Source organism: Streptomyces sp. NRRL S-495, assembly GCF_000966955.1.
Classification (GTDB): domain Bacteria; phylum Actinomycetota; class Actinomycetes; order Streptomycetales; family Streptomycetaceae; genus Kitasatospora; species Kitasatospora purpeofusca.
This window is the reverse complement of sequence record NZ_JZWY01000005.1, coordinates 1-48223: the sequence shown is the minus strand read 5'-3', so window position 1 is coordinate 48223 and position 48223 is coordinate 1. Positions and strand designations below refer to the sequence as shown.

Annotated in this window: 42 protein-coding genes; 19 read left to right on the top strand and 23 right to left on the bottom strand. The window is 74.6% G+C overall.

Annotation, left to right across the window (positions count from 1 at the left end; translation table 11 throughout):
* The 4 genes from VR45_RS00685 to VR45_RS00670 form a co-directional block, all read left to right on the top strand.
* The coding region (locus VR45_RS00685; RefSeq protein ID WP_045937690.1) for a non-ribosomal peptide synthetase at window positions 1–5735 on the top strand (5735 nt) is incomplete at its 5' end.
* 112 nt (window positions 5736–5847) lie between these two features.
* Window positions 5848–7038: a cytochrome P450 gene (locus VR45_RS00680; RefSeq protein WP_045937689.1), complete on the top strand. Its 1191-nt coding sequence runs from the start codon at window positions 5848–5850 to the stop codon at window positions 7036–7038.
* 65 nt (window positions 7039–7103) lie between these two features.
* Window positions 7104–8936, top strand: a complete 1833-nt coding sequence (locus VR45_RS00675; protein WP_078896112.1) for an NAD(P)/FAD-dependent oxidoreductase — start codon at window positions 7104–7106, stop codon at window positions 8934–8936.
* Window positions 8933–9991, top strand: coding sequence for an NADP-dependent oxidoreductase (locus VR45_RS00670; RefSeq protein ID WP_045937688.1), 1059 nt, complete (start codon window positions 8933–8935; stop codon window positions 9989–9991). The genes VR45_RS00675 and VR45_RS00670 overlap by 4 nt, the downstream gene beginning before the upstream one ends.
* Before the next feature lie 60 nt (window positions 9992–10051).
* Here VR45_RS00670 and VR45_RS00665 read toward each other — a convergent pair whose 3' ends face one another.
* From VR45_RS00665 to VR45_RS00655, 3 genes are all read right to left on the bottom strand, one after another.
* Window positions 10052–10639: a TrmH family RNA methyltransferase gene (locus tag VR45_RS00665; RefSeq protein WP_045937687.1), complete on the bottom strand. Its 588-nt coding sequence runs from the start codon at window positions 10637–10639 to the stop codon at window positions 10052–10054.
* Window positions 10636–11280, bottom strand: coding sequence for a methyltransferase (locus tag VR45_RS00660; protein WP_045937686.1), 645 nt, complete (start codon window positions 11278–11280; stop codon window positions 10636–10638). The genes VR45_RS00665 and VR45_RS00660 overlap by 4 nt, the downstream gene beginning before the upstream one ends.
* 118 nt (window positions 11281–11398) lie before the next feature.
* Window positions 11399–11866: a carboxymuconolactone decarboxylase family protein gene (locus VR45_RS00655; protein ID WP_045937685.1), complete on the bottom strand. Its 468-nt coding sequence runs from the start codon at window positions 11864–11866 to the stop codon at window positions 11399–11401.
* Window positions 11867–12077: 211 nt separating this feature from the next.
* Between VR45_RS00655 and VR45_RS00650 the strand changes: the two genes are divergently transcribed.
* The gene (locus VR45_RS00650) at window positions 12078–12269 is read left to right on the top strand and encodes a hypothetical protein (protein ID WP_045937684.1); all 192 of its coding nucleotides are present in this window, start codon (window positions 12078–12080) and stop codon (window positions 12267–12269) included.
* 34 nt (window positions 12270–12303) lie between these two features.
* On the opposite strand, the gene VR45_RS00645 is transcribed toward VR45_RS00650, so the two are convergent.
* Complete coding sequence (locus VR45_RS00645; RefSeq protein ID WP_159394083.1) at window positions 12304–14889, bottom strand: lysylphosphatidylglycerol synthase transmembrane domain-containing protein; 2586 nt, start codon at window positions 14887–14889, stop codon at window positions 12304–12306.
* Window positions 14890–14966: 77 nt separating this feature from the next.
* Between VR45_RS00645 and VR45_RS00640 the strand changes: the two genes are divergently transcribed.
* From VR45_RS00640 to VR45_RS00630, 3 genes are all read left to right on the top strand, one after another.
* The gene (locus VR45_RS00640) at window positions 14967–15233 is read left to right on the top strand and encodes a UBP-type zinc finger domain-containing protein (RefSeq protein WP_045937683.1); all 267 of its coding nucleotides are present in this window, start codon (window positions 14967–14969) and stop codon (window positions 15231–15233) included.
* A gap of 161 nt (window positions 15234–15394) precedes the next feature.
* Entirely contained in the window at window positions 15395–15658 is a 264-nt protein-coding gene (locus VR45_RS00635; RefSeq protein WP_159394082.1) for a hypothetical protein, read from the top strand.
* 141 nt (window positions 15659–15799) lie between these two features.
* Window positions 15800–16780 (top strand): sigma-70 family RNA polymerase sigma factor, encoded by a 981-nt coding sequence (locus VR45_RS00630; RefSeq protein ID WP_199925877.1) that lies wholly within the window; start codon window positions 15800–15802, stop codon window positions 16778–16780.
* On the opposite strand, the gene VR45_RS00625 is transcribed toward VR45_RS00630, so the two are convergent.
* Window positions 16685–17077: an STAS domain-containing protein gene (locus VR45_RS00625; protein WP_286163014.1), complete on the bottom strand. Its 393-nt coding sequence runs from the start codon at window positions 17075–17077 to the stop codon at window positions 16685–16687. The two genes, VR45_RS00630 and VR45_RS00625, sit on opposite strands and share 96 nt — an antisense overlap.
* Window positions 17078–17190: 113 nt before the next feature.
* On the opposite strand from VR45_RS00625, the gene VR45_RS00620 reads away from it, so the two are divergent.
* Together VR45_RS00620 and VR45_RS00615 are read left to right on the top strand one after the other, a co-directional pair.
* The gene (locus VR45_RS00620) at window positions 17191–17628 is read left to right on the top strand and encodes an SRPBCC domain-containing protein (protein WP_045937680.1); all 438 of its coding nucleotides are present in this window, start codon (window positions 17191–17193) and stop codon (window positions 17626–17628) included.
* A 64-nt stretch (window positions 17629–17692) separates the two neighbouring features.
* Window positions 17693–18184: an NUDIX hydrolase gene (locus VR45_RS00615; protein WP_052708721.1), complete on the top strand. Its 492-nt coding sequence runs from the start codon at window positions 17693–17695 to the stop codon at window positions 18182–18184.
* Window positions 18185–18294: 110 nt separating this feature from the next.
* Here VR45_RS00615 and VR45_RS00610 read toward each other — a convergent pair whose 3' ends face one another.
* From VR45_RS00610 to VR45_RS00595, 4 genes are all read right to left on the bottom strand, one after another.
* Window positions 18295–19056, bottom strand: coding sequence for a Clp protease N-terminal domain-containing protein (locus VR45_RS00610; RefSeq protein ID WP_045937679.1), 762 nt, complete (start codon window positions 19054–19056; stop codon window positions 18295–18297).
* Window positions 19057–19123: 67 nt separating this feature from the next.
* Window positions 19124–19864: a tyrosine-protein phosphatase gene (locus tag VR45_RS00605; RefSeq protein ID WP_045937678.1), complete on the bottom strand. Its 741-nt coding sequence runs from the start codon at window positions 19862–19864 to the stop codon at window positions 19124–19126.
* 152 nt (window positions 19865–20016) lie between these two features.
* Entirely contained in the window at window positions 20017–20721 is a 705-nt protein-coding gene (locus tag VR45_RS00600) for a VC0807 family protein (protein ID WP_045937677.1), read from the bottom strand.
* Window positions 20722–20932: 211 nt separating this feature from the next.
* On the bottom strand, window positions 20933–21625 hold the full coding sequence (locus tag VR45_RS00595) for a hypothetical protein (protein WP_045937676.1): 693 nt from the start codon (window positions 21623–21625) through the stop codon (window positions 20933–20935).
* 339 nt (window positions 21626–21964) lie between these two features.
* Between VR45_RS00595 and VR45_RS00590 the strand changes: the two genes are divergently transcribed.
* From VR45_RS00590 to VR45_RS41935, 3 genes are all read left to right on the top strand, one after another.
* A complete protein-coding gene (locus tag VR45_RS00590; RefSeq protein ID WP_234325790.1) occupies window positions 21965–22810 on the top strand; it encodes an RNA polymerase sigma factor in 846 nt (281 codons plus the stop codon).
* Window positions 22807–24069, top strand: coding sequence for a hypothetical protein (locus tag VR45_RS46595; RefSeq protein WP_045937675.1), 1263 nt, complete (start codon window positions 22807–22809; stop codon window positions 24067–24069). Before VR45_RS00590 ends, VR45_RS46595 begins: the two co-directional genes overlap by 4 nt.
* 531 nt (window positions 24070–24600) lie before the next feature.
* Window positions 24601–26130: a protein kinase gene (locus VR45_RS41935; RefSeq protein WP_052708719.1), complete on the top strand. Its 1530-nt coding sequence runs from the start codon at window positions 24601–24603 to the stop codon at window positions 26128–26130.
* A 32-nt stretch (window positions 26131–26162) separates the two neighbouring features.
* Here VR45_RS41935 and VR45_RS00575 read toward each other — a convergent pair whose 3' ends face one another.
* The 4 genes from VR45_RS00575 to VR45_RS00560 form a co-directional block, all read right to left on the bottom strand.
* Window positions 26163–27050, bottom strand: a complete 888-nt coding sequence (locus tag VR45_RS00575) for an iron-siderophore ABC transporter substrate-binding protein (protein WP_052708718.1) — start codon at window positions 27048–27050, stop codon at window positions 26163–26165.
* Between the two features lie 163 nt (window positions 27051–27213).
* Entirely contained in the window at window positions 27214–28056 is an 843-nt protein-coding gene (locus VR45_RS00570; protein ID WP_199925876.1) for an ABC transporter ATP-binding protein, read from the bottom strand.
* 15 nt (window positions 28057–28071) lie between these two features.
* On the bottom strand, window positions 28072–29118 hold the full coding sequence (locus VR45_RS00565) for an iron chelate uptake ABC transporter family permease subunit (protein ID WP_045937674.1): 1047 nt from the start codon (window positions 29116–29118) through the stop codon (window positions 28072–28074).
* The gene (locus tag VR45_RS00560; protein WP_045937673.1) at window positions 29115–30143 is read right to left on the bottom strand and encodes an iron ABC transporter permease; all 1029 of its coding nucleotides are present in this window, start codon (window positions 30141–30143) and stop codon (window positions 29115–29117) included. The genes VR45_RS00565 and VR45_RS00560 overlap by 4 nt, the downstream gene beginning before the upstream one ends.
* Window positions 30144–30299: 156 nt before the next feature.
* On the opposite strand from VR45_RS00560, the gene VR45_RS00555 reads away from it, so the two are divergent.
* Window positions 30300–30929 carry an HAD hydrolase-like protein gene (locus tag VR45_RS00555; protein ID WP_045937672.1) on the top strand — a complete coding sequence of 210 codons (630 nt, stop codon included), beginning with the start codon at window positions 30300–30302 and terminating at the stop codon, window positions 30927–30929.
* A gap of 30 nt (window positions 30930–30959) precedes the next feature.
* Here the strand turns inward: VR45_RS00555 and VR45_RS00550 are convergent, their stop codons facing one another.
* On the bottom strand, window positions 30960–31214 hold the full coding sequence (locus VR45_RS00550) for a hypothetical protein (protein WP_045937671.1): 255 nt from the start codon (window positions 31212–31214) through the stop codon (window positions 30960–30962).
* A gap of 502 nt (window positions 31215–31716) precedes the next feature.
* On the opposite strand from VR45_RS00550, the gene VR45_RS49875 reads away from it, so the two are divergent.
* Window positions 31717–32100, top strand: a complete 384-nt coding sequence (locus VR45_RS49875; RefSeq protein ID WP_030393600.1) for a cold-shock protein — start codon at window positions 31717–31719, stop codon at window positions 32098–32100.
* A gap of 38 nt (window positions 32101–32138) precedes the next feature.
* Here the strand turns inward: VR45_RS49875 and VR45_RS00540 are convergent, their stop codons facing one another.
* From VR45_RS00540 to VR45_RS00525, 4 genes are all read right to left on the bottom strand, one after another.
* Window positions 32139–32984, bottom strand: a complete 846-nt coding sequence (locus tag VR45_RS00540; RefSeq protein ID WP_199925875.1) for a 1,4-dihydroxy-6-naphthoate synthase — start codon at window positions 32982–32984, stop codon at window positions 32139–32141.
* Window positions 32977–33858 (bottom strand): futalosine hydrolase, encoded by an 882-nt coding sequence (locus VR45_RS00535; protein WP_063772385.1) that lies wholly within the window; start codon window positions 33856–33858, stop codon window positions 32977–32979. Before VR45_RS00535 ends, VR45_RS00540 begins: the two co-directional genes overlap by 8 nt.
* Before the next feature lie 10 nt (window positions 33859–33868).
* Window positions 33869–34402, bottom strand: a complete 534-nt coding sequence (locus VR45_RS00530) for a hypothetical protein (RefSeq protein WP_045937670.1) — start codon at window positions 34400–34402, stop codon at window positions 33869–33871.
* A 91-nt stretch (window positions 34403–34493) separates the two neighbouring features.
* The gene (locus tag VR45_RS00525) at window positions 34494–35831 is read right to left on the bottom strand and encodes an MFS transporter (protein ID WP_199839745.1); all 1338 of its coding nucleotides are present in this window, start codon (window positions 35829–35831) and stop codon (window positions 34494–34496) included.
* A 651-nt stretch (window positions 35832–36482) separates the two neighbouring features.
* Between VR45_RS00525 and VR45_RS00520 the strand changes: the two genes are divergently transcribed.
* Both VR45_RS00520 and VR45_RS00515 read left to right on the top strand, forming a co-directional pair.
* Entirely contained in the window at window positions 36483–37367 is an 885-nt protein-coding gene (locus tag VR45_RS00520) for a DUF3027 domain-containing protein (RefSeq protein WP_045937669.1), read from the top strand.
* A gap of 168 nt (window positions 37368–37535) precedes the next feature.
* A complete protein-coding gene (locus tag VR45_RS00515) occupies window positions 37536–40880 on the top strand; it encodes a molecular chaperone Hsp90 (protein ID WP_078896108.1) in 3345 nt (1114 codons plus the stop codon).
* Between the two features lie 96 nt (window positions 40881–40976).
* Here the strand turns inward: VR45_RS00515 and VR45_RS00510 are convergent, their stop codons facing one another.
* From VR45_RS00510 to VR45_RS00500, 3 genes are read right to left on the bottom strand one after another with little or no spacing between them, the layout of a single operon-like run.
* The gene (locus VR45_RS00510) at window positions 40977–41213 is read right to left on the bottom strand and encodes a hypothetical protein (protein WP_045937668.1); all 237 of its coding nucleotides are present in this window, start codon (window positions 41211–41213) and stop codon (window positions 40977–40979) included.
* 40 nt (window positions 41214–41253) lie between these two features.
* Entirely contained in the window at window positions 41254–43884 is a 2631-nt protein-coding gene (locus VR45_RS00505; RefSeq protein ID WP_045937667.1) for an HAD-IC family P-type ATPase, read from the bottom strand.
* Window positions 43885–43936: 52 nt separating this feature from the next.
* Window positions 43937–44299, bottom strand: a complete 363-nt coding sequence (locus VR45_RS00500) for a DUF2530 domain-containing protein (protein ID WP_078896107.1) — start codon at window positions 44297–44299, stop codon at window positions 43937–43939.
* A 245-nt stretch (window positions 44300–44544) separates the two neighbouring features.
* Between VR45_RS00500 and VR45_RS00495 the strand changes: the two genes are divergently transcribed.
* Entirely contained in the window at window positions 44545–46008 is a 1464-nt protein-coding gene (locus VR45_RS00495) for an NCS2 family permease (protein ID WP_045937666.1), read from the top strand.
* Between the two features lie 249 nt (window positions 46009–46257).
* Here the strand turns inward: VR45_RS00495 and VR45_RS46590 are convergent, their stop codons facing one another.
* Both VR45_RS46590 and VR45_RS41930 read right to left on the bottom strand, forming a co-directional pair.
* Window positions 46258–46416 carry a hypothetical protein gene (locus VR45_RS46590; RefSeq protein WP_159394080.1) on the bottom strand — a complete coding sequence of 53 codons (159 nt, stop codon included), beginning with the start codon at window positions 46414–46416 and terminating at the stop codon, window positions 46258–46260.
* Between the two features lie 120 nt (window positions 46417–46536).
* Window positions 46537–46914 carry a hypothetical protein gene (locus tag VR45_RS41930; RefSeq protein ID WP_159394079.1) on the bottom strand — a complete coding sequence of 126 codons (378 nt, stop codon included), beginning with the start codon at window positions 46912–46914 and terminating at the stop codon, window positions 46537–46539.
* 160 nt (window positions 46915–47074) lie between these two features.
* Between VR45_RS41930 and VR45_RS00485 the strand changes: the two genes are divergently transcribed.
* Window positions 47075–48061 (top strand): LuxR C-terminal-related transcriptional regulator, encoded by a 987-nt coding sequence (locus tag VR45_RS00485; RefSeq protein ID WP_045937665.1) that lies wholly within the window; start codon window positions 47075–47077, stop codon window positions 48059–48061.
* Window positions 48062–48223: the final 162 nt, after the last annotated feature.

Sequence of the window (48223 nt, the reverse complement as noted above, 5' to 3'; positions counted from 1 at the left end):
CGGACCTGCTGGCCGAACACCCCGACCACTGGCTGCTGTTCGCGGACGGCGGCGGGGTCGCGAACGCCCTGGCCGAGCGGATCGCCGCGCGCGGCGGCAGCTGCCTGCGGGTCCGCCCCGGCACCGGCTACCGGGCCGCCGCCGACGGCCGCCCGGCCACCGTCGAGCCGGGCTCGGCCGAGGACCTGGCCCGGCTGCTCGCCGACCGGCGGGCCGAGGGCGCCCCCGACCCGGCCGCCGTGGTCCACCTGTGGAACCTCGACCGCCCCGGGCTGGCCACCGCCGACCCCGCCACCGTGGCCGGCCACACCGCCCCCGGCGCCTACAGCCTGGTCACCCTCGCCGCCCTGCTGGCGGCCGAACTCCCGGACTGCCGCCTCCATGTGGTCACCCGGGCCGCGCAGGCCGTGGCCCCCGGCGAGCCCGTCGAGCCCCTCGCCGCCCCGGCCTGGGGCATCACCCGGGTCCTGCGGCACCAGGAGCTCCCCACCCATCAGGGCAAGCTGATCGACCTCCCGGCCACGGGCATCGAGGCGGACGCGGCGGCCGAGGCGCTGCTGCGCGAGTTCGCGCTGGCCGACGAGGACGAGATCGCGCTGCGCGGCGGCCGGCGGCTGACCAGCCGGCTCCGGACCGCCGAGGGCCTCAGCCGCCCGCTGGCGCCGCGGCTGCGGGCGGACGGCGCCTACCTGGTGACCGGGGCGTTCGGGGCGCTCGGGCAGCTGCTCTGCCGCACGCTGGTGAAGCGCGGCGCCCGCCGGTTGATCCTGGTCGGCCGCAGCACACCGCCGCCGCGCGAACAGTGGCGGATGCTCGACCCGGAGAGCCGGGACGGGCAGCGGGCGGCCTTCCTGCGCGAGCTGGAGGAGCTCGGGGCCGAGGTCGTCCCGGCCGCGCTGGACGTCACCGACGAGGCCGCGCTGGCCGCCTGGCTGGCCGAGTACCGCCGACTGGACCGGCCGCCGGTCCGGGGCGTGTTCCACCTCGCCGGGCAGGTCAGGGACACCCTGGTCGGCGAGCTGGACCGGTCGGCCTTCGACACCGTGTACGGCCCCAAGGTGCTCGGCGCCTTCGCCCTGCACCGTCAGCTGGCCGGGGAGCCGCTCGACCACTTCGTGCTGTTCGCCTCGATCGCCTCCCTGCTGACCACCGCCGGCCAGACCAACTACGCCGCCGGCAACGCCTTCCTGGACGCCCTCGCCCATCACCGCCGTTCGCTCGGCCTGCCCGCGCTGAGCCTGGACTGGGGCCCCTGGGCCACCGGGATGATCGAGGAGCTCGGCCTGATCGACCACTACCGGCACAGCCGGGGCATGAGCTCGCTCGCCCCGGAGACCGGTATGGCCGTGCTGGAGCGGGTGCTCGGCCAGGACCGGGCCCAACTGCTGGTCGCCACCGTGGTCGACTGGCCGGTCTTCCTCTCCTGGTACCCGGCCCCGCCGCCGCTGGTGACCGAACTCGCCGCAGCCGCCCGGGAGTCCGCGCCGGCCGTCGAACGGACCGGGCTGCTGGACACCCTGCGGACGGCCGGCGAGGAGGAGCGGCGGGCGCTGCTCACCGAGCTGTTCGCCGAGCTGGCCGCCACCGTGCTGCGGGTGCCGGCCGACCGGATCGACCCGGCCGCCGGCCTCGGCGGCCTCGGCCTGGACTCACTGCTGGCGATGGAGCTGCGGGCCCGGCTGAGCGGCGAACTCGGGGTCACCCTCCCGGTGGTGGCGCTGCTCGGGAACGCGCCGGTGGCCGAGCTGGTCGCCCGGCTGCACGAGTCGCTGACCGAGCTGCTGGACGAGGAGCCGACCGGCCCGGGAGCGGCCGTGGAGCGCTACGAGGACGAGTCCGCCCACCCGCTGACCCACAACCAGAAGGCACTCTGGTTCCTCAAGCAGCTCAACCCGGACGGCTTCGCCTACAACATCGGCGGCGCGGTCGAGGTACGGGTGGAGCTGGAGCCCGAGCTGATGGCCGCGGCCTTCCGGGCGATGGTCGAACGCCACCCGAGCCTGCGGGCGAACTTCGTGCTAGACGGCGGCCGGGCGGTGCAGCGGATCTCCGCCGAGGTGGAGCCGGACTTCGACGTCTTCGACGTGGAGCACCTGGCCTGGGACGACATCCACGCGATGATCGTCCGCGAGTACCGCCGGCCGTACGACCTGGAGCGGGACCCGCTGGTGCGGTTCCGGCTGTTCCGGCGCGGCCCGGCCCGCTGGGTGATCATGAAGGCCGTCCACCACATCATCTCGGACGCTATCTCCACCTTCACCTTCATCGAGGAGCTGCTGGCCGTCTACGAGGGGCTGCGCCGGGGCCGGGCGCCCGAGCTGCCCCCGGTCGCCGCCCGCTACCTGGACTTCCTCAACCGGCAGAACGCCTTCCTGGCCGGCCGCGAGGCGCCGAGGATGCTGGAGTACTGGCGCTCGCACCTGCCGGCCGAGGTGCCGCTGCTCAGCCTGCCGACCGACAAGCCCCGCCCGGCGGTGCAGACCCACAACGGCGCCTCCGAGTTCTTCGTCCTGGACGAGGAGCTCAGCGCCCGGGTCCACGCGCTGGCCCGCGCGCACAACGTCACCGTCTTCATGGTGCTGCTCAGCGCCTACTACCTGCTGCTGCACGCCTACGCGGGCCAGGAGGACATCATCGTCGGCAGCCCGGTGACGGGCCGCACCGACGAGGAGTTCGCCGGCGTCTACGGCTACTTCGTCAACCCGCTGCCGCTGCACGTCTCGCTGGCCGGCGGGCCGACCGTGGCCGAGCTGCTGGAGCGGGTGCGGACCACCGTGCTCGGCGGGCTGGACCACCAGGAGTACCCGTTCGTGCTGCTGGTGGAGCAGCTCGGACTGCAGCACGACCCGAGCCGCTCGGCGGTCTTCCAGGCGATGTTCATCCTGCTGCACCACAAGGTCGCCACCGAGAAGTACGGCTACCACCTGGAGTACATCGAACTCCCCGAGGAGGAGGGTCAGTTCGACCTCACCCTGTCCGCCTACGAGGACGAGGCCGAGCGCCGCTTCCACTGCGTCTTCAAGTACAACACCGACCTCTTCCTGCCCGAAACGACGGCGCGGATGGCGCGCCACTACGTCAATCTGCTCGACGCGCTGACCACGGCGGGGCCGGAGCGGGCGGCCACCGGGCTGGAGCTGCTCGGCGAGCAGGAGCGGGCCGTGGTGCTCCGGGAGTGGAGCGGCGCCGACCGGCGGGTGCCGTTCGCCGAGCCGGTCCACGAGCTGGTGCTGCGCGCGGCGGCGGCCGACCCGGCGGCGCCCGCGGTGGCGGTGCCGGCCGAGTCGGGTCCGACGGCCCGGCTGACGTACGGCGAGCTGGCCGGGCGCTCCCGGCGGGCCGCCGCCCGGCTGCGGGCGCTGGGCGCCGGTCCGGGCACGGTGGTCGCGCTCTGCCTGGAGAAGTCGCCGGAGCTGATCGTGGCGCTGCTGGCGGTGCTCCGTACCGGCGCGGCCTACCTGCCGCTGGACCCGGGCCACCCGGTGGAGCGGCTGGCGTACCTGGTCGGCCACACCGGGGCCGGGCTGCTGGTCGGCGACGACCGCGAGCGGCTCGGCGGACTGCCGGCCCGACTGGTCACCCCCGCCGAACTCGGCGCCGACGGGTCCGCCGACGGGGCCACCGGCGCTGACCGCTCCAGCGAGGACGACGGCTTCACCGACGTGCCGGTGGGCCTCGACGATCCGGCCTACGTCATCCACACCTCCGGCTCCACCGGTCGGCCGAAGGCGGTGCGGGTCTCCCACGGCAACCTCGCCTCGGCGTACCGGGCCTGGCAGGCCGAGTACCGCTTGGACACCGACGCCCGGACCCACCTCCAGATGGCCGGCCCCGCCTTCGACGTCTTCACCGGCGACGTGGTCCGCGCGCTGTGCTCCGGCGGCACCCTGGTGCTGGTCGGCCGGGAGCTGCTGTTCAACACCGCCCGGCTGTACGAGGTGATGCGCACCGAGCGGGTGGACGCCGCGGAGTTCGTCCCGGCGGTGGTCCGCACCGTGCTGGACCACTGCGAACGCACCGGGCGGGACTTGGCGTTCATGCGGCTGCTGGTGGTCGGCTCGGACGTCTGGAAGGTCGAGGAGTACCGGCGGCTGAGCGCCCTGTGCGGCCCGCGGACCAGGCTGGTCAACTCCTACGGGCTCACCGAGACCACCATCGACAGCGCGTACTTCGAGGGGTCGACGGACGGGCTGGAGCCCAGCCGGATGGTCCCGATCGGGCGGCCGTTCCCGAACAGCGCCTTCCACCTGCTCGACGCCCAGGGCCGGCCCGTCCCGCCCGGGGTGACCGGGGAGCTGTGGATCGGCGGCTCCGGCGTGGCGCTCGGCTACCTCGGCGACGAGGAGCAGACCGCGCGCCGCTTCGCCACCCTGCCGCTCGGCGGCTCCGACGGCACCGAGCCGGTCCGGCTCTACCGCACCGGGGACCTCGCCCGCTGGGACGCCGACGGCGGGGTGCACCTGCTCGGCCGGGCCGATTCCCAGATCAAGGTGCGCGGCCACCGGATCGAGCTGGGCGAGATCGAGACCAGGCTGGCCGAATGGCCCGAGCTGGCCCGGGCGGTGGTCACCGTCCGGGCGGACCGCGGCGGCGAGCACGTGCTCTGCGCGTACTGCGTGCCGGCGCCCGGCCGGACCTTCGACCACCGGGCGCTCCGCCGCCACCTGGCCGGGCAGCTGCCGACCTTCATGATCCCGACCCACTTCACCGAGCTGCCCGCGCTGCCGCTCACCGCCAACGGCAAGGTGGACGTGGCGGCGCTGCCCGAGCCCCGTACGGACGCCGCCGAGGCCGCCGAGCCGCCGGTCACCCTCTACGAGGTCCGGATGGCCGAGCACTGGCGGGCACTGCTCGGCGTCGAGGAGCCGGGGCTCCAGCACGACTTCTTCGAGTCGGGCGGCTCCTCGATCAGACTGATCGAGCTGATCCACGGGCTGCAGGCCGAGTTCAACATCAGCATCCCGGTCAGCCAGCTGTTCAAGGTCACCACCCTGCACGGGATGGCGAAGACCGTGGAGCACATCATCACCGGCCGGATCGAGGGTGCCCAGCCCTACCTGGGCTTCAACCAGGAGCAGCGGCAGACGCTGTTCTGCTTCCCGCCGGCCGGTGGCCACGGGCTGGTGTACCGGCAGTTCGCGGCGCACCTGCCGGAGTACCGCACGATCGCCTTCAACTACGTGTCCGGGGACGACAAGGTCGACCAGTACGCCGACCTGGTCGAGGCGCTCCAGCCGGAGGGCCCGTGCGCGCTGCTCGGCTACTCGCTCGGCGGCAACCTCGCCTTCGAGGTCGCCAAGGAGCTGGAGCGGCGCGGCCGCGCGGTGCCCAATGTGGTGATCATGGACTCGCACCGGATCCCGGAGTCCTTCGACCTCGCCGACGAGCACCTGCAGGCCTTCGAGACCGAGCTCGCCGAGCACCTCCACCGGCACACCGGCTCCGCCGCCGTCGCCCGGGAGACCCGCGAACAGGCCCGGGACTACCTGCGGTTCTGCAGCCGCACCCCCAACCACGGGGTGGTCGCCGCCGCGCTCAGCGTGATCTCCGACGACGAGAAGGTGGCGCTGTACGAGGCCGGCCGGGACGGCGCCTGGCACGGCAGCTCGGCCACCCGGACGGCGGTCTTCAAGGGCTTCGGCACCCATGCCGAGATGCTCGACCGCGAGTTCATCGCCCACAACGCCGGGCTCGCCCGGTCGATCCTCACCGGAGCCGCCACCCATGCGTCCTGAGACGGCCCCCGGGCGGGCCCCGAGCCTGCCCGCCCCCGCCCGAGACACGGCCCCTGCCCGAGAGGCGGCCCCCGTACGAGAGGCGGCCCCCGCACGAGAGACGGATCCGACCATGCTCCGGCAGCACCCGCCGCTGACCTATCCGTTCGAGCCCAACGGCCTCGAACTCGACCCCCGCTACGCCGAGTTGCGCGATCAGCCGCTGGCCAGGATCCGGATGCCGTACGGCGACGGCGCCTGGCTGGCCACCCGGTACGAGGACGTCCGGGCGGTGCTCGCCGACCCGAGGTTCAGCCTGGCCGCCGCGATGGCCGAGGACCAGCCCCGGATGCGCCCGGTGTCCCGCACCGGCGCCGGCCTGTTCTCCACCGAGCCGCCCGAGCACACCCGGCTGCGCTCGCTGGTGGCCAAGGAGTTCAGCGCCCGCCGGGTGGAGCGGCTGCGGATCCGGGCCGCGGAGCTGGCCGACGAGCTGCTCGACGGCATCCTCGCCGCGGGCGGCCCGGCCGACCTGGTCGAGGACTTCGCGATCCCGATGCCGACCACCATCATCTGCGAGGTGCTCGGCATCCCCGCCGAGGACCACCGGATGCTCTGGCAGTGGGCGGAGACAGTGCTCTCCGCCGTCACCCCGGGCGAGGTGCTCGCGGTCGAGGGGCGGGCGTTCATCGACTACATGGCCGGGGTGCTGGAGCTGCGCGGCCGCGAGCCCGGCGAGGACCTCCTCACCACGCTGGTCCGGGCCTGCCGGGAGCAGCGGCTGATCGGCGAGGAGGAGCTCCTCTCCATCGCCTGCGACCTGCTGATCGCCGGCTTCGTCTCCACCACCAACCAGATCGGCAACTTCTTCCACCAGCTGCTGGTCAATCCCGAGGAGTTGGCGCGGCTGAGGGAGCGGCCCGAGCTGATCCCCAGGGCGGTCGAGGAGCTGATGCGGTACGTGCCGCTGCTCACCGGCTTCAGCCTGCCCCGCTACGCCACCGCGGACGTCGAGCTGGGCGGGGTGGTGATCCGGGCCGGCGAGGCGGTGATGATCGCGACCGCCGCCGCCAACCGGGACCCGGAGGTGTTCGAGGAGCCGGAGCGGCTGGTCCTCGACCGACCGGGCAACCCGCACATCGGCTTCGGCCACGGCGTGCACTACTGCATCGGCGCGCACCTCGCCCGGCTGGAGCTCCAGGTGGCGATCGAGCGGGTGCTGACCCGCCTGCCCGGCCTGCGGCTGGCCGTCCCCGAGCGCGAACTGCGCTGGAAGGAGGCCTCGATGGTGAACGGTCTGCAGGCGCTCCCGATCGCCTGGTGACCGCCGCCGCGGGCGGTACGACCAGGCACCTCCAGGCAAGGCAAGGACCACGAGGAAGGCCAGAAATGGCACGGCAGAAAGACACCGCACCCCGGCGGGAGTCGATGATCGTCATCGGCGGCGGTCTCGGCGGCCTGTCCACCGGGTGCTACGCCCGGATGAACGGCTACCGCACCAGGATCTTCGAGATGCACGAGATCCCCGGCGGCTCCTGCACCGGCTGGGACCGCAGCGACTTCACCTTCGACTGGTGCATCAGCTGGCTGCTCGGCAACGGGCCGGGCAACGAGATGTACCAGATCTGGCTCGAACTGGGCGCGCTCCAGGGCAAGGAGATGCGGCACTTCGACGTCTTCAACATCGTCCGGGGCCGGGACGGCCGGGCGGTCCACTTCTACTCCGACCCGGACCGGCTGGAGGCGCACCTGCTCGGCCTCTCGCCGGCCGACGCCGCCCCGATCCGCGAGTTCTGCGCCGGGATCCGCACCTTCCGCAAGGCGCTCGCGGCCTATCCGTTCCTCAAGCCGGTCGGGCTGATGGGCCGGCTGGAGCGCTGGCGGATGCTGGCCTCCTTCGCCCCCCACTTCAACACCATCCGCAAGTCGATCACGCTGCTGATGACGGACTTCTCGCAGCGGTTCCGCGACCCGCTGCTGCGCGAGGCGTTCAACTTCATCCTCTACGAGAAGCACCCGGCCTTCCCGGTGCTGCCGTTCTACTTCCAGCTCGCCTCGCACGCCAACCACGCCGCCGGGGTGCCGGAGGGCGGTTCGCTCGCGCTGGCGCGGTCGATCGAGGAGCGCTACCTCGGGCTCGGCGGCGAGATCACCTACAACGCCAAGGTCGAGGAGATCCTGGTCGAGCGGGACCGCGCGGTGGGTGTGCGGCTCAGCGACGGCCGGGAGTTCCGCGCCGACATCGTGGTGTCCGCCGCCGACGGCCACACCACCGTGATGAAGCTGCTCAAGGGCCAGTACCTCAACGACACCTACCGGCGGCTCTACACCTCGCTGATCGACGAGCCGGGCCAGCTGTCGCCCGGGTACGTGTCGCTCTTCCTGGGGCTGCGCAAGCCCTTCCCCGAGGGCGACCCGTGCACCACCCACCTGCTGGGCGAGCGGGAGACGGCCGAGCTGACCGGGATCCGCTGCCCCTCGGTGAACGTGCAGTTCCGCACCCGGCACTACCCGGAGCTGGCGCCGGAGAACTCCACCGTGGTGTTCGCGACCTACTTCTCCGACATCGCCCCCTGGCGGGCGCTGCACGAGGGCCCCGAGCAGTCCTCCCGGGTGCGGCGCGGCGAGGAGCTGCACACCCTGCCGGTCAAGCACGGCCGGGAGTACATGGCGGCCAAGCGGCGGGTCCGCAACGGCATCGTCGGCTTCCTGGACGAGCGGTACCCGGGCTTCAAGGCCGCGGTGGCCGTCGCCGACGTGTCCACCCCGCTGACCCAGGTCCGCTACACGGGCGTCTACGACGGCACCTTCCCCGGCTGGAACCCCTTCGTGGAGGGTGCCGAGACGGTGGAGGAGGAGATCAAGAAGAGCGGCCCGGTGCTGCCCGGGCTGTCGAACTTCTACCTCTCCGGGGTCTGGGCGACCATCGGCGGGCTGATCCGGGCGGCCGCCGCCGGGCGGCACGTCATGCAGTTCGTCTGCCGGGACGACGGGGTGGAGTTCACCGCCGGGATCGACCCGAGCGCCCCGATGCCGACCCACCTGGTCATCCCGGTGGGCCGGCCCGCGGAGCCGGGCCGGCGGACGGTGCCGCAAGCCGCCGGAAAGGCCGCCGGGAACGCGGGCAGCCCCGCCCGCCCGGGCGGCAAGGGCGACGAGAACAGCAAGGGCGACGAGAACAGCAAGGACAGCGAGAACGTGCAGACGGGAGCCCTGGCATGAGGATCGAGAAGTGGGTGGTCCGGGAGCACCTGGACGGTGTGCCCGACGTCAACCGCGTCTACGAGAAGGTCGTGGAGGACGTCCGGATCGACCTGCGGCCGGACGAGATGCTCTTCCGGACCAGGTACGTCTCGGTGGACCCGTACCAGAACGGCCTGGCGCTGGAGACGCCGATCGGCCACCACATGGGCGCCGACTCGATCATGGAGGTGGTCGAGGCCGGTCCGGCGGCGGCCTTCGCGGTCGGCGACCTGGTGCAGGGCTTCGGCGGCTGGCGCACCCACGTCGTCCACAACGGCGCCGAGGAGCTGTGGACGACCGGCATCTTCCCGATGGTGTTCCCGGCCTACCGCCGGCTCGACCCGTCCTGGTACGACGAGCGGCTGCCGGTGTCCAGCGCGCTCGGCATCATGGGCGCGCCCGGGATGACGGCCTGGGGCACGCTCACCCGCTTCCTGGAGGTCCGGCCCGGCGACACCGTGGTGGTCAGCGGCGCCTCCGGCTCGATCGGCACCCTGGTGGGCCAGTTGGCGAAGCGGGCCGGGGCCGGCCGGGTGGTCGGCACCACCGGCTCGCCGGGCAAGGCCGAGTACCTGCGTGGGCTGGGCTTCGACGAGGTGGTGCTCTACACCCAGGGCGACGACGCGGAGAAGGCCCGGCAGGCGCTGCTGCTGGCCGCGCCGGACGGCGTCGACCGGTACTTCGACAACCTGGGCGGCACGGTCACCGACGCGGTGTTCACGATGCTGAACGTGGACAGCCGGGTGGCGGTCTGCTGGCAGTGGGCGACCACGGTGAACGGTGAGCTGACCGGGCCGCGGCTGCTGCCGTACATCATGTTCCCGCGCACCACGATCCGCGGCATCTTCGCCCAGGAGTGGTTCACCGAGCCGCTGTTGGCGCAGATGCACCAGGAGCTGGGCGGGCTGGTCCGGGACGGGGAGATCCGCTACCACCAGACCGTGCACAAGGGCTTCGACGGGATCCCGGCGGCCTACCGCAGCCTCTACCTGGACCGCGAGCACAACCGGGGCAAGGTGCTGGTCGAGGTCTGACCCGGGCGGGATCCGAGCCGGTACGCCGGCGGGAGGGGGTGCCCTCCCGCCGGCGGCGGATCACTCGTCGTCGAGGTCGAGGTCGATGTCGAACGCGCCGGCGTCCGAGCCGTCCGGGGTGCCGCTGATCGCGTACCCCTGGCGGCGCGCCTCGTAGCAGGCCACCGTGGCGGCGGCGGAGACGTTCAGCGAGCCGACCCGGCCCAGCTGGGGCACGAAGACCACCTGGTCGCAGAGGGCGAGCGCGTCCGCCGTGATCCCCCGGTCCTCGTGGCCCAGCACGAAGGCGACGGCCGGGGTCAGCTCGGCGGCGAACATCGGCACCGCCTCGTCGGCCAGTTCGAGGCCGACCACCTTGAAGCCGTCGGCCTTCGCCGCGGCCACCGCCTCGGCGACGGTGGGGAAGTGCTCCACCTTCAGGTACTTGTCGGTGCCCATCGCGGCCTTCTGCGCGCCGGACGAGCGCACCGACGGGGTGTCACCGGTGAGGTAGAGCTTCTCCGCACCCATCGCGGCGCCGGTCCTGACCACCGAGCCGACGTTGAACGGCGACTGGAGGTTCTCCAGGATCATCGCGAGCCGGAACTCGTTGCCACGCCGCCAGGAGCGGTGCAGCCGCTTCAGTTCGGTCCCGCGGAGCTGCTTCACGACGTCGTCCCTCGTCCACTCTCGGGGCCCTCGCCCGCCGTCGGGCGGGGCCGCGCTTCCAGAATCCGGAACCCGTTGACCGAGGTCAGCCGGGTGGTCGGCCAGCCGTGCTCGTTCAGCCACTTCTGCAGCGAGTCCGAGCCGAGGTGCTTCTGCACCACCAGGAAGGCCGAGCCGTCCGGGGTGAGCCGGTCCAGCCACTGCTCCAGCAGCCGCCGCAGCGCCGCCTTGCCGATCCGGATCGGCGGGTTGGAGTAGATCGCCGCGAACCGCAGTTCGGCGGGGACCTCCTCCGGCAGCGCGGCGTGCACATTGCCCAGGCCCAGCGACTCCGCGTTGTCCCGGACCAGGTCCAGGGCGCGGCCGTTGACGTCCACCGCCCAGACCGGGAGCCGCTTGCGGCGGCTCGCCCAGGTCAGCGCGATCGGGCCGTAGCCGCAGCCGATGTCCAGGATCGGGCCGCGCACCCGGGGCGGCGGCGCCTGCTCCAGCAGGATCCGGGTGCCCGGGTCCAACCGGCTGCGGGAGAAGACGCCCGCGTCGGTGCTGAGCTCCAGGGTGAGGTCCGGCAGGGTGACCGTGATCGGCCGGCGCTCGCTGGCGACCTCGGGTGCACCGGAGAAGTAGTGCGAGCCGGACATGCGTTTCCCCGTCGTTCGTAAGGGCCTCGGGGCCACCGGGAGGTGTGGGTAAGCCCTGCTGGTACGGCTCCGATCGTACCCCGGTGCCCGGCGGGGCCCGTGTCCCGCGCGGTGGGGGTCAGGGCGCCCCGGGGGTCTTGCGGGTGGCCACGTTGATCCGGTTCCAGGCGTTGATGGTGAAGCAGAGCGAGATCAGCCCGGCGAGCTCCGGCTCGGGGAAGAGCTCGGCGGCCCGCTCGTACACCGCGTCGGAGACGCCGTCGCCGATGCGGGTGATCTGCTCGGCCAGCGCGAGGGCGGCCCGTTCGCGCTCGCTGTAGACGCCCTCGGGGGCCTCGCGCCAGACCGGGAGCAGATAGATCCGCTCGTCGCTCTCCCCGGCCTTGCGGGCGTCCTTGACGTGCATGTCCAGGCAGTAGGCGCAGCCGTTGAGCTGGGAGGAGCGGACCTGCACCAGCTCGACCAGCGCCGGGTCGAGGCCCTCGCGGGCGGCGGCGTCCAGGGCGATCATCGCCCGGAACACCTTGGGGGCGGTGCGGGCGAAGTCGAGGCGGGCGGTGGGCCGGGGGGTGGCGGTGTTCGTCATGGGTACGAGCCTAGGAACGGGGTGCACCCCGGACATGGTGCATTCCGGGACCGTTCTCCCGGGTCAATTCCCGGGGCGGGCAACACGCCGGGGGCCCGGCGGCGCGTCGCGCCGGGCCGGTGACCGACGGATACTGCGAGTACCCCGGCGGGCCGGACCCACGGGCCGGGGAATGCCTCCGAGGAACCTTCGAGGAACGAGGACGGACACCATGCCGCAGAACCACGAGGACTACCTGGACGAGGTCGCCGAGGCCGTGGAGTCCGAGAACGAGGTGGCGGAGGACGAGTACGACGAGCTGGCCGAGCGCCGCGCACTGGGCGCGGACCCGGCCACCGAGGTCGCGGACGTCGCCGAGCAGAGCCGGATCGTCCCGCTGGACGAGGACGAGTACCGGGAGTAGCCGCGGACCCCTCGCGTACCCGGGCAGGCCCCGGCTAGAGCGCCCCGCGGCGCTGGAGCCAGGTGAACGCCGCCCACCCGGGCAGCACCGGCAGCACGAAGGTGAGCAACCGGTAGAGCGCGACGGCGGCCAGCGCGCCGCCCTCGTCCATCGAGGGGACCAGTTTCAGCAGGGTCACCAGCGCGCTGTCCACGAAGCCCGCCCCGCCGGGGGTCGGGGCCGCGTTCCCGGCCGCGTTGCCGACCAGGAACACCACCCCGACCGAGGCGAAGGACGGTGCCTGCCCGACCGCCCGGGCGCAGCAGTACAGACAGGCGATCAGGGTCAGCGACACCAGCAGCTGCCCGGTGAAGCCGACCGCCAGCCGCCCCGGGTTGCGCAGCAGCTCCACCAGCCGGGGCAGCACCTCGGCGGTCAGCGGGCGCAGCCGGGCGGCCAGCCAGCGCCGGGCCGGCGGCACCGCGGACACCGAGGCCAGCAGGACGCCCGCCGCCGCGAGGCCGCCGACCACGGCCGGCAGGGCGTCCAGTTCGGAGCTGCCGGGCTCGACACCGGTCAGGTAGACGAACGCGCCGAGCTGGAGCAGGTGCAGGACCAGGCCGAGCAGCTGGCCCGCGCCGACGCTGGACAGGGCCTGTGCGGTCGGGATGCCGGCCCGCTGGAGGAAGCGGGTGTTCAGCGCGACGCCGCCGACCCCGCCGGGGGAGACCAGCTTGACGAAGGAGCCGGCCACCTGGGCGAGCACGGCGTTGCGGAAGTCCAGCCGCTCGGGGACGAAGCCGACGAAGCCCATCGCCCCCGCGACATGTCCGGCGGCCGCGGCCAGCACGGCGAGGGCGAGCCAGAACGGGTCGGCGTCGGCGACGGTCGCGATCGGGTTCCGCTCGGTGGCGAACAGCTGCGGCAGCAGCAGCCACCCGGCCACCACGCCGCCGACGACGGCGAGCAGGGTGCGGGGGCGCAGCCGCTCCAGCCGGACCGGCCGGACGGGCGCCTGCGGGCGGCTGCGGAGCACCTCGGCGCGGATCCCGTCCAGCAGGTCGGGGCCGGGGCCGTCGGCGGGCGCGGCGGCGGGTGACTCCGGGCCGGTGCGCTGCGGAGGCACCCGGGGCGCGGTCGTCGCGGCGCCGCGGCGGGCGGCCTGTTTGAGCGCCGCCCGGGTGCCGCGGGCCAGCGCGATGGGCTGGAGCAGCGGCAGGGCGGCAGCGACCGCGTCCGGGCCGAGCACCGACACCGCCGCGCGCACCGAGCGCTCGGCCCCGGTGCGCAGCGCGAGCGTGGTGAGCAGCTGGGCGATGTCGCTGAGCAGTACCAGTTCCCCGGCCGCGATGTCCCCGTCCGCGAGGCCCACCAGGTGCACCGCCCCCGCCGGGTCGACCAGCAGCGCGGAGGGCACCAGCGCGCGGTGCGCGATGGCGCGCCGCTGGAGCAGCGCCAGCTGGCCCCAGACGTCGGCGAGCAGCGCGTCGGTGATCTCCTCGTCGGCCAGCTCGTCCAGGGTGCGGCCGGGCAGCCGCCGGTAGGCGACCAGCGCGGCGTCCCGGCCGAGTTCGGCGGTGGCGGCGACCGGGCGGGTGCGGACCCCGGCGGCGACGGCCGCGTAGGAGACCAGGGCCTCGTGCTCCAGGCCGGTGCGCAGTGAGCGCAGCGCGCGCGGGTGCGGGGCGGTGCGCAGTCGCAGCCGGCGCCAGGCCCGCTGCACCAGGGCGGCGGTGACCGCCTGCCGGTCGAGCAGCTGGACGTCCAGGTCGGGGTGGTCGCCGCGCTGGCGGACCAGGTAGCGGTCCGGGCCGTTCGGGGTGACGGAGACCGGGTGCAGACCGGCCTCGCGCAGGCTGTGCAGGAGCTGTCCGGGCCGGGGCCGGGGGTCCGGGGTGCCGACGGCCCAGCGGGTGCCGTGGGCGGCCGTCCAGCCGATCAGTACACCGAGCAGCAGTGCGGTCGGGGTGGCCGCCCCGGCGGCGATCCCGGCCAGTGCGGACAGGGTGAGGACGGTCCACGGCACCCGGCGTTCACGGGCCGCGGAGGCGGTGAGGAAGGCCAGGACGGGTGCCAGGTAGCCGTAGACCGGCTCGGTGTGGGCGAGCGGGGCGCCGGGCAGTGGCCGGGTCAGTGCGGAGACCAGGGAGAACGGCGCGGGGCCGTCGATCCACAGCGCGAAGAGGAGGGTGACGCCGTACGCCAGGACGGCGGCCAGCACGCCGTCGGCGAGCTGCTGGAGGACGTGCCGCCGGTCGGTCCCGGGGGCGAGCAGCCGGCGGGCGGCCGAGCAGCCGGGCAGGAGCAGCAGGGCGGCGGTGGTGAGGCCGGTGGCGACGCCGCCCAGCGGGTGCGGGACCAGGGCGGCGGCGCCGCCGACGTCCTCGGCGAGGCCGTTGGTGGTGGCGCGGGCGTAGTCGGCGGACAGCAGGGTCAGGGCGATCACGACGAGTCCGGCGAGCAGCCGGATCAGCGCGGCCGGCTGCCGGACCCGGCCGGTGGCGGCTATCCCCGGGGGCTCGGGCGGGCGTGGGGGGCCGCCCGTCGTGCCACCCGAAGTACCGCCCCCCGTGCTGTCGTCCGTGCCTTCGACCGTGCCGCCGGTCCTGCCACTTGTCGCGTTCCCCGCCACATCCGCCACGGATGGCATGCTCCCACGAGCCCCCGGCAGCGTGTCTCGGGGCGCGGGGCGGGCCCGTCGTCACTACCCTGCGTCCCATGAGCGCCTGCGAAGACCTCGCCGCCGCACCCCGGGACCTCGCGCCCCTGCCACCCCTGGACGGCTGCGCCGACTGCCTGGCGCAGGGGCGCCGGGACTGGGTGCACCTGCGGCTCTGCCTGGACTGCGGCCGCATCGGTTGCTGCGACTTCTCGCCGCAGCGGCATGCCACCGCGCACTTCCACAACAGTTCCCATCCGGTGATCCGCTCCTACGAGCCGGGGGAGGACTGGCGTTGGTGCTACGTCCACGAGCTCATGGGGTGACGGTCCGGCCGGGTCGGCGCCCCGGCCGGGGTGACGTTCGGGCCGGGTTGACGTTCGGGTGCCCATGGGTTGAGGTGTAACTCCCGACAGATCTGGACATAACGCCCGTACGGCCCTCGGTCGGTTCCTGTCCGGCCGGCGGCCGCCGAAGGGAGCCGACGATGACCAAGCAAACAGCGGGAAGCCCTCACAAGCTCCGCCGCGGCACCCAGGAGCTGTTGGAGCGCCGGGGGATGGCCACGATGCCGATCACGCTCCCGCCCCTTCCGGCCGGCACCGCGCGGACCGCCACCGGATCGGCGAGCGCCGCCTTCCGGCACGGCGGCCGGGACTCCGCGACCGCCGTCCCGCACTCCGTGCCCGCGCACCACGCCGAACTCAAGGGGCACCGCCACCGCGGGGCCGAGAAGCACAGCGCGCACTGAACCGGCTGCGCGCCCCGGCCGCCGTCCTGACCGCCGCCCTGATGTGCGGTCAGGGCCGGTTCGGGGCGCGCGGCGGCGCTGTCGGTGGCCTGCGGTACGTTCGGGGTGATCGACGGCGGCGGGCGAGTGGGGGTACGGGCGATGGCCGAGCTGATGACGGAGGAGCCGGTCGAGCTCCAGCTGGAGCGGTACCGGACGGAGTTGACCGGGTACTGCTACCGGATGCTCGGCTCGGTCTTCGAGGCCGAGGACGCGGTCCAGGACACCATGGTCCGGGCCTGGCGCGGACACCGCGGTTTCGAGGGCCGCGCCGCGCTGCGCTCCTGGCTCTACCGGATCGCCACCAACGTCTGCCTGGACGCGCTGAACGGCCGCAACGCCCGGGCCCGGCCGATGGACCTGGCCGGCCCGTCCACCGTGGCCACCGCGACCGATGCCCAGCTGCCCGAGATCACCTGGCTCGGCCCGGCGCCGGACGGCCGGGTGGTGCCCGAGACCGGCGATCCGGCCGAGGTGGCCGCGCAGCGCGAATCGGTGCGGCTGGCCTTCGTCGCCGCGCTCCAGCGGCTGGCGCCCCGGCAGCGGGCGGTGCTGATCCTGCGCGAGGTGCTCGGCTGGCGGGCCAACGAGGTCGCCGAACTGCTCGGTGTCACCGTCGCCTCGGTGAACAGCGCGCTCCAGCGGGCCCGGGCCGCGCTCGCCGCCGACCCCGCCGCCACCCGCCCGGCCCCGACCCTGGACGAGGACCACCGGGCCCTGCTGGCCCGGTACGTCGCCGCCTTCGAGGCGTACGACATGGACGGTCTGGCGGCGCTGCTGCACGAGGACGTCACGCTCAACATGCCGCCGTTCGCGCTCTGGCTGACCGGGCACGCGGACATCCGGGAGTGGATGCTCGGCCCCGGGTGCGGCTGCCGGGGCTCCCGGCTGGTGCCGGTGGTGGCCAACGGCAGCCCGGCCTTCGGGCAGTACCGGCCGAGCCCGGACGGCGGGCACGAGCCGTGGGCGCTGATCGTGCTGGAGGTGTCAGCGGGCCGGATCACCGGGGTCACCAACTTCCTCGACACCGAGGTGCTCTTCCCGCTGTTCGGTCTGCCGCCCCGGCTGGAGGCCGGGGAGTAGTCGGCTCTCCTCGCCGTCCTCCTCGTCCTCGTCGTCCGGTTCGACGAGCAGGACGGCGGCCAGCCCGCTGAACGCGAGCAGTTCGCGCAGCGGGCCGTTGGCGTTGCGCAGGACGAGCCGCACGCCGTGCCGGGCCGCGGCGCGCCGCAGCCGGGCCAGGGCGTCGACCACGGCCAGGTCGGGGGCGGCCAGTGCGCCCAGATCGCAGATCAACGGTCGGGTGGCGGAGGTAAGGGTCTCGGTCTTCACCCAGGGGAGACCGCTCCGGCGCACGGGGCTCATCGGCCCGCCGGAAATTTCTCCGGAAAAAACTTCGCCGGGGAGCGATGAGTTTCCGCCGGGCCCCCGGTCTAACCCTGTGAAAGCGCGGCACCGAGCCGCGCCCGCACCGAACAGAGGGAACCACCACCATGACCGAGAACCTCGGCACCCTGTCCATCGTCCGCGAGCTGCCGGCCACCCCGGCCGAGGTGTTCCGGGCCTACGTCGAGCCCGAGCAGTTCGTCCGCTTCTGGGGCCCGGTCGGCACCAGTGTCCCGCTGGACACCGTGACCATCGAGCCGGAGGTGGGCGGGCGCTTCGACAGCACGATGGTGCTGGAGGCCACCGGCGACCGCTACCCGGTGCGGGGCCGGTTCACGGCGGTCCGCGAGGGCGAGATGCTGGAGTTCCTGGAGGAGGGCGTCGGCCTCACCGGCCGGATCACCCTCACCGACCTCGGCGACGGCCGGACCGAGGTGCGCATGGAGCAGGAGAACGTCCCGGCGATGTTCCTGGGCCCGGAGGCCGAGGCCGGCCACAACTCCAGCTTCGACCGGCTGGTCGAGCACCTCGCGGCCCGTCGCTGAGGCCGGCGGGGCCCGGCTGGCAGAGTGGGGCGCACATCGTCCCCGAGTCCGAGGAGGGCCCGCCGTGCCGGTCGAGCCGTTGAAGTCCCGTGAAGAGTGGCTGGCCTCGTTGCCCCGGATCTACGCCGCGGCGGGGTGCGTCCTGCGGGACGCGTCCGGGCGGATCCTGCTGGTGAAGGCCGGGTACCGGGAGCACTGGCAGTTCCCGGGCGGGACGATCGACCTCGGGGAGGGTCCGGCCGAGTGCGCGGCCAGGGAACTGCTGGAGGAGACCGGCATCGTCCGGGAGGCCGGCGAACTGCTGGCCATCTCCTGGACCCACCCCTCGGGCGAACTCGACCACCCGGCCGAGCACTTCCTGTTCGACTTCGGCAGCGTCCCGGACGGCACCCCCGTGACCGTCCCGGCCGGCGAACTCGACGACCACCGCTGGGTCGAGGACCAGGAGGCGCTCGAACTCCTCGGTCCGGCCCGGTCGTTGCGGCTGCGCGCGGCGCTGGAGGCGCAGGCCGACGGCCGGGTGCGGATCATCACCACGCGTGTGTCGGGCTTCTGACCGCGACCCGCGACCCGTGACCCGTGACCGGCGTCCCGTGACCGGCGTCCCGGCCGTCCCGGCCGGTGTCCCGGGGGCGCGCCCGTCCCGCGGCCCCCGGAACGGTCCGGTCACGCCGGCTCGGCGCCGGTGCCGTCGGTGCCGGGGACGATGAACGCGGCGAGGATCTCGACGACGAACCGCTCGATCCCGTCCTTCCGCACACCGAGGTCGTCCAGCACTCCGGCGCCGTTCTCCAACTCCAGCAGGGCGAGCAGGATGTGCTCGGTGCCGACGTAGTTGTGACCGAGCTTCAGCGCCTCCCGGAAGGTCAGTTCCAGCACCTTCTTCCCCCGGGCGTCGTAGGGGATCAGCGCCGGCACCTCGGCGGCCGGGGCGGGCAGCGCCGCCGTCGCGGCGGTGCGCAGCGCCTCCGGGGTGACACCCTGGTCGACGAGCGCCCGCGCGGCCAGGCCGTCGGGCTCGACCAGCAGGCCGAGCAGCAGGTGCTCGGCCCCGATCTCGGCGTTGCCGGCCCGGCGGGCCTCCTCCTGGGAGGCCATCACCACGTGCCGGGCCCGGTCGGTGAACCGGCCGAAGCCCTGGCTGGGGTCGAGGTCGTTGGGCGTGGCCGGGTCCTTGGGCACGAAGCGCTTCTGCGCGGCCTGCTTGCTGACCCCCATGCTGTGGCCGATGTCGGTCCAGGAGGCGCCGGAGCGGCGGGCCTGGTCGACGAAGTGGCCGATCAGGTGATCCGCGAGCTCACCGAGGTGGTCGGCCGCGATGACGGCGTCCGAGAGCTGGTCGAGCGCATCCGGGTGGAGCTTCTTGATCGCGTCGATCAGGTCGTCGAGGCGCAGCGGAGTGGTCTTGGGAACGATCGGATTCTCCATGCCGTCAACCGTAGGTTGTCGACGCCAAATCGTCAACCATCGGTTGACGATGGGCGGAGTTGGAGTCTCAGAGGGCCAGCAGCCGGCTGCGGACGGCCGCGAGGTCGGCGGTGGAGACGCCGGCGGCCGACAGTCGGGCGACCGGGTCGAGGCCGGCGAGGGCGGTGTGCACGGCGGCTTCGGCGGTGGTGCCGGCCTCGGCGAGCACGGCGTCGATCCGCCGGTACTGGTCCGGGAGGCCGAGCATGCCGTAGAGGGGGCGGACATTGGCGGCGCTCAGCAGGTAGTCGGCGACGATCTCGGCGGGCTCGACCTCGGCGAGGGCGAGCAGCAGCAGCGCGGCGAGGCCGGTCCGGTCGCGGCCGGCGCCGCAGTGCACGACCAGTCCGCCGGGGCGGGCGCCGGCGATCGTCGCGATCAACTCGGCGGCGGCGCGCGGACAGTGGTCCAGATAGGGGCGCAGGGCGAGCGGGGTGCCGTCGAGGTGGCCGTAGGTCTGCCACCAGGCGGGGCCGGCGAGTTCGTCCAGCGGGACGCGGATCAGTTCGACGTCCCCGGGGAGCGGGAGGAGCGGCTTGTACTCCTCGATGTTGCGCAGGTCGACGACGGTGCGCACGCCGTGGTCGAGCAGGGCGTCCCAGCCCTCGGCGGTGAGGCGGTCGAGGTTGTCGGCCCGGACGATCGCCCGGCGGGTGGTGCGGGCGCCGGTGGTGGTGGGCAGTCCGCCCAGGTCACGGACGTTGAGGCAGCCGTCCCAGGCGAGCGTGCGGTCCTCGGTGGCGGTGGTGCGCGCGTCTGCCCGGCTCATCAGGTTCCCCGTTTTCCTCGGCGAGGGGGTCCCGTTACCCCCTCGTTATGTGGACTACCGGTGGAGCGGGATGGTTCCTCGGATCGTCCGATGATCAGAGCGTGACGATGCGACAGCGTTCGGTCGGCGGCCCGTCGGCGTTCGGGTGCCGTTCAGGCGGCGGCCTCGGTGCGGACCAGCTTCTCCATCGGCTGCGCGGCGGCCTGGCCGAGCACCGAACCCGCGACGATCGCGCCGACCAGCAGCACGGTGGACAGCCACGCCATGGTCGCCACCGGCAGGGTGAAGGCGCCGGCCACCCGGGCCACGCACTCGGCGAGCAGCGCGGAGCCCCAGATGACGGAGAACAGCCGCTCGTAGCGGCGGAACGGCCGCGAGCCGGCGGCGAGCCGGTCCCAGGCGGCCTCCCTGGCCGTCTCGCCCTTGGTGAGGAAGGGCCGCAGCGCGGCGGACATCAGCGGCCGCGCGGTCAGCGCGGAGCCCAGGATCGCCAGGGCCATGAAGCCGCTGAGCACGGCCTCCTTGGCGAGCATCAGCCGGGCGTCGCCGCTGACGGTGGTGAGCACCAGGCCGACCAGGTTCACCCCGAGCATCAGGGCGGCGAAGCGGTTCAGCGTCCGGTCCTTGACCAGGCCGAGGACGGTCCGGGCGACCGGGAACACGCTGCTCCAGGCCAGGGCGGCGAACTCGCTCGTCCCGAGGCCGGAGTGGAGGAGGTAGAAGGCGGCGAGCGGGCCGGCGATGTCGACGGCGAGCGGGCGGAGGGCCTTGGCGAGCGGCTGCGGGGCCTTGGCGGTGACGGCCTCGGTGGTGGCGGTGCCGGTGGTGACGGCGCTGGTGGCGGCGATCTGGCTCATGGTGGGTCCTCCCCGGACTGGCTGCTCGGTCGGCGGGGCGTTGCCCGCTCCGTCGTGCCTCCAGTGTTCCGAGCGGGACCCCTCGGCCAGCAGTGCCGTCCGTTGCGGGATCCGCATGACAGTTGTCACGGTGCGCGCCGTGACCGTGCCGCCGAGCTGCGAAGACGCTTGGCCAATGGGCGAATTGACGTGACGTCGGGCCGACCGCCGGTCAGGGGCGCTCGAAGTCCCAGAGCGGTCGGCCCAGGGTGTCCGCGCAGTGGACGGCGGCGAAGCGCTCGTCCTCGGCCGACAGGAATCCCTGGGCGACGCCGTGCAGCACCGTGCGCGCGGCCGCGTCCGCCCGGGTCCAGGCGCCGGTCAGCACCAGCACCGCGCCGACCAGCTCCGCGCGCTGGATCCGGGCCACCGGGACGGCCAGCAGCGTGGTGTTGACCTGCTCCAGCTCGTCGGCGGACAGATAGGTCTCCCCGCTGCCGCCGCCGCGCTCCAGGTCGAGCCGGCGGCGCAGCTCGGGCAGCCCGTAGTGGCGGACGGCGGCCACCGAGTCGTCCAGCGCGACCTGCCAGCGCGGGCCGGGCAGCACCTCCCACCAGACGTCCTCCCGCACCGGCAGCAGCTCGCCGATCCGGGACCGCCAGGACTCGATGCCGTAGACGGCGCGCGGGTCCGGGCGCGGACCGGGGAAGGCCGCGGCGGACCAGTCGGCGCGGCTGACCAGGCTCAGGTCGAAGGTGTAGCGGACCCGTCCGTCGGCGCGCCGCTCGACCACGCCGACCAGGGCCCAGTGGGTCGGGTCGGGGAGGGCGAAGGTCCGCCGCCCGCCGGTGAGGCCCAGGAGCCGGAGCGCGGGCGCGAGGTGGTCGCGCAGGCCGCGTTCGTGGAACTCGCGGGCGGTGGTCATGACGGTCCCTGGGGGTCGGGGCAGACAGCACTCGGCGGCACCCGGGGCGCGGGAGGGGCAGGGCGCGGGCGGCGGCCGGAACGGATCGTTCACCTACAACGTAGGCAGGGCGGCGTCTGCGCGGCCGTGGGCGAAGGCCAGCAGGTCCCGGGACCTTCGCCCCGCGCGCGGGCTGGCCAAGGGCCCGGCGACGTGGCGTCCGCCGGGCCCGGTGCCGCCCGCCGACCGGCTCCGGCGACGCGTGCTCCCCGCCCCGGTGCCGGCTGCCTTTCCCGGCCGGGTCCGGGCCGGGTAACGGTCGGGCTCACCGGACCGGGGCGTTCGCCCGGATGGCGCATGATGTGGCGGGTGCAGAGTGCAGAACGCCCCGGAGCGGGCACCGACAGCCCCGTCGGCCGGTCCGGACCGGTGACGACGTCAGGCCCGCCCCCCGGCCCGCCCGCGCGCGAGGCCCCCGTCGATCTGACCGAGGCCGTCCGGGCCGCCCAGCGCGGGGACGAGGAGGCCTTCCGACTGCTCTTCCGCAGCGTGCAGCCGGGTCTGCTCCGCTATCTGCGGGTCCTGGTCGGTGGCCGGCCCGAGGACGCCCAGGACGCCGAGGACATCGCCTCGGAGGCCTGGCTCCAGATCGCCCGCGACCTGGGCTCCTTCTCCGGGGACGGTGACGGCTTCCGCGGCTGGGCCGCGACCGTCGCCCGCAACCGGGCCCTGGACCATCTGCGGGCCCGGCGCCGCCGGCCGGTCGCCGACCTGCCGTTCGAGTACCTCGCCGAGCTGGCCGGCGGGGACGACACGGCCGGGGCGGCCCTCGCCTCCGTCGGCACCTCGGACGCGCTGGCGCTGATCTCCCGGTTGCCCCGGGACCAGGCCGAGGCGGTGCTGCTCCGGGTGGTGATGGAGCTGGACGCGAACAGCGCCGCCCAGGTGCTGGGCAAGCGCTCCGGGAGCGTCCGGATGGCCGCGCACCGGGGGCTGAAGCGGCTCGCCGAACTGCTGGAGCAGTCCTTCCCGACAGGTGGGGGCGGTGGTGCGGCCGGTGCCGGGATCCCGGCCTCGCGGTCGGTCCCCGACAACGGTCCGGCGGGCAGCGGGACCGTGCGGCAGGGCCGTGGAAGATCCGCGAGAAAAAGTTCTCCCCAAGGTGTGACAGAACGCCGGGCCGCGACGCTGAAGGACATGAGATGAGCACCAACCGACCCCGTCGGATCGACCGTGACACCGCCGAGCAGCTGCTCGCCGGTGCCGTGGGCGGCCCGCCGGCCGGACAGGGCGCCTCGCTCACCGGCCCGGACGGCAGTACCGGGCGCACGGGGTCCGCCCGGTCCGAGTCCGGGCCGGAACAGCGGGTCGCCCGTGTGCTCGCCGCCGCCGCGGCGCCGGCGACGGGTGGCGAACTGGCCGGGGAGGAGGCGGCCCTGGCCGCGTTCCGGGAGGCCCGTCTCGCGTCCGCAGCAGCACCCGCCGCACCCGCACCCGTCCGGAGACGTTCGATGGCCGCCGCCACGCTGACCAGGGCCTTCAGTACGAAGGCCGCTGCCGTCGTGCTCGGTGCCACGGCGCTGGGCGGGGTCGCGGTCGCGGCCGGCACGGGCAATCTGCCGGTGCCCCTGGGCGGCGGTTCGGACCAGCCGCACCGGGGCGTGGTCGCCCCGGACACCTCAGCTCCCTCGGCCGGCACGACGACGCGGGCCGAGGCACCGGCCGCCCGCCCGGCGAACCCGCCGTCCACACCCGGTCCGACCGGTGGCGTGAGCGGCGGTGCGTCGTCCGGCAGTCCGTCCCGTCCCGGCACCGCCCCGGGCAGCCCGGCCGCCGGGGATCCGACCACCGCCGATCCGTCCGGGCCGGAGAAGCGGCCCAGGGAGACACCCACCCGCACCCCGGGGGAGGGCCGGAGCTCCTCGACCCCGGGCGTCAACGCCGCCCTCTGCAAGGCGTTCGCCGACCGGGTGGGCAAGGGCGAGCGCCCGAGGCTGCTGGTCGCCGATCCGCAGTTCGGCGCCCTGGTCGCGGCGGCCGGCGGGCCGGACAAGGTGGCGGACTACTGCACGCGGGCGCTCCGCGGCTCGGGCGACGACGACCACCAGGACACCTCCGGCCAGGGCTCCGGCTCCGGGGCCTCCCGGCCGGGCTCGGGCTCCGGCTCGGGCTCGGGAAGGTCCGGCGGCGGCGACAGCCAAGGCAGCAACAGCCAGGGCGGCACCGGTCAGGGCGGCGACAGCCAGGGCGGCAGGAACAAGGACGGCGACTCCGCGGCCGTGGCCGGGGGCAGCGGTTCGGTCTCCGGTCCGGGCAGTGCGGGCACCGGCGGGAACGGCGACGGCGGCTCCGGCCGCGCGCCGAGGACCGCCACCGCCACGCCCGCGGCGGACCCGCCCGGAGGACCCGGGCCGGAGCCGGACGGTACGGCACGCCCCGACAGCACCCCGGGCAACCGGAGGTGACCCAGAACTCCGGATGAGCGGCGGGCGAATCCCCCCGGGCCCGTCGCTCATCCGGACCGCTCCACCCCGCTCCACCGCCGTACCCGCTCCACTGCAGTGACCGCAGTACCCGCTCCACTGCAGTGACCGCCGTACCCGCACCACCGCAGTGACCGCAGTACCCGCTCCACCCGGACCCCGGGTGGCCGGTCGGCTCCCCCGTGCCCACCGTCCACCCGGCCGGCCCGACCGGACCGGCCGGCGCACCCCGGAACGCGCCGCCGGTCCGGACGGACCGGACCCGCCGGCCCGCCCGCCCGCAGTCAGGGCGGGCCGGCACCCGCTCGACCTGCCGAACCGCACCGCTCGTGCCCCTCCACCGGGCACGACCACGAGCCGGCGGTCGGGGATCCGCTGCCCGGTTCCCCGGCCGCCACCCCTTCCCGCGGCAGGCCGTCGGCGGACGGGCCGGTCGCCCCCGGGGGCTATCGTGCACACGTGCACGAGGCGGTCCGGGACCCCGGGCAGGGCCTCTGAGGGGAGCGGTTCCAGGTGATCGGACGCGCGCTGAACGGGCGCTACGAGCTCGTCGAGATACTCGGCGTCGGCGGCATGGCCACCGTCTGGCGCGGGGTGGACCACGTGCTGGGCCGCCAGGTGGCCGTCAAGGTCCTCAACGGGGGGCTCGCCGACGACCCGAGGTTCGCCGAGCGGTTCGGCCGCGAGGCGCAGCACGCCGCGATGCTGGTCCACCCGAGGATCGCGATGGTCTTCGACTCCGGCCTGGACCAGGGCTCGCCGTACATCGTGATGGAGCTGGTGCAGGGCCGGTCGCTGGCCGTGCTGCTGGCCCAGCGCCCGGGGCTGCCGGTCGAGCAGGCGGTCGGGATCGCGGCGGCGGTCTGCGAGGCGCTGGCCCACGCGCACGCGGCGGGTCTGGTGCACCGGGACATCAAGCCCGGCAACATCATGATCACCCACGACGGCGGGGTGAAGGTGGTGGACTTCGGCATCGCCCGCGCGGGCTCCTCGCACAACCTCACCCAGACCGCCTCGGTGCTCGGCACCGCCGCCTACCTGTCGCCCGAGCAGGCCACCGCGAGCCCGCTGGACGGCCGCACCGACCTGTACGCGGTCGGCTGCGTGCTCACCGAGATGCTCACCGGCGCACCGCCGTTCGCGGCCGAGACCCCGGTGGCGATCGCCTACAAGCACGTCGGTGAGCTGCCGCTGCCGCCCTCCGTCCGGCGGCCCGGCCTGCCGCCCGCCCTGGACGCGGCGGTGCTGCGGCTGCTCGCCAAGCACCCGGCCGACCGCCCCGCCGACGCCGCCGCCGCGCGGGCCGAACTGCTGGCCTGCGTCCCGGGGCTGGTGCCCGCCGACCCGACCACCGAACTGCTCGCCGCGGCCTTCCCCCAGGCCGCGCCGCCGCCGGGCGACCAGCGGCACACCACGCTCCTGCCGCCGCAGCCGGTGCCGCCGGCCGCCACGTCGGTGATGGCGCCGATCCCGGCCGCCGGTCCGTTCCCGGAGGCCGAGCCGGTGCGGGAGAGCCGTCGTCGGCCGATCGTGTTCGGGGCCCTGGGCCTGGCCGGTGCGGCCGGCGCGGCGATGCTCGCCCTCACTGCCTTCGACGACCCGGCCACGCCCGCCGCCGCGCCGTCCGCCAGGCCCTCCACGACCGCGCCGGTCACCCCGGCAGCGGCCCCGACGCAGGCCCCGGCGCCGACCCCGACGGCCACCACTGCGTCCCCGACGCCCTCGGCCGTCCCGACCACCCAGGCGCCGCACAACCAGGCCCCGCTGGTGCAGATCAACGCCCTGCGCCAGAGCGTCGCGCAGACCCAGGTGGAGAAGGACCGGGCCCGCCAGATCGAGCTGCTCCGCACCCTCGACGAGGCCACCGCCCGCCTCAACGAGGGGCATCCCGACGACGCCGCGAACAAGCTGAAGAGCGCCCAGCGCACCGTCCGCGACCTCGCCAAGCGCCACGCCATCGAGGGCCAGACCTACCAGAACTGGAACTCCCGCCTCTCGTCCCTCATCACCTCCCTCAACGCCACCGCCGACCAGGACGACTGACCGGCGGCGGGGGCGTCCCGGGCAGGAGCCGGTCAGGCGCCGAGGAAGCGCTGGAGTTCGTCCAGGAGGTAGTTGGCGCCGGTGCAGCCGACGCCCTGGAACCACAGCTGGTCGTCGACGGGGAAGGCGCGGTGGGCCCTGACGGCCTCCAGGGCCTGCCAGCCGGGGCTCGCGAGGGTGGCGGTGAGGCCGTTGCGCTCCGGGTCGCCGTAGCCGGCGTACAGGAGCAGGTCGCCGTCGGCCCTGGCGAGCTGGTCCGGCGGGAGTTCCAGGTCCGGCCGGTCGACGTTCTGGGAGTCCGGGCGGGGGACGCCGACGTCGGCGAGGACGGCGCCGGGGAAGGTCTGCCGGCCGTAGAGGCGGATCCCGCCGCCCTCGACGAAGCGGACCAGGCTGACCTTCCGGCCGCCCGCCCTGGCGTTCCCGAGGGCGGCCGTCACCTGGTTGACGTGCCGCTGGTACGAGGCCATGAACGCCGCCGCGGCGTCCTGCCGGCCGAGCGCCTCGGCGTGGGTCTGCAGATTGGCCTTCCAGGGCGCGCCGGTGGTGGCGGTGAGGACGGTCGGGGCGATCGCCCGCAGCTCGTCGTAGCGGCCGCCGTCCCGGGACTGGTTGGACAGGATGAGGTCGGGCCGCACCGCGCGGACGGCGGCGAGGTCCGGGGCGCCGATCGGCCCGACGTACGCGATCGGGGCGAGCCGGGAGGCGGGCCAGTAGTCGGGGAGGGCCCGGTCCGCCGCCGCCCGGGCCGCGCCGACCGGGGTGATGCCGAGGGTGAGCGCGGAGTCCAGCTCGGCGGTGTCCAGGACGACGACCCGGGCGGGCGCCCCGGGCACGGTGACCGGTCCGGTGGCGGTGGCCACGGTGACGCTCGGCGGCGGGGTGGGGGAGGGGGCCTCGGCGGCGGCCGCGAGATCCATCGGCGGCGGTGAGCGCGGCGCCCCCGAGCCCGCCGAGCAGCGCGGTCAGCAGGGTGCGGCGGGTGATCGGGGGCATCGGCACCTCGGGCGGCTCGGACAGCGCAGACGGGCGGAAGGACACGGCAGCGCGTCGATTATGTCCGAATTGGTGCGTAAAAAGTGGCTATGCGTCCACGGTGGCCGCCCATGGCGCGCCCGGCACCACCAGCGGGGTGCCGGTCACCGGGTCCGGCACCACCACCGACTCCAGCCCGAACACCTCGCGCACCAGCTCCGCCGTGACCACCTCGGCCGGCGGTCCCTGGGCGACGATCCGCCCGTCCTTCATCGCCACCAGGTGGTCGGCGTACCGGGCCGCCTGGTTGAGGTCGTGCAGCACCGCGACGACCGTCCGGCCGCGTTCCACGTTCAGCCGGCGGACCAGGTCCAGCACCTCCACCTGGTGCGCGATGTCCAGGAAGGTGGTCGGCTCGTCCAGCAGCAGGATGTCCGTGCCCTGGGCGAGCGCCATGGCGATCCAGACCCGCTGCCGCTGCCCGCCGGACAGCTCGTCCACGCCGCGTTCGGCCAGCTCGGCGGTCGAGGTGCGCTCCAGCGCCTCGGTGACCGCGGCCTCGTCCTCCGCCGACCACTGCTGCCACCAGCTCTGGTGCGGCTGGCGGCCGCGCGACACCAGGTCGGCGACCGCGATGCCCTCGGGGGCGGACGGCGACTGCGGCAGCAGCCCGATCCGGCGGGCGATCCGCTTGGTCGGGACGCGGGCCAGCTCCTCGCCGTCCAGCAGCACCGCGCCGCGGACCGGCTTCAGCAGCCGCCCCAGCGCGCGCAGCAGGGTGGACTTGCCGCAGGCGTTCGGGCCGACGATCACGGTCACCCGGCCGTCCGGAACCCGCAGGTCGAGCCCCTCGGCGACGGTGCGGGCCTCGTAGGCGAGGGTCAGGTCCCGCGCCTCCAGGCGGTGGGACACCCGCTTCACGGGATCGGCGGACTCGGTGTCGGGCAGCATCGGGACCTCCACGACTCAGGAACCTCCACGGCGGGAGCGGATCAGCAGCCACATCAGGTACGGCGCGCCGACCAGTCCGGTCACCACACCGACCGGCAGCTCGACGGGCGCCAGCAGCCGACGGGCCAGCAGGTCGGCGAGCACCACGACCAGCGCGCCGGTGAGCGCCGAGCAGAACAGCGGGATTTGCGCCGACCGGGCCAGCCGTACGGCGATCTGCGGGGCCATCAGCGCGACGAAGTCCACCGGCCCGGCCGCACCCGCCGCGCAGGAGGCGAGCACCACGCCGAGCAGGGCCATGCCGAGCCGGATCCGGTCCAGCCGCAGCCCCAGGCCGACGGCGGTGGCGTCGTCGAAGGAGATCGAGCGCTGGGCCCGCGCCGCCCACAGCGCCACCGGCACGGCGGCCAGCAGCACCCAGGCGAGCCAGCCGGCCTGGTCGTACCCGGAGCCGTTCAGGCTGCCGGTCATCCACACCTTGGCGGCCTGCGCCTGGAAGCCGTCGCCCTTGGTCAGGAACACCGAGGTCAGGGAGGAGAGCGCGACCGAGACGCCGATGCCGATCAGCACGAAGCGCTGGGCGTGCAGCCCGCGCCGCCAGGCCAGCAGGTACACCAGCAGCCCGGCCGCCAGCCCGCCCGCGACGGCCGCGTACGGCACCTGGCCGGTGGAGTCGACCACGCCGTAGGCCAGCAGGCCGACCACGGTGGCGGTGGCGCCCCAGGAGACACCGACCACGTCCGGGCTGGCCAGCGGATTGCGGGCGACGGTCTGGATCAGCGCCCCGGCCAGCCCGAGCGCGGTGCCGGCCAGCAGCCCGACCACCACCCGGGGCAGTCGGAACTCGCCGACCACCAGCTCGTGCGGGCTCGGCTGCCCGAGCACCACCTTCAGCACCTCGCCGGGCGCCACCGTGGACTCGCCCAGGCAGAGCGAGGCGACGACGGTGGCGGCCAGCGCGACCAGCAGACCGAGCGCGGCGAGCGCCGAGCGCCGGTGCAGCAGGAAGGAGGCCGGTCCGGCCCGCAGCACGGTGTAGCCGCGCAGGGCGACGCTGCTCATGCCGCCACCACCTTCCGCCGCCGGACCAGCGCGACCAGCACCGGGACGCCGACCAGGGCGGTCATCACCCCGGCCGGCACCTCGGAGGGCGGGAACAGCACCCGGCCGAGCGTGTCGGCGAGCAGCAGCAGTGCGGGGCCGAGCACGGCCGAGAGGGCCAGCACCCAGCGGTGGTCCGCCCCGGCCACCGCGCGTGCGGCGTGCGGCACGGCCAGGCCGACGAAGGCGACCGGCCCGGCCGCCGCGACCGCCGACCCGGTAAGCACGGTGGCTCCGAGCGCGCCGACCGCCCGGACCGGTCCGGTCCGCGCGCCGAGGCCCTTGGCGGTGTCGTCGCCGAGCGCCAGCGCGTCGAGCCCGCGCGCCACCGACAGGACCAGCACCGTGCCGACGGCCAGGAACGGCAGCAGCTGCCGGGCGACGTCCGCGTCCCGCCCGGAGAGCGAGCCGACGTGCCAGAACCGGAACTGGTCCATGGCGGCCGCGTCGGTGGTGAGTACCAGGGTGTTGAGGGAGGCGATGAACGCGGAGATCGCCGCGCCGGCCAGCGCCAGCTTGACCGGCGCGGTCCCGCCCCGGCCGCGCCCGGCGAGCCCGTACACCAGGACGGTGGCGAGCACCGCGCCGGCGAAGCCGAACCAGACGTACCCGGTGAGCGTGGAGATCCCGAACACGGAGATCGCCACCACCACGCCGGCCGCCGCGCCCTGGCTGACGCCCAGGATGCCGGGGTCGGCGATCGGGTTGCGGGTGATGCCCTGCATGACGGTGCCGGCCAGGCCGAGCGCCGCGCCCACCGCGAGGCCCACGATCGTGCGCGGCAGCCGCAGCTCGCGGATCACCACGGCGTTGGTGGTGTCCCCGCCGTGCAGCAGGGCGTCGACGGTGTCGCCGAACGGGACGGTGCGGCTGCCGACCGCCAGGCTCAGCAGCACCGCACCGGCCAGCAGGGCCAGCGCGGCGGCGAGCCACAGTATTCGGCGGCGCAGCAGCCGGGCTCTTCCGGGTGCGGTGGTGTCGGTCATGGCTCTCTCTCGCAGATAGCTCAGGCAAACCTAAGTTCCGCGTCGAAGCCCGGGCAAATCCCCCCGTCCGACAACCCGTCCGACAACCTGCCTGCCAAGCCGCCCGACAACCTGCCCGCCGACCTGCCGTCCGGGCCGGTTGGATAGCCTGACGGCATGCCTGTGACCTCGGACGTCCCGCTGACCGTGGGTTTCGACCTCGACATGACGCTGCTCGACACCCGGCCCGGGGTCAGGGCCACCTATCTGGCGCTGTCCGCCGAGACCGGCACCGCCATCGACGCCGACCTGGTGGTCACCCGGCTCGGGCCGCCGCTCCTCGACGAGCTGCGCAACTGGTTCCCGGCGGAGGACCTGGACGCGGTCGCCCACCGCTACCGCACGCTCTACCGGGACCACGCCTTCGCGCCGACGGTCGCCCTGCCGGGCGCGCACGCCGCACTGGAGGCGGTCCGCGCCCACGGCGGCCGGGTCGCGGTCATCACCGGCAAGTACGAGCCGAACGCCCGGCTCCACCTGGAGCACGCGGGTCTGCGCGCGGACGCGCTGGTCGGCGACCTGTGGGCGGAGACCAAGGGTGTGGCCCTGCGCGAGCACGGCGCGACCGTCTACGTCGGCGACCACCTCGGCGACATCCGGGGCGCCAAGCACGCGGACGCGGTGGCGGTGGCCGTGGCGACCGGCCCGTACGGCGCGGAGGAGCTGCTGGCGGCCGGCGCGGACGTGGTGCTGCCCGATCTCACCGGCTTCCCGGCCTGGCTCGACGGGCACCTGGCCGCCCGCTGAGGCCCGTGCCGACGCCCTGCGGCGGCGCCGTCAGGCCTCGGCGCGGACCCGGCGCCGCTGGGCGCGCGCGGAGAGCAGCAGACCGGTCAGGGCGAGCAGGAAGCCGAGCGGCATCAGCATGCTCAGCCAGTAGGCGGCCGACGGCAGCGGCGTCAGGTGCAGGAACAGCGGGACGAAGGTCACCAGGGTGGCGAGCGCGCCGAGCCCGAAGACGATCGTGCCGACCTTGACGTAGACCTCGCCTCGGTCGGCGCTCTGGCTGCTGACGCTGCTCGCGCTGCTCACGGGGCTTGCTCCTCTGCGGCGGGGTTCGGCCGCGGCGGCGGGTCCGGCGGCCGTCCCAGTCTCGCAGAGCCGCCCGGGGCGCGGGCCGCCGCGGTACCGCCGGGACGGCCCCGGAACCGCTTCGCGGGCGAGCGGTCCCGTCACGTTGCGCAGTTTTCCGGGCGCTGGGAGTTTTGATCCCTGCTGGGCGGGGGTATGCAGGCTGTGCCGAGGGGTGCGATCAGTGCGCCCCGTTCTCTCCGACCGGAGGTGTGAGCCAGTGGACAGCGTCGAGTCGCGCCCGGGTCATGCCGATTCCGGGTCGCGCGTGGCCGTCGGGGCTCCGTACGGAACTTTCGCGGAACGCGGATGAGACAGTGACGGACCGTTAGTCTGCTCCTTACAGTGTGCTGATCGTGCGCGCCCCGCAGGGCGCGTCCCCCAGGGTCGGCCCGCTCTCCCACCACCCAGTGACCCCGGCCAGGGCCGGGATCCCTCATACCCACATCGAGGACTGTTCGAGATGCCCACCGGCCAGGTCAAGTGGTTCAACGAGACGAAGGGCTTCGGCTTCCTGTCGCGCGACGACGGCGGCGATGTCTTCGTCCACACCAAGGCGCTGCCCGCCGGAATCACGTCACTGAAGCCGGGGCAGCGGGTCGAGTTCGGCGTGGTCGCCGGACACCGCGGCGACCAGGCGATGCAGGTCCAGCTGCTGGAGGCGCTGCCCTCGGTGGCCGCCGCCCAGCGCAAGAGCCCGGACGACATGGCGGCACTGGTCCAGGACCTCATCACGATGATGGACGCGGTGCTGCCCGGGCTCCAGCACGGCCGCTACCCGGCCAAGCCGGCCGGGCAGAAGCTCGCCGTCCTGCTGCGCGCGGTCGCCGAGCAGTTCGACGTATGAGTCCGCCGCCCGACCGGTGACGGCCGGGCGGCCGGTGCTCAGAAGTCCAGCGCACCCGGGCCGAGCGGGGGGACCAGGCCCTCCGCGGCGGCCCGGGTGAGCAGCGCGCGGACGGCCGCGTGCCCCTCCTCGCCGAGCTCCGCGGTGAACTCGTTGACGTAGAGGGCGATGTGCTGGTCGGCGACGTCCGGGTCCATCTCCTGGGCGTGCTCCAGCACGTACCGGCGGCTGGCCTCCGGGTCGTCCCAGGCCTGTCGGACGGAGGCGCGGATCGCCTCGGTGAGCGCCCGCAGCCGCTCCGCGCCGAGCGAGCGCCGGGCGATGATGGCGCCGAGCGGGATCGGCAGGCCGGTCTCCCGCTCCCAGGCCTCGCCCATGTCGGCCAGGCTGCGCAGACCGTAGTTCCGGTAGGTGAACCGGGCCTCGTGGATGACCAGGCCGGCGTCCACCCGGCCGTCCCGCACGGCGGGCATGATCTCGTGGAACGGCAGCACCACGATCCGGCCCAGGCCGCCCGGTACCGCCTTCGCCGCCCACAGCCGGAACAGCAGGTAGGCGGTGGACCGCTCGGAGGGGACGGCGACGGTCTTCCCGCTCAGGTCGTCCCCGCTGTCCGGGCGGGTGAGCACCAGCGGGCCGCAGCCGCGCCCGAGCGCCCCGCCGCAGGGCAGCAGGGTGTACTCGTCCAGCACCCAGGGCAGCGCGGCGTAGCTGACCTTGAGGACGTCCAGCTCGCCGCGCTCGGCCAGGCCGTTGGTGACGTCGATGTCGGCGAAGGTGACCTCGGGGGCGTCCGCGCCCGGGACCAGGCCGTGCGACCAGGCGTGGAAGACGAAGGTGTCGTTGGGGCAGGGCGAGTAGGCGATGCTCAGCCGTTCAGCCACGGCCGGCCTCCTTGGGCGCTCGGCGCGGTCCGGGCGGATCGGCCCGGTGGGACTGCGGTGGCCCGGCGGCCTGCGGTGCCGCCGCTGGCGCCGGTGGGCCGGGCGGGGGCGGGACCAGGGCCGGCCAGGGCAGAGCGGCGAAGGCCCGCTCCAGCGCGCCGAGGGCCTCGCCGATCCGCCAGGCGGACCGGTCGCGCGGGCCCACCGGGTTGGAGACGGTGCGCAGCTCGAACGCCGGCACCCCGTGCCGGGCGGCGGCCTCGGCGACCCCGAAGCCCTCCATCGCCTCGGCCACCGCGTCCGGATGGCGGGCGGTCAGGGCGGCGGCGCGCCCGGCGCTGCCGGTCACGGTGGAGACGGTCAGCACGGCACCGGTGGCCAGGGTGTCCACCCCGGCGGCCCGCAGGGCCTCGGCGACCAGGGCCACGGTGGCCGGCGCCGGGGTGTGCCGGACGGTCCCGAAGCCCAGCTCGGTGACGTCGGCGAAGCCTTCCGGCGTCTCGGCGCCCAGGTCGGCGGCGACGATCGCGTCGGCGAGCACGGTGGTGCCGATCGGCGCCCGCGGGGCGAAGCCCCCGGCGATCCCGGCCGAGACCACCAGGTCGTACCGGTCGGCGGTGGGTGCGGAGAGTGTCGCGAGCGCGGTGGCCGCGGCCGCGGCCGCGGCACCCGGGCCGACCCCGCCGGCCAGCACGTCCACCGTCACGCCGGAGGGGTGCGCGACCCGGTCCAGCGCGCCGCCGGGCAGCGGCACCCGCCGGGGGACGCCGCCGAGGCCGCGCAGCACCGCCTCGGCCTCGGCCGGCACCGCGACGACGACGAGCAGCCGGGCCCGCGCGGGGCCCGACTGCTCGTCGGGAAGTCGTACCGTCACCGGTCGACCGTCAGCTGTCCTGGGTGTTCAGCTGGAAGTACCACACGCCGTAGATCGCGTCCGGCTGCTTCGGGTCGCTCTCGACCACGGTGATCAGGGTCTTGCCGGAGGAGTTGAGCGCCTTGCTCGCGGGCACCGAGCCCGAGTAGGTGGCGTCCGTGGCCGCCGTGGCCAGGATGAACCGGCCGCCCTGCGCCTGCTGGCCGCCGTTGGTGTTGGCCCACCAGCCGCGGTCGGCCACCTCGGGGCTCACGCCGATGCCGATCCGGTCGCTCATGGTGACGTCGGACTTGGGGAGGGTGCCCTCGTCCAGAGCCTTGCCGGCCTTGTCCTGGCACTCCTCCTGCTGCTGCTCGGTCAGCGGCTTGCCCTCGTTGAAGCAGAAGGGGTCCTTGACCGTCGAGGAGTTCCCGACGACCAGCGTGACGCGGTGGTCGCTGATCTCGTGCTGGTCGGATGCGAAGGCGATGGACCCGCCGACCGTGCCGGCGGCGATGACGACGACGGCGCCGAGGCCGGCGATGACGCGGGTGCTGAGGCTCATGCGTCAGAGGCTACCGGGCTTTCGCGATCACGCTACGCGGGGGTCGGCAACCGCGTGTTGTGCCCAGGGGCGGGCCGCCGGGGGCGGCCGCTCACGCCACCCGGGGCGCGGCGGGGCGGTGGCGCACACCCACCCGCAGGAGTGAGCGGAGCGTCCACAGCAGCACCGCGCCGACCACGGCGGCGGCCACCGTGAGGCCCAGCGCGCCGTTCAGCGGCAGCAGGATGCCGACCGCGCCGCCCGCCACCCAGGACATCTGGAGCAGGGTCTCCGAACGGGCGAAGGCCGAGGTCCGCACCGCCTCGGGCACGTCCCGCTGGATCAGCGCGTCCAGCGACAGCTTGCCCAGCGAGGCCGCCATCCCGGCCGCCGCGGCCACCGTCACCACGGTGACGGTGCTGTACCAGAGCGCGGCGGCGGCGGTGGCGCAGCCGGCCAGCAGCAGCATCGCGGTGACCGTCATCTCCGGGCTGCGGGGGCGCAGCCAGGACCCGAGCGCCGAACCGATCGCGTTGCCCGTCCCCGCGGCCAGCGCCACCAGGCCGAGCGCCAGGGTCGGCTGCAGGCCGCCGATCGGCTCCTCGCGGAGCAGGAACGCCAGGAACATCACCAGGAAGCCGACCAGCCAGCGCATCGCCGCCATCGCCCGCAGCGCAAGGATCACCGAGGGCCCGACGGTACGCAGCGAGGCCTTGGGCCGCTGCCCCGCGGCGGGCTCCGGCGCGGGGGCGTTCCGGCCGTGCAGGACGCCGTGGTGGCCCGGCGGGTGCTCCTCGGCGTGCAGCACGGCCCGCTGCTCGCCCTTGGCCGAGTCCACCGTGTGCGGCAGGTGGAAGGCCATCAGGGTGCCGGCCACGAAGACCAGGAAGGCGCCGCGCAGCGGCCAGCCGGGACCGATCAGGTGCAGCAGCCCGCCCACGCCGCCCGCGACGATGGTGGCCAGCAGCCCGGCCAGGGTGACCCGGGAGTTCGCCTTCACCAGCGACAGCCGGCTGGGCAGCAGCCGGGGCACCACGACGCTGCGCACCACCCCGTACGCCTTGGACGCGACCAGGACGCCGAGTGCCTCCGGGTAGAGCGCCAGCCCGCCGCCGGTCACCACGCCGGCCATGGTCCAGGCGAGCACCGCGCGGGCCAGCATCGACATCGCCATGGCGGCCCGGCGGCCGTGCGGCAGCCGGTCCAGCAGCGGGCCGATCACCGGGGCCAGCAGGGCGAACGGCGCCATGGTGACGAGGAGGTAGAGCGCCACCCGGCCGCGGGCCTCGCCGGTCGGCACCGAGAAGAAGATCGTGGAGGCGAGCGCAACGGTGATGAGCATGTCCCCGAAGGCGTTCAGGGCGTGCAGCTCGATCAGCTTGGCCAGGCCGGACTCGCCGGCGCCCTCGGCGGCGGTGGCCCGGCGGATCCGGCGGCCGGTGCCGTGCACGACCTTGCCGGTCCGGGAGCCGGCGGCGGAGGCGGTGCGGACCAGGAAGTGCCGACGCGGCTCCTCGCCGTCGCCGTCACCGTCGTCCGGCCCGTCCCGGTGGGCCTGCTCCTCCTGCTCGTGCTGCTCCTCCGGCTCGGCCCGGTCGTCCGGTCCGTCCGCGGGGGCGCCGGTCGGCGGCGCAGCGGGCAGTGACGAGGGGTCCACCGACTGCGGTTCACCCGCAGCGTGGACCGGAGACTGCTGTCGCGGCACGGCGTTCGCTTCGTCGGGGCTGCCGGCCTGCGAGGCGTGCAGTGCGTGCTGCGACGGTTTCTCGTCCGCCACATGCCCATCCTGCCCCAGATTCGGGAGGACGACGCGGGATTCCGCTCCGCGCCGCGCGAGCGGGGGCCGCCGTTCCCGTCCCGGACGCCCCGGATCCACTCCGGAGCGCCCCGGACTGTGCCCGGCGGCCGACCGGCGGGTAGCCTGCCCAGAGTCCGCCCGAGTGCCCGACCGGTGCCGGCGGATCGGACCAGCGGCGCGGCCGGTATCCGCGGCAGGCCGCAGTCGCGCAGAATGGACGAGGGAATCCGAGCCGCGACGGAAAAGGCAACTCGCCGTGGGCGACAGAAGAAATGGGAGAGAATCGACGCCGTGAGTGCAGCGATGCGAAGCCGTACCCCTGATCGGCTCTGTGCCGAGGCCGTCGAACTCGCCCGCCAGGCCGCCGAGGACGCTGTCGGTGCCGAGACCGTCGGGGGGCACCTGGGCGTCCAGGCCGAGACCGACCGTGTCGTGACCCACACCTTCGAGTGCCTGGACGCGGCCTACCGCGGCTGGCACTGGGCGGTCACGGTGGCGCGGGCCCCGAGGGCCAAGAACGTGACGCTGGACGAGGTCGTCCTGCTGCCGGGGCCCGACGCCGTCCTGGCCCCGCAGTGGGTGCCGTGGAGCGAGCGGCTGCGCCCGGGCGACATGGGCCCCGGCGACCTGCTCCCCACCGACGCCGACGACGTGCGTCTGGAGCCGGGCTGGACCGGCGAGGACGAGCCCGCGCCGAACTCCGCCCTGGCCCAGGCCGCCCAGGAGGACGTGCTGGTCAGCGACGACCCGGAGGTCCAGCCGGCCCCGGTCCGGGCCCAGATCAGCGCCGTCGCCGACGAGCTGGGCCTGGGCCGCAGCCGGGTGCTGTCCCGACTCGGCCTGCACCTGGCCGCCGACCGCTGGGAGAAGGCCCACGGCGCGCAGACGCCGATGGCGCAGTCCGCCCCGGCCTGCTGCGTCAGCTGCGGCTTCCTGATCCCCATCGGCGGCTCGCTGGGCCAGGCCTTCGGGGTCTGCGGCAACGAGTTCGGTCCGGCGGACGGCCAGATCGTCTCCTTCGCCTACGGCTGCGGCGGGCACTCCGAGGCGGCCGTCATCCCGGCCCCGCCGGCGCCGGCCGCGCTGATCCTGGACGAGCTGGTGGTCGAGCCGCTGACGCTGCACCCCGACCGGCTCTCCGGCTCGGTCGAGCCGGACGCCCCCACCGAGGAGCTCGGCCACTCCTAGGAATCGTCGTCGTCCGGCGGCCCGTCCCACCCCGTGGGGCGGGCCGCCGTCGTCCCTGCCGCCGTCCGGGCGGACCGCCCGCTCCGGGGGTGTGTCCGGGACTGTCCCCGCGGCAGGGAAGAATGCCCCCCGTAGGGCACAACAGGGCGGCGGAAGGCGGCAGGTCCAGTGGAACCTCGGATTCTCGGCAGCGGCACGGACGAGCGCCTCGCGGACCCCTTCGGCAGTGCCGGACTGCGCCGCCGGGTGCTGGACGCCTGGGCCGCCTCCCCGGCCAGGTTCCGGGAGGACGCCAACGCCGAGGAGGAGCTCGCCCTCGGCGGCTACCGCGACCGGCTGGTCGTCGAGCTGGCGCAGAACGCCGCCGACGCCGCCGTCCGGGCCGGGCACGGCCCGGGCCGGCTCCGGCTCACCCTGGCGGACGGCGTGCTGGCCGCCGCGAACACCGGTGCGCCGCTGGACGCGGCGGCCGTCGAATCGCTCTCCACCCTGCGCGCCTCCTCCAAGCGCGGCGACCGGGACAGCACCGTCGGCCGGTTCGGGGTCGGCTTCGCCGCCGTCCTCGCGGTCACCGACGAGCCCGCCGTGCTCGGCGCGGGCGGCGGTGTGCGCTGGTCGCTCGACGAGGCCAGGTCGCTGGCCGAGGCGCAGCCCGCCCTCGACGAGGAGCTCCGCCGCCGGGACGGCCATGTGCCGCTGCTGCGGCTGCCGTTCGCCGCCGAGGGTCTCGCGCCCGACGGGTACGACACGGTGGTGGTGCTGCCGCTGCGCGACGCGGCCGCCGAGGACCTCACCCGCCGGCTGCTGGCCGGTATCGACGACGCGCTGCTGCTCACCCTGCCCGGCCTGGCCGAGGTCGTGGTGGAGACCGCGGACGGCACCCGCACCCTGACCCGTTCGGCCGCCGAGCCGCGTCCGGACGGGGCCCTCCCGGCGCCGGCCGGCGGGGTCACCGGGGCGGAGATCAGCGAGGTCACCATCACCGACGACGCCGACGGGCAGCTGCGGCGCACCGTCTGGCAGACCGTCGGGGCGGCCGGGCCGCTCGACGTCGAGCTGCTCGCCGACCGGCCCACCGAGGAGCGCACCCGCCCGCACTGGACGGTGACCTGGGCGGTACCGGTCTCCGCCGGGGGTGACCCGCAGCGTCCGGCGATCGCCCCGGTGCTGCACGCGCCCACCCCGAGCGACGAGCCGCTCGACCTGCCCGCGCTGCTGATCGCCTCCTACCCGCTGGACTCCACCCGCCGGCACGTCGCCCCCGGCCCGCTCGCCGACTTCCTCACCGAGCGGGCCGCCGACGCCTACGCCGAGCTGCTGCGCGCCCGCGGCGGCGACCTCGGCTCGCTCGGCCTGGTGCCCGGGCCGCTCGGCCGGGGCGCGCTGGACAACGCGCTGCGCGCCGCCGTGCTCTCCCGGCTGCCCGGGACGCCGTTCCTGCCGCACCCGGCGCCGGTCGAGGAGGGCACCCCGGCGCTGCGGCCCCGGGACGCCACGCTGCTGGAGGGCGCGGACGGCTCGGTGGTCGAGGCGCTGGCGCCGATCTTCCCCGGCCTGCTGCCGGCCGGTCTGGAACGCCGCACCGAGCTGCGGGTGCTGAACGTGCGCCGGGTCCCGCTCGCCGAGGTGGTCGACCAGCTGGGCGGCCTGGACCGGGAGCCGGCCTGGTGGCGCAACCTGTACGCGGCGCTCGGCGGCGCCGACCCGGAGGCGCTCGGCGCGCTGCCGGTCCCGCTCGCCGACGGGCGGACGGTCACCGGGCCGCGCCGGGTCCTGCTGCCCTCCGACGACGCCGACTGGGCGGCCTTCCCCGGCTACCCGGAGGCGCTGGCCGACGCGCTCGCGGTGCTCGACCTGCGGCTCGCCCACCCGGAGGCCTCCCACCCGCTGCTGGCCAAGCTGGGCGCGGGCGCGGCCACCCCCGCCGGGGTGCTGGACACGCCCGAGGTGCGGGCCGCCGTGCTGCGCTCCTACGAGCTGGCCGAGGACGACCCGGACGCCGCCGCCGACCTCGCCGAGGCCGTCCTGGCGCTCGTCCGGGCGGCCGCCCCGGCCCCCGGCGAGCACCCGTGGCTGGCCCGGCTGGCCCTGCTCGACGACGAGGGCGAGCCCGCCCGGGCCGGTGAACTCCTGCTTCCCGACAGCCCGTTCGCCGCGCTGGCGCGCGAGGACGACGCCGCCTGGGTGGACGACGAGCTGCTGGAGCGCTGGGGCCCCGAGGTGCTCGGCTCGGTCGGTGTGCTCGCCGACTTCGTGCTGGTCCGGGCCGAGGACGTGGTGCTCGACCCGGACGACCTGGAGCGGCTCGACCCGACCGCGCCCGCCGACCGGGCGGCCGGCGGCCACCCCACCGGGCTGATCGACGAGGCCCCGGACGGCCTGGCCGACTGGGCCGAGGACGCGCTGGAGGCGCTGCACGCCGATGGCGGAGACGCGATCGGCGTCCCGCCGGTCGCCGCCGAGCTGCTCGCCGTCCGGGACCTCGACCTGGTGGACGACGACGCCTGGCCGCAGGCGCTGGCCACGCTGGCCCGCCCGCCGTACCGGGACGCCGTGGTCACCCCCGTCCGCACCCTGCTGCCGGACGGCTCGTACACCGATCTGCCGCCGTACACCGCCTGGTGGCTGCGCGACCACCCGGTGCTGGACGGCCGCGAGCCCGCCGGGCTGCGCGCGGCCGGCGCGGACCCGCTGCTGCGCGGCCTCTACGACGAGGCCCGCACCACCCTGGACGAGCAGTTCCTGCACGCGCTGGGCGTGCGCACCACGCTGGCCGCGCTGCTCGCCGAGCCGCACGGTCCCGACGAGGTGCTGGACCGGCTGACCGACCCGGACGCCGCGATCGGGCACCGCCAGCTGCACGGCATCCACAGCGCGCTGGCCCGGGTCGGCGCGGACCGGCTCGAAGCGCTGGACGTGGTCAGGGCGGTCCCGCCGATGGACCGCGCCACCGGGCGGCGGCCGGACCGGACCGTGGTGGTGGACGCCACCGAGGCGGTCGTCGCGGACGCCCCCGACCTGGTCGAGCTGCTGCACGACCACCCGCTGCTGCCGGTCGCCCCGGAGCTTGCCGCGGACCTCGCCGAGCGGCTGCACGTCTCGCTGGCCAGCGAGGTGGCCGGCGGTCGGGTGCTCTCCCAGGGCGCGCTGCACCGGGTGCCGGCGGTGGTGCGGGAGCTGCTGCCCGGCTGCCCGGTGGCGTACGAGGAGCACGAGGAGCTGCTGGTGGTCGGCCCGGACGGGGAGGAGGCGGCCGTCGACTGGCGTTGGGACGGCGCGGCGGACACCCCGGAGGCGCCGTACGACCCGGAGACGGCCGAGGAGGCCGACGAGGACGACGAGTTCGAGCTGCCGCCGGTGCCCGGGCTGCTGCACGCGGCCACCCCGGAGGGTCTGGCCGCGGGCCTGGCCTGGTCGGTGGGGCAGTGGCACCGCCGGTTCGAGGTGCTGGCCGCGCTGAGCGAGCCGGACCGGGCCTACGAGCTGTCCGCGGCCCGGGACTTCGAGGGCTGACGGGGCGCCGGAGCCGGAGCCGCCCTCGCCGGTGGGTCCGGCTCCGGCGCCTCCGGCTTCTGCCCGCCGGGTGTCGGTGCGTCCGGATCCCGTCGGTCAGGAACGGGAGCCGGAGCGGGTCCGGCCGCGGGCGATCATCCGCAGGTAGAGCGCGAGCGTGCTCAGCACCCAGGTGGCGGTGAGCACCGCCGCCACCGCCTTGGTCAGCAGCGGGCCCGGTTCGATGTGCGCGAGCGCGCCGGCCCCCACCATCACCCCGGCCAGCAGCCCGGTGGCCAGCAGTCCGCCCAGGAAGGCCGCGAAGGCCTCCAGCTCCCCGCCCCTGCGCCCCATCGCGGTACCCCCCGTCGTCCGAACCCCTCCGGTTCGTGGCTCAATCATCGAGCCGGCGCCGCATGATCCGCCAGACCACTTCCAGCACCAGCCCGGCGGTCACCGCGATGGCCACCCCGATCCACGGGTCCCGGGTGCCGGACAGCGAGAGCTGGAAGAAGTCGGAGAGCCACGGCACGGTCATCACCAGCGCGAAGCAGCCGCACATGGTGGCGATCAGCAGCACCCGCCACCAGTTGTACGGGCGGGCGACGATCGCCAGCACCCAGATGGCGACCAGGAACAGCGTCAGGGTGGCCACGCTGGTGTCCGACTCGAGGTCGGTGGCGTGGTTGGCCCGGGCCAGCGCGTACGCGGTGAAGGTCGCCGTGCCGGCGATGATGCCGCCCGGGATCGCCAGCCGCAGCACCCGGCGCACGAAGCCGGTGCGGGCCCGCTCGTTGTTGGGCGCGAGCGCCAGGAAGAAGGCCGGCACACCGATCGTCAGGGTGGACAGCACGGTGGAGTGCCGGGGCAGGAACGGGTACGGCGAGTGGGTGAAGATCACCAGTAGTGCCAGCAGTACCGAGTAGACCGTCTTGACCAGGAACAGCCCGGCCACCCGCTCGATGTTGCCGATCACCCGGCGGCCCTCGGCGACCACCGAGGGCATCACCGCGAAGGAGTTGTTCAGCAGCACGATCTGGGCGACCGCCTTGGTCGCGTCGCTGCCGCTGCCCATCGCCACGCCGATGTCCGCGTCCTTGAGCGCCAGCACGTCGTTGACGCCGTCGCCGGTCATCGCCACGGTGTGCCCGCGCGACTGCAACGCGCCGACCAGCTCGCGCTTCTGCTGCGGGGTGACCCGGCCGAAGACGGTGGTGCGCTCGGCGAGGTCGGCCAGCGCCTCCGGCTCGCCGGGCAGGGTGCGGGCGTCCACCGGGTGGTCGGCGCCGGGCAGTCCGAGGTGGGCGGCGACCGCGCCGACCGAGACGGCCGCGTCGCCGGAGATCACCTTCGCCTCGACCTGCTGGCTCTCGAAGTAGCGCAGGGTGTCGGCGGCGTCCTCGCGCAGCCGCTGCTGGAGCACCACCAGGGCGAGCGGGCGCAGTCCGGCGGCCGGGTCCGGGGCGTCCAGCGGGACGGGCGTGCGGCCGAGCAGCAGGACCCGCAGGCCCTGGGCGCCCAGCTCGTCGACCTCGGCCAGCGCCGGGTGGCCGGCCGGCAGCAGGACGTCGGGCGCGCCGAGCAGCCAGCTGGCCTCGCCGCCGCGCGGCTCCAGCAGTTGGACGCCGCTCCACTTGCGGGCGGAGGAGAACGGCATCGCCTCGATCACCCGCCAGCCGCCCCGGGCCCCGGGGGCTCCCCGGCCGGACTCCGGGCCGTCGCCGTTCAGGTGCCCGCCGTCGGGGTGCCGGCCGTCCGGGTGGTGGGCGTCCGGGGCCTGGGGGCCGTGAACCGCGGCGTCGCGGCCGGTGGCGTCCCGGCCGTCGCCGTAGGCGTCGATGACGGCCTGCATGGACGCGTTGGGTCGGGCGTCGGCCCCGGCCATCACCGCCAGCGCCTGCTCGACGGTCTTCTTGAGGGTGCCCCGGTCGTCCAGCGCGCCGCGCTCGTCGGTGGTCCCGGCGTCCCCGTCGTCCGCGTCCGCGTCGAGGATCTGCAGGTCCACCAGGTCCATGCCGCCCTCGGTGAGGGTGCCGGTCTTGTCCAGGCAGACGGTGTTCACCCGGGCCAGGCCCTCGATCGCGGGCAGCTCTTGGACCAGGCACTGCTTGCGGCCCAGCCGGATCACTCCGATCGCGAAGGCCACCGAGGTCAGCAGCACCAGGCCCTCGGGCACCATCGGCACGATCCCGGCGATCATCCGGCGGACCGCCTCGCGCCAGTCGCGGCCCTCCACCGCCAGCTGGCTGATGATCAGACCGACCGCGGTCGGGATCAGCAGCCAGGTGATGAACCGCAGGATGCTGTCGATGCCGCTGCGCAGTTCCGACTTCACCAGCGTGAACCGGCTGGCCTCCTCGGCCAGCTGCGCCGCGTACGCCTCGCGGCCGACCTTGGTGGCGGTGAAGGTGCCCGCGCCGGCCACCACGAAGCTGCCGGACATCACCTGGTCGCCGGGCTGCTTGAGGACCGAATCGGGCTCGCCGGTGAGCAGCGACTCGTCGATCTCCAGACCGTCCGCCTCGGTGACCTCGCCGTCGACGATCACCTTGTCGCCGATGCCCAGCAGCACGGTGTCGTCCAGCACGATCTCGCCGACGGCGATCTGCTGGACCGTGCCGTCCCGGCGGACCTGGGGTCTGGCCTCGCCGATCAGCGCGAGGCTGTCCAGGGTTTTCTTGGCGCGCAGCTCCTGGATGATGCCGATCGCCGTGTTGGCGACGATGACCAGGCCGAAGAGTCCGTCCTGGATCGGGCCGACGACCAGGATGATCGCGAACATCACGCCGATGATCGCGTTGAAGCGGGTGAAGACGTTGGCCCGGACGATCTCCTTGGTGGAGCGGCTGGAGCGGACCGGTACGTCGTTGACGTCACCCCGGGCGACCCGTTCGGCCACCTCGGCGGCGGTGAGACCGCCGCGCCGGCCGGGCAGCAGCCCGAGCGGGTGGGCGCCGTCGGGCTTCTCCCCGGCCACCTCGGCGGCGGTCGGCCGGTCCTCGGCGGGCTGCGCAGGCTGCGTCATGGCACCGACTCTACGGGTGCCTTATGTCCGATGCGTGCTACTAAAGGACTATTCAGTCCGACCGGGTGGCCGGGTCCCCGCCGTTCCCCTCCGGGGCCGTGCGGGGCGCCCGGTCGGCCGTTCCCGCGGTGCCCGTCGGGCCCGTTCCCGCGGTGCCCGTCGCCCCCGCCTCGGCGGCCCGGCTGCGGGCGATCGCGTCCCGGCGGGCCCGGCAGTACCAGAGGCCGATCAGGCCGAGGCCGCCGCCGGCCAGGCAGATCCACGGCCAGTTGCCGTGGCCGTGGTCGGAGAGGGTCCCCCAGAAGGGGAGCAGGACGACGAACGCCACGAACCAGAGCACCGTCCCGCCGCCGACGATCGCGACGTCATTGGCCTCCAGCGGCGGCGGAGAGGGGTGCGATGGCGTCTTGGGCATGGGCCCTAGGGTACGGGGGCGGCGGGCGTTCGATCGATTCCCTGTGCGGACTGTCCGGGGCTGTTCCGATCCATCCCGGTCTACGCGCGAAGATAGCGAACCGGCGATTGTGGAACTCATACTTGTCGTTCCGGTTGGCCGGGGTACGCCCAGGACATCGTGCTTCGTGCCCGTCCGATCGGATCGCCCGGCCACAGTCGCTCGGGCGGCTCCCCCCTCTCCTCCGCCCCCACAGAGGACGCAGCATGCCCGTGGCCCAGCCGACCACCGAGTCGCCCGAGCCCGCCCAGCCCGACGCGCCGAAGCCCCCGACCGGCGCCCTGGACCGCTACTTCCGGATCGGCGAACGCGGCTCCACCCTGCCGCGCGAGATCCGCGGCGGCATCGCCACCTTCTTCACCATGGCCTACATCCTGGTGCTCAACCCGATCATCCTGGCCAGCGCCACCGACATGACCGGCGCCCACCTGGACAACACCCAGCTGGTCACCGCCACCGCGCTCACCGCCGGTCTGACCACACTGCTCATGGGTGTGATCGGCAACGTCCCGATCGGCCTGGCCGCCGGCCTCGGCGTCAACACCATCGTGGCCCTCCAGCTCGCGCCGAAGATGACCTGGCCGGACGCCATGGGCATGGTGGTGCTGGCCGGCTTCGCGATCATGATCCTGGTCGCCACCGGCCTGCGCGAGCGGGTGATGAACGCCGTCCCGCTCGGCCTGCGCAAGGGCATCGCGATCGGCATCGGTCTGTTCATCAGCCTGGTCGGCCTGGTCGACGCCGGCTTCGTCACCCGGATGCCCGACGCCGCCCACACCACCGTGCCGCTCCAGCTCGGTACCGGCGGCCACCTGCTCGGCTGGCCGGTCCTGGTCTTCGTGCTCGGCCTGCTGCTGACCCTGGTCCTGATCGTCCGCAAGGTGCCCGGCGCGATCCTGGTCTCCATCGCGGTGATGACCGTCGTCGCCGTCGTCATCGACAAGCTCGCCGACCTGCCCGACAGCGTCTGGGGCCTGACCGTCCCGGCCTGGCCCGGCAGCCCGGTCGCCAAGCCCGACTTCGGCCTGGTCGGCGAGGTCAGCCTGTTCGGCGGCTTCGAGAAGGTCGGCGTCCTGACCGGCGTCCTCTTCGTCTTCACCGTCCTGATGTCCTGCTTCTTCGACGCGATGGGCACCATCCTCGGCGTGGCCGACGAGGCCCACCTGCTGGACGAGAAGGGCGACCTGCCGGGCATCAACAAGGTGCTGATGATCGACGGCATCGCCACCGCGGCGGGCGGAGCGACCTCCTCCTCCGCGAACACCTGCTTCGTCGAGTCCACCGCGGGTGTCGGCGAGGGTGCCCGCACCGGCTTCGCCTCGGTCGTCACCGGCGCCCTCTTCATGGTGGCGCTCTTCTTCTCCCCGCTCGCCAAGATGGTCCCCGCCCAGGCCGCGACCCCTGCCCTGGTCGCCGTCGGCTTCCTGATCCTGGCCAACTCGATCAAGGAGATCGACTGGGCCGACTACACGATCGCGATCCCGGCGTTCCTGACCATTGTGATGATGCCGTTCACCTACAGCATCACCAACGGCATCGGCTTCGGCTTCATCGCCTTCTGTGTGCTGCGCCTCGCCGCCGGCCGGGGCCGCGAGGTGCCGGTCGCGATGTACGCGGTCTCGGCGGTCTTCGCCTTCTACTACCTGATGCCCGCCCTCGGTCTGCTCTGAGGCCGGACGCCGGTCGGTCCCGGGCTCTCTCCGTACTGCGGGGAGGGCCCTCGGCTTTCCCGGTCCGCGGGGCGGTCAGGAGAGGAAGGCACGGATGCCGGAGAGCTGGACGGCGCGGCCGACGATGTCGACGACCCGGGCCGGTGGGGTGTTCACGCGCATCGTCTGCGCGGGGCCGGTCCGCATCGGGTCGGGGCTCGCGCCGACGGGGCCAGGATGTGCTCGGTGCGCTCGCGGGCGCCGGGCGGGTCAGCCCCAGATGAGGTCCTCGGCCGGCGGGGCGACGACGGTGATCGGCCGGGCCTCGACACCGGTGGCGGGCTGCGCGGTGGTGGCGGCCAGTCCGGCCAGCGCGACGAGAGCGAGGGTGGTGACCGCGGCGGCCTTGGCGATGACGGTGCGGAACATGAGGGTGGTCCTCTCGGGTGCGAAGCGGCTGGGTCCCGGAGGCCGCATCCCGCGGTGACGCCTCCTCCGGTCGCCGTCCGGGGCCTGGCCCCTTCCGGCAGACACCAGCTTCGTCGCAGCTCAGCCCGGGTGGAAGGCCTGACCGGTGGACGGAAACGGCCCTGGACCGTTCCGGTCAGGGGAGCCGGAAGCGGCCAGCAGCCGGTCGTAGAACGGGGTGACGAGCGGGACGGCGACCCGGTCGGCCCGCCAGCCCAGGAGCTCCGGGAACGATTCCAGCGCGGTCCGGCAGAACGCGGCCGCGCGTCTCTCGGCCTCGGCGAGCGAGTCGGTGAGGAGGAACAGGCCGAGCACCGGGTCCGGCACGGCGTCGCGGTGGAGCACCAGGTGCTCGATCCGGTCCTCCGGGCGCACCAGGGCCGACAGGAGGTCGCGAGTGTCCGGGGGGAGGACGGCCTCCGGCGCGGGGTGCCGCAGGGCGGCGTGCACGAGGTACATGGAGTCAAGCGTGCTGAAGCGGGCGATCGGTGTGGAGTGGTTCAACACGGACAGTTCAGGCCCTGGCCGGAAGCGTCCACAGGGTGCCCTGGTCGGGGGCTCGGCGCCTGTGGAAGGATCGCGTGCGCAGCGAACACAATTTCGTCATGGGGGAACGGACATGCTGACCGCACTGGGGCTGGACGCTGTTGCGGAGTCCGTCTACCGGGCCATGCTGGCCCGTCCGGGGGACGGCGTGGCCGCGCTGGCCGATCGCCTGTCCCTGGCCGAGCCGCAGGTCAGGACCGCCCTGGACCACCTGAGCGAGCTGGCCCTGTTGCGCCCCTCCGCGGAGCGGCCCGGTTCCCTGCGCGCGGTCTCCCCGGACGTCGGGATGGAGATCCTGATGGCGCGGCAGCAGGCCGAGCTGGCCGCCGCGCAGGCCAGGATCGAGGCCTCCCGTGCCGCGGCGGCGCAGCTCATCGCCGACTACGCCGACCTGAGGCCGGAGGCGAACACGCCCGACGTCGAGCAGTTGGTCGGCCTGGACCGGATCCGGGACCGGCTGAGCCGCTTCTCGAACGAGGCGCGCGAGGAGATCATGACCTTCGCGCCGGAGGGCGGCCAGAAGCCGGAGAACATCGAGGCGGCCAAGCCGCTCAACCGCGCCCTGGCCGACCGCGGCGTGCGGATGCGCACCGTCTACCTGGACAGCGTCCGCAACAGCCCGCACACCGTCGAGTACGTGAACTGGCTGGCCTCCCTCGGCGGCCAGGTCCGGACCGTGCCCGAGCTGCCGACCCGCATGATCGTCGTCGACCGGGCGACCGCCGTCATCCCGGTGCGCAGCGACGACACCGCGGCCGGTGCCGTCGTACTGACCGGCCAGGGGATGCTGACCGCGCTCTGCGCGCTGTTCGAGACCGTCTGGGCCGGCGCACAGCCGCTGGGGGCCATCGCCCAGCTCGACCGGCACGGCCTCACCGCCCAGGAGCGCACCGCCCTCGCCCTGCTCGCCGACGGGCACACCGACGACGCCATCGCCAAGCGGCTGGGCGTCTCCCCCCGCACCGCCCGCCGGATCGCCACCGACCTGATGGAGCGGCTGGAGGCCCGCAGCCGCTTCCAGGCCGGCGCCCGCGCGGCCCAGGTGGGCTGGCTGTCGTAGCGGAGCCGGCACCCTGGGCGGCGCTGCGGAGATGACCGGCGGCCACCTGCTCGGCGGGCCGGTCCTGGTCTTCGTGCCCGGCCTGCTGCTGACCCCGGTCCTGATCGAGGCCCGCGCTCCGATCGGAGCGCGGGCCTCGGCGCTGTCGGAGACGGTGGCGCT

Coding starts and splice junctions, on each gene's coding strand:
- VR45_RS00680 (WP_045937689.1), top strand. CDS start 5,848: ATGCTCCGGCAGCACCCGCCGCTGACCTATCCGTTCGAGCCCAACGGC.
- VR45_RS00675 (WP_078896112.1), top strand. CDS start 7,104: ATGGCACGGCAGAAAGACACCGCACCCCGGCGGGAGTCGATGATCGTC.
- VR45_RS00670 (WP_045937688.1), top strand. CDS start 8,933: ATGAGGATCGAGAAGTGGGTGGTCCGGGAGCACCTGGACGGTGTGCCC.
- VR45_RS00660 (WP_045937686.1), bottom strand. CDS start 11,280: ATGTCCGGCTCGCACTACTTCTCCGGTGCACCCGAGGTCGCCAGCGAG.
- VR45_RS00655 (WP_045937685.1), bottom strand. CDS start 11,866: ATGACGAACACCGCCACCCCCCGGCCCACCGCCCGCCTCGACTTCGCC.
- VR45_RS00650 (WP_045937684.1), top strand. CDS start 12,078: ATGCCGCAGAACCACGAGGACTACCTGGACGAGGTCGCCGAGGCCGTG.
- VR45_RS00640 (WP_045937683.1), top strand. CDS start 14,967: ATGAGCGCCTGCGAAGACCTCGCCGCCGCACCCCGGGACCTCGCGCCC.
- VR45_RS00635 (WP_159394082.1), top strand. CDS start 15,395: ATGACCAAGCAAACAGCGGGAAGCCCTCACAAGCTCCGCCGCGGCACC.
- VR45_RS00630 (WP_199925877.1), top strand. CDS start 15,800: ATGGCCGAGCTGATGACGGAGGAGCCGGTCGAGCTCCAGCTGGAGCGG.
- VR45_RS00620 (WP_045937680.1), top strand. CDS start 17,191: ATGACCGAGAACCTCGGCACCCTGTCCATCGTCCGCGAGCTGCCGGCC.
- VR45_RS00610 (WP_045937679.1), bottom strand. CDS start 19,056: ATGGAGAATCCGATCGTTCCCAAGACCACTCCGCTGCGCCTCGACGAC.
- VR45_RS00605 (WP_045937678.1), bottom strand. CDS start 19,864: ATGAGCCGGGCAGACGCGCGCACCACCGCCACCGAGGACCGCACGCTC.
- VR45_RS00600 (WP_045937677.1), bottom strand. CDS start 20,721: ATGAGCCAGATCGCCGCCACCAGCGCCGTCACCACCGGCACCGCCACC.
- VR45_RS00595 (WP_045937676.1), bottom strand. CDS start 21,625: ATGACCACCGCCCGCGAGTTCCACGAACGCGGCCTGCGCGACCACCTC.
- VR45_RS00590 (WP_234325790.1), top strand. CDS start 21,965: ATGTGGCGGGTGCAGAGTGCAGAACGCCCCGGAGCGGGCACCGACAGC.
- VR45_RS46595 (WP_045937675.1), top strand. CDS start 22,807: ATGAGCACCAACCGACCCCGTCGGATCGACCGTGACACCGCCGAGCAG.
- VR45_RS00575 (WP_052708718.1), bottom strand. CDS start 27,050: ATGGATCTCGCGGCCGCCGCCGAGGCCCCCTCCCCCACCCCGCCGCCG.
- VR45_RS00570 (WP_199925876.1), bottom strand. CDS start 28,056: ATGCTGCCCGACACCGAGTCCGCCGATCCCGTGAAGCGGGTGTCCCAC.
- VR45_RS00565 (WP_045937674.1), bottom strand. CDS start 29,118: ATGAGCAGCGTCGCCCTGCGCGGCTACACCGTGCTGCGGGCCGGACCG.
- VR45_RS00560 (WP_045937673.1), bottom strand. CDS start 30,143: ATGACCGACACCACCGCACCCGGAAGAGCCCGGCTGCTGCGCCGCCGA.
- VR45_RS00555 (WP_045937672.1), top strand. CDS start 30,300: ATGCCTGTGACCTCGGACGTCCCGCTGACCGTGGGTTTCGACCTCGAC.
- VR45_RS49875 (WP_030393600.1), top strand. CDS start 31,717: ATGCCCACCGGCCAGGTCAAGTGGTTCAACGAGACGAAGGGCTTCGGC.
- VR45_RS00530 (WP_045937670.1), bottom strand. CDS start 34,402: ATGAGCCTCAGCACCCGCGTCATCGCCGGCCTCGGCGCCGTCGTCGTC.
- VR45_RS00520 (WP_045937669.1), top strand. CDS start 36,483: ATGCGAAGCCGTACCCCTGATCGGCTCTGTGCCGAGGCCGTCGAACTC.
- VR45_RS00510 (WP_045937668.1), bottom strand. CDS start 41,213: ATGGGGCGCAGGGGCGGGGAGCTGGAGGCCTTCGCGGCCTTCCTGGGC.
- VR45_RS00505 (WP_045937667.1), bottom strand. CDS start 43,884: ATGACGCAGCCTGCGCAGCCCGCCGAGGACCGGCCGACCGCCGCCGAG.
- VR45_RS00500 (WP_078896107.1), bottom strand. CDS start 44,299: ATGCCCAAGACGCCATCGCACCCCTCTCCGCCGCCGCTGGAGGCCAAT.
- VR45_RS00495 (WP_045937666.1), top strand. CDS start 44,545: ATGCCCGTGGCCCAGCCGACCACCGAGTCGCCCGAGCCCGCCCAGCCC.
- VR45_RS46590 (WP_159394080.1), bottom strand. CDS start 46,416: ATGTTCCGCACCGTCATCGCCAAGGCCGCCGCGGTCACCACCCTCGCT.
- VR45_RS41930 (WP_159394079.1), bottom strand. CDS start 46,914: ATGTACCTCGTGCACGCCGCCCTGCGGCACCCCGCGCCGGAGGCCGTC.
- VR45_RS00485 (WP_045937665.1), top strand. CDS start 47,075: ATGCTGACCGCACTGGGGCTGGACGCTGTTGCGGAGTCCGTCTACCGG.